General features: G+C 65.8%; 47 protein-coding genes and 3 tRNA genes (2 of these 50 only partly in view). 32 read left to right on the top strand and 18 right to left on the bottom strand.

Going from position 1 to position 57,671, the window contains the following annotated elements; genetic code table 11:
- A protein-coding gene (locus ETR14_RS02280) for a hypothetical protein (RefSeq protein ID WP_129383171.1) crosses the window boundary here: on the top strand, positions 1 to 235 show its end. The gene continues 278 nt to the left of window position 1, outside the view; 235 of the gene's 513 nt are visible here — the last part of the coding sequence; the start codon falls outside the window, past its left edge; the stop codon is at positions 233 to 235.
- A 98-nt stretch (positions 236 to 333) separates the two neighbouring features.
- Here ETR14_RS02280 and radC read toward each other — a convergent pair whose 3' ends face one another.
- Together radC and ETR14_RS02270 are read right to left on the bottom strand one after the other, a co-directional pair.
- A complete protein-coding gene (gene radC, locus ETR14_RS02275; RefSeq protein WP_371416849.1) occupies positions 334 to 963 on the bottom strand; it encodes a DNA repair protein RadC in 630 nt (209 codons plus the stop codon).
- Positions 964 to 1,061: 98 nt separating this feature from the next.
- The gene (locus ETR14_RS02270) at positions 1,062 to 2,159 is read right to left on the bottom strand and encodes an acyltransferase (RefSeq protein WP_165356275.1); all 1,098 of its coding nucleotides are present in this window, start codon (positions 2,157 to 2,159) and stop codon (positions 1,062 to 1,064) included.
- 236 nt (positions 2,160 to 2,395) lie between these two features.
- On the opposite strand from ETR14_RS02270, the gene ETR14_RS02265 reads away from it, so the two are divergent.
- The 13 genes from ETR14_RS02265 to ETR14_RS02205 all read left to right on the top strand — a co-directional run bounded on the left by ETR14_RS02265 (position 2,396) and on the right by ETR14_RS02205 (position 16,066).
- Positions 2,396 to 5,611, top strand: a complete 3,216-nt coding sequence (locus tag ETR14_RS02265) for a YdbH domain-containing protein (RefSeq protein ID WP_129383168.1) — start codon at positions 2,396 to 2,398, stop codon at positions 5,609 to 5,611.
- Between the two features lie 47 nt (positions 5,612 to 5,658).
- Positions 5,659 to 5,835 (top strand): YnbE family lipoprotein, encoded by a 177-nt coding sequence (locus tag ETR14_RS02260; RefSeq protein ID WP_129383167.1) that lies wholly within the window; start codon positions 5,659 to 5,661, stop codon positions 5,833 to 5,835.
- Position 5,836: 1 nt separating this feature from the next.
- Positions 5,837 to 6,235 (top strand): YdbL family protein, encoded by a 399-nt coding sequence (locus ETR14_RS02255; protein WP_129383166.1) that lies wholly within the window; start codon positions 5,837 to 5,839, stop codon positions 6,233 to 6,235.
- 182 nt (positions 6,236 to 6,417) lie between these two features.
- Positions 6,418 to 6,741 carry an AtpZ/AtpI family protein gene (locus ETR14_RS02250; RefSeq protein ID WP_129383165.1) on the top strand — a complete coding sequence of 108 codons (324 nt, stop codon included), beginning with the start codon at positions 6,418 to 6,420 and terminating at the stop codon, positions 6,739 to 6,741.
- A gap of 35 nt (positions 6,742 to 6,776) precedes the next feature.
- Positions 6,777 to 7,562, top strand: coding sequence for a F0F1 ATP synthase subunit A (locus ETR14_RS02245; protein ID WP_129383164.1), 786 nt, complete (start codon positions 6,777 to 6,779; stop codon positions 7,560 to 7,562).
- Positions 7,563 to 7,606: 44 nt separating this feature from the next.
- Positions 7,607 to 7,834, top strand: coding sequence for a F0F1 ATP synthase subunit C (locus ETR14_RS02240; protein ID WP_129383163.1), 228 nt, complete (start codon positions 7,607 to 7,609; stop codon positions 7,832 to 7,834).
- 70 nt (positions 7,835 to 7,904) lie between these two features.
- Complete coding sequence (locus ETR14_RS02235; RefSeq protein WP_129383162.1) at positions 7,905 to 8,399, top strand: ATPase; 495 nt, start codon at positions 7,905 to 7,907, stop codon at positions 8,397 to 8,399.
- Positions 8,392 to 9,036 carry a F0F1 ATP synthase subunit B gene (locus ETR14_RS02230; RefSeq protein WP_371416736.1) on the top strand — a complete coding sequence of 215 codons (645 nt, stop codon included), beginning with the start codon at positions 8,392 to 8,394 and terminating at the stop codon, positions 9,034 to 9,036. Before ETR14_RS02235 ends, ETR14_RS02230 begins: the two co-directional genes overlap by 8 nt.
- Before the next feature lie 234 nt (positions 9,037 to 9,270).
- On the top strand, positions 9,271 to 11,190 hold the full coding sequence (gene uvrC / locus ETR14_RS02225; RefSeq protein ID WP_129383161.1) for an excinuclease ABC subunit UvrC: 1,920 nt from the start codon (positions 9,271 to 9,273) through the stop codon (positions 11,188 to 11,190).
- Between the two features lie 9 nt (positions 11,191 to 11,199).
- Positions 11,200 to 12,144, top strand: a complete 945-nt coding sequence (locus ETR14_RS02220) for a polysaccharide deacetylase (protein WP_129383160.1) — start codon at positions 11,200 to 11,202, stop codon at positions 12,142 to 12,144.
- Positions 12,141 to 13,034 (top strand): GNAT family N-acetyltransferase, encoded by an 894-nt coding sequence (locus ETR14_RS02215; RefSeq protein ID WP_129383159.1) that lies wholly within the window; start codon positions 12,141 to 12,143, stop codon positions 13,032 to 13,034. The genes ETR14_RS02220 and ETR14_RS02215 overlap by 4 nt, the downstream gene beginning before the upstream one ends.
- 10 nt (positions 13,035 to 13,044) lie before the next feature.
- Positions 13,045 to 13,779, top strand: a complete 735-nt coding sequence (recO, locus tag ETR14_RS02210; RefSeq protein ID WP_129383158.1) for a DNA repair protein RecO — start codon at positions 13,045 to 13,047, stop codon at positions 13,777 to 13,779.
- A gap of 115 nt (positions 13,780 to 13,894) precedes the next feature.
- A complete protein-coding gene (locus ETR14_RS02205) occupies positions 13,895 to 16,066 on the top strand; it encodes a M3 family metallopeptidase (protein ID WP_129383157.1) in 2,172 nt (723 codons plus the stop codon).
- A gap of 264 nt (positions 16,067 to 16,330) precedes the next feature.
- Here the strand turns inward: ETR14_RS02205 and ETR14_RS02200 are convergent, their stop codons facing one another.
- Entirely contained in the window at positions 16,331 to 17,398 is a 1,068-nt protein-coding gene (locus ETR14_RS02200) for a phosphotransferase (protein ID WP_129383156.1), read from the bottom strand.
- A gap of 30 nt (positions 17,399 to 17,428) precedes the next feature.
- Positions 17,429 to 19,552: a malate synthase G gene (locus ETR14_RS02195; protein ID WP_129383155.1), complete on the bottom strand. Its 2,124-nt coding sequence runs from the start codon at positions 19,550 to 19,552 to the stop codon at positions 17,429 to 17,431.
- Positions 19,553 to 19,611: 59 nt separating this feature from the next.
- Between ETR14_RS02195 and ETR14_RS02190 the strand changes: the two genes are divergently transcribed.
- Positions 19,612 to 20,880, top strand: a complete 1,269-nt coding sequence (locus tag ETR14_RS02190; protein ID WP_129383154.1) for an amidohydrolase family protein — start codon at positions 19,612 to 19,614, stop codon at positions 20,878 to 20,880.
- Between the two features lie 44 nt (positions 20,881 to 20,924).
- On the opposite strand, the gene ETR14_RS28090 is transcribed toward ETR14_RS02190, so the two are convergent.
- The 5 genes from ETR14_RS28090 to ETR14_RS02170 form a co-directional block, all read right to left on the bottom strand.
- Positions 20,925 to 21,021, bottom strand: a tRNA-Ser gene (locus ETR14_RS28090).
- Between the two features lie 18 nt (positions 21,022 to 21,039).
- Positions 21,040 to 21,987 (bottom strand): tetratricopeptide repeat protein, encoded by a 948-nt coding sequence (locus ETR14_RS02185; RefSeq protein WP_129383153.1) that lies wholly within the window; start codon positions 21,985 to 21,987, stop codon positions 21,040 to 21,042.
- The gene (locus ETR14_RS02180) at positions 21,984 to 22,940 is read right to left on the bottom strand and encodes a dipeptidase (protein ID WP_165356274.1); all 957 of its coding nucleotides are present in this window, start codon (positions 22,938 to 22,940) and stop codon (positions 21,984 to 21,986) included. Before ETR14_RS02180 ends, ETR14_RS02185 begins: the two co-directional genes overlap by 4 nt.
- A gap of 180 nt (positions 22,941 to 23,120) precedes the next feature.
- The gene (locus tag ETR14_RS02175; protein WP_129383151.1) at positions 23,121 to 23,744 is read right to left on the bottom strand and encodes a helix-turn-helix domain-containing protein; all 624 of its coding nucleotides are present in this window, start codon (positions 23,742 to 23,744) and stop codon (positions 23,121 to 23,123) included.
- A 168-nt stretch (positions 23,745 to 23,912) separates the two neighbouring features.
- The gene (locus ETR14_RS02170; RefSeq protein WP_165356273.1) at positions 23,913 to 26,393 is read right to left on the bottom strand and encodes a TonB-dependent siderophore receptor; all 2,481 of its coding nucleotides are present in this window, start codon (positions 26,391 to 26,393) and stop codon (positions 23,913 to 23,915) included.
- Between the two features lie 149 nt (positions 26,394 to 26,542).
- On the opposite strand from ETR14_RS02170, the gene ETR14_RS02165 reads away from it, so the two are divergent.
- The 3 genes from ETR14_RS02165 (at position 26,543) to ETR14_RS02155 (ending at position 30,477) form a co-directional block, all read left to right on the top strand.
- Positions 26,543 to 27,901, top strand: a complete 1,359-nt coding sequence (locus ETR14_RS02165) for an amidohydrolase family protein (protein ID WP_243455726.1) — start codon at positions 26,543 to 26,545, stop codon at positions 27,899 to 27,901.
- 113 nt (positions 27,902 to 28,014) lie between these two features.
- Positions 28,015 to 29,463 carry an aldehyde dehydrogenase family protein gene (locus ETR14_RS02160; RefSeq protein ID WP_243455725.1) on the top strand — a complete coding sequence of 483 codons (1,449 nt, stop codon included), beginning with the start codon at positions 28,015 to 28,017 and terminating at the stop codon, positions 29,461 to 29,463.
- 30 nt (positions 29,464 to 29,493) lie between these two features.
- Complete coding sequence (locus ETR14_RS02155) at positions 29,494 to 30,477, top strand: hypothetical protein (RefSeq protein WP_129383148.1); 984 nt, start codon at positions 29,494 to 29,496, stop codon at positions 30,475 to 30,477.
- 1,211 nt (positions 30,478 to 31,688) lie between these two features.
- On the opposite strand, the gene ETR14_RS02150 is transcribed toward ETR14_RS02155, so the two are convergent.
- Positions 31,689 to 31,762 (bottom strand) — tRNA-Cys (locus ETR14_RS02150).
- 275 nt (positions 31,763 to 32,037) lie between these two features.
- On the opposite strand from ETR14_RS02150, the gene ETR14_RS02145 reads away from it, so the two are divergent.
- The 5 genes from ETR14_RS02145 (at position 32,038) to ETR14_RS02125 (ending at position 38,824) form a co-directional block, all read left to right on the top strand.
- Entirely contained in the window at positions 32,038 to 32,688 is a 651-nt protein-coding gene (locus tag ETR14_RS02145; RefSeq protein ID WP_129383147.1) for a protein-L-isoaspartate O-methyltransferase, read from the top strand.
- A 31-nt stretch (positions 32,689 to 32,719) separates the two neighbouring features.
- On the top strand, positions 32,720 to 34,183 hold the full coding sequence (locus ETR14_RS02140) for a TolC family outer membrane protein (RefSeq protein ID WP_129383146.1): 1,464 nt from the start codon (positions 32,720 to 32,722) through the stop codon (positions 34,181 to 34,183).
- Between the two features lie 44 nt (positions 34,184 to 34,227).
- The gene (locus ETR14_RS02135) at positions 34,228 to 34,608 is read left to right on the top strand and encodes a DUF2497 domain-containing protein (protein ID WP_371416735.1); all 381 of its coding nucleotides are present in this window, start codon (positions 34,228 to 34,230) and stop codon (positions 34,606 to 34,608) included.
- Positions 34,609 to 34,677: 69 nt separating this feature from the next.
- The gene (locus ETR14_RS02130) at positions 34,678 to 37,314 is read left to right on the top strand and encodes a valine--tRNA ligase (protein ID WP_129383144.1); all 2,637 of its coding nucleotides are present in this window, start codon (positions 34,678 to 34,680) and stop codon (positions 37,312 to 37,314) included.
- A 43-nt stretch (positions 37,315 to 37,357) separates the two neighbouring features.
- Entirely contained in the window at positions 37,358 to 38,824 is a 1,467-nt protein-coding gene (locus ETR14_RS02125) for an MATE family efflux transporter (protein ID WP_129383143.1), read from the top strand.
- Here the strand turns inward: ETR14_RS02125 and ETR14_RS02120 are convergent.
- A complete protein-coding gene (locus ETR14_RS02120; protein WP_243455724.1) occupies positions 38,808 to 39,725 on the bottom strand; it encodes a diacylglycerol kinase family protein in 918 nt (305 codons plus the stop codon). The two genes, ETR14_RS02125 and ETR14_RS02120, sit on opposite strands and share 17 nt — an antisense overlap.
- 96 nt (positions 39,726 to 39,821) lie before the next feature.
- On the opposite strand from ETR14_RS02120, the gene hemB reads away from it, so the two are divergent.
- From hemB to ETR14_RS02100, 4 genes are all read left to right on the top strand, one after another.
- Positions 39,822 to 40,817, top strand: a complete 996-nt coding sequence (gene hemB / locus ETR14_RS02115) for a porphobilinogen synthase (protein WP_129383141.1) — start codon at positions 39,822 to 39,824, stop codon at positions 40,815 to 40,817.
- A gap of 108 nt (positions 40,818 to 40,925) precedes the next feature.
- Positions 40,926 to 43,184 carry a fused MFS/spermidine synthase gene (locus tag ETR14_RS02110; RefSeq protein ID WP_129383140.1) on the top strand — a complete coding sequence of 753 codons (2,259 nt, stop codon included), beginning with the start codon at positions 40,926 to 40,928 and terminating at the stop codon, positions 43,182 to 43,184.
- The gene (locus ETR14_RS02105) at positions 43,181 to 43,717 is read left to right on the top strand and encodes a GNAT family N-acetyltransferase (protein WP_129383139.1); all 537 of its coding nucleotides are present in this window, start codon (positions 43,181 to 43,183) and stop codon (positions 43,715 to 43,717) included. Before ETR14_RS02110 ends, ETR14_RS02105 begins: the two co-directional genes overlap by 4 nt.
- On the top strand, positions 43,705 to 44,247 hold the full coding sequence (locus tag ETR14_RS02100) for a gamma carbonic anhydrase family protein (RefSeq protein WP_129383138.1): 543 nt from the start codon (positions 43,705 to 43,707) through the stop codon (positions 44,245 to 44,247). Before ETR14_RS02105 ends, ETR14_RS02100 begins: the two co-directional genes overlap by 13 nt.
- Here ETR14_RS02100 and ETR14_RS02095 read toward each other — a convergent pair.
- Positions 44,237 to 44,740, bottom strand: a complete 504-nt coding sequence (locus tag ETR14_RS02095) for a hypothetical protein (RefSeq protein WP_129383137.1) — start codon at positions 44,738 to 44,740, stop codon at positions 44,237 to 44,239. The genes ETR14_RS02100 and ETR14_RS02095 overlap by 11 nt on opposite strands.
- A gap of 138 nt (positions 44,741 to 44,878) precedes the next feature.
- On the opposite strand from ETR14_RS02095, the gene ETR14_RS02090 reads away from it, so the two are divergent.
- Together ETR14_RS02090 and ETR14_RS02085 are read left to right on the top strand one after the other, a co-directional pair.
- Positions 44,879 to 44,955: transfer RNA gene (locus ETR14_RS02090), tRNA-Arg, on the top strand.
- A 235-nt stretch (positions 44,956 to 45,190) separates the two neighbouring features.
- Positions 45,191 to 46,219 (top strand): hypothetical protein, encoded by a 1,029-nt coding sequence (locus ETR14_RS02085; RefSeq protein WP_129383136.1) that lies wholly within the window; start codon positions 45,191 to 45,193, stop codon positions 46,217 to 46,219.
- A 235-nt stretch (positions 46,220 to 46,454) separates the two neighbouring features.
- Here the strand turns inward: ETR14_RS02085 and ETR14_RS02080 are convergent, their stop codons facing one another.
- Positions 46,455 to 46,823, bottom strand: a complete 369-nt coding sequence (locus ETR14_RS02080) for a cupin domain-containing protein (RefSeq protein WP_129383135.1) — start codon at positions 46,821 to 46,823, stop codon at positions 46,455 to 46,457.
- Positions 46,824 to 46,939: 116 nt separating this feature from the next.
- A complete protein-coding gene (locus tag ETR14_RS02075) occupies positions 46,940 to 48,391 on the bottom strand; it encodes a hypothetical protein (protein ID WP_206185945.1) in 1,452 nt (483 codons plus the stop codon).
- A gap of 261 nt (positions 48,392 to 48,652) precedes the next feature.
- On the opposite strand from ETR14_RS02075, the gene ETR14_RS02070 reads away from it, so the two are divergent.
- Positions 48,653 to 48,859, top strand: a complete 207-nt coding sequence (locus tag ETR14_RS02070; RefSeq protein ID WP_129383134.1) for a hypothetical protein — start codon at positions 48,653 to 48,655, stop codon at positions 48,857 to 48,859.
- A gap of 30 nt (positions 48,860 to 48,889) precedes the next feature.
- Here ETR14_RS02070 and ETR14_RS02065 read toward each other — a convergent pair whose 3' ends face one another.
- Positions 48,890 to 52,318, bottom strand: coding sequence for an acyl-[ACP]--phospholipid O-acyltransferase (locus ETR14_RS02065; protein WP_243455723.1), 3,429 nt, complete (start codon positions 52,316 to 52,318; stop codon positions 48,890 to 48,892).
- A gap of 97 nt (positions 52,319 to 52,415) precedes the next feature.
- Here ETR14_RS02065 and ETR14_RS02060 point away from each other — a divergent pair, with 97 nt between their 5' ends.
- Complete coding sequence (locus tag ETR14_RS02060; protein WP_129383133.1) at positions 52,416 to 53,006, top strand: TetR/AcrR family transcriptional regulator; 591 nt, start codon at positions 52,416 to 52,418, stop codon at positions 53,004 to 53,006.
- On the opposite strand, the gene ETR14_RS02055 is transcribed toward ETR14_RS02060, so the two are convergent.
- The 3 genes from ETR14_RS02055 to ETR14_RS02045 all read right to left on the bottom strand — a co-directional run bounded on the left by ETR14_RS02055 (position 53,003) and on the right by ETR14_RS02045 (position 55,883).
- A complete protein-coding gene (locus ETR14_RS02055) occupies positions 53,003 to 53,812 on the bottom strand; it encodes a methyltransferase domain-containing protein (RefSeq protein WP_129383132.1) in 810 nt (269 codons plus the stop codon). The two genes, ETR14_RS02060 and ETR14_RS02055, sit on opposite strands and share 4 nt — an antisense overlap.
- Before the next feature lie 73 nt (positions 53,813 to 53,885).
- Entirely contained in the window at positions 53,886 to 54,680 is a 795-nt protein-coding gene (locus ETR14_RS02050) for an AraC family transcriptional regulator (RefSeq protein WP_206185944.1), read from the bottom strand.
- Between the two features lie 66 nt (positions 54,681 to 54,746).
- Positions 54,747 to 55,883 (bottom strand): aldose epimerase family protein, encoded by a 1,137-nt coding sequence (locus ETR14_RS02045; RefSeq protein ID WP_129383131.1) that lies wholly within the window; start codon positions 55,881 to 55,883, stop codon positions 54,747 to 54,749.
- A gap of 288 nt (positions 55,884 to 56,171) precedes the next feature.
- Between ETR14_RS02045 and ETR14_RS02040 the strand changes: the two genes are divergently transcribed.
- Positions 56,172 to 57,671, top strand: the 5' portion of a protein-coding gene (locus tag ETR14_RS02040; protein WP_129383130.1) for an IlvD/Edd family dehydratase. Its footprint extends 306 nt past the window's final position; 1,500 of the gene's 1,806 nt are visible here — the first part of the coding sequence; it begins with the start codon at positions 56,172 to 56,174; its stop codon lies off the right edge, out of view.

Here is a 57,671-nt window from a genome sequence, read left to right as displayed (position 1 = left end):
CAGCATGGGTACGACCGGCTCGACCGGCTCGATGGACACGACCGGCTCGATGGGCACCTCCGGTACGACCGGCACCAGCGGCAGCGGCGCGATGGGCAATTCGGGCTCGATGGGCAATAGCGGCCAGACCGGCACCGGCATGGGCAGCACGGCGTCGACCGCGGCGCGCGACTATCCGACCTGCTCGCGCACGGTTCAGGACAGCTGCATCCAGCGCGGCCGTAGCCGCCGCTGACGAGTTCCTTCGCCGCGGGGCTAACGACGGCGAAGCGACGCGAGGGAAAGGGCGGCCATGGCCGCCCTTTCTTTTTGCCCGTCAGCCGCGGGCCAGGCTCAGATCAGGCCCATCGCCCGCAGGCTGGCATGGCCCCTGGATCCGATGATGACATGATCGTGCACGGCGATGCGCAGGGGACGGCCGGCATCGATGATCTCTCGGGTCAGGCGGATGTCCTGCTGGCTTGGCGAGGGATCCCCGCTCGGATGGTTGTGGACCAGGATCATCGCGGTGGCGTGATATTCCAGCGCCAGCCGGATCACCTCCCGAACGTACACTGCCGCTTCGTCGACGGAGCCTTCCGACATCGCGACGTTTCGGATCAGCATGTTCTTCGCGTTGAGGTAGAGCACCCGCACCCGCTCGACCGGGTTGAACGCCATGTCTGCGCGCAGATAATCGAGCAGCGCCTGCCAGCTGCCGAGCACGGGCGCATCCTTGAAGCGCGACTGGAGCAGGCGGAGCGTCGCCGCCTGTACGATCTTGATCGCGCCGGCGGCGCTTTCGCTGAGATCGGCGGTGCGCTTGATCGCGTCGGCATCGGCGGACAGAAGCGCGCCGAAGCCGCCGAAATCCTCGATCAGCTTGCGCGCGATCGGTTTGGTGTCGCGGCGGAGGATGAACAGGCCGAGCAGGAATTCGATGATCTCGTGATCGAGCAATGCGTCCGGCCCGCCCTCCAGCAGCCGCTTGCGAAGCCGCGCGCGATGGCCGCTGGCGTCCGGATAGTCGTCGGGCGCGGCCGGAGCCGGGGACGGCTTGGCCGATCGAGACGCGGACCGCGTCAGAAGGCGAGCTCGACGCTGCGGCGGGGCCGTTCGGCGGGGCGCGGGAAGGTCCGTTTTGCCAGTTCGATGAACGGGCGTTCGACGATCCGGTAGAAGAGCCATGAGGAGATGATCACCAAGGCCAGTGCGGCTGCGATGATGATCATCTTGGGCCCAGCCGTGGTCGGCGCGATCACCCGGGTCAGCACCGTCGCGGTGAGACCGGCGGTAAGCGAATGGGTAAGGTAGAGTGAATAGGAGATGTTTCCGAGAAAGACGCCGATCCGGCTGCGTACGGTCATGAAGGAAATCACGAGCGCGGTTGCGCAGCCGAAGCCGGCCTGCACCGCGCCGGGCCTGATCGCCGTGACCAAGGTGAGGATCGCCACCAGAATAAGATATTCCCGTATCGTGAGTACGCTCTGCCGATGCAGCAGGGCGGCCCCGCCGATCAGGAACAGGGTGGCATGTTTGAGAAAGGGGAGGTCGCCGACAACGGGAACGTGGCGAAGCAGGATGAGCATCACGCAGGTCACCACGAACGCACGCTTGCCCGCGAAGACGAACGGGAACGCCAGCCCGACCAGAAGATAGAATTGGAATTCCACCGCCAGCGTCCAGAAGACGGGGTTGATCCACGTCTCCCGGGTGAAGTCCACGGTGTAGGCGAGGTTGTGGAGGATCCGGCTCGCGCTCATGGCCCCCATCCAGGCCGGGCCGCTGCCCGCCGTTGCGCTTATCGCCAGGAACAGCGCCAGCATCGAGGCGATCTGGATCCACGAAGGCGGCGCCAGCCGAATCAACCGACGTCCGAAGAAGGCACCGAAATGGGAGACTCGATAGGCGCTGCACATCATCGTGTAGGGGATGATGAAGCCGGAAATGACGAAGAAGATGTCGACCCCCGCCGCGCCCCAGCCGAACAGCCATCGCAACGCCGGCACATCGAAGGTCATCAGGTTCGATCGGGTGAGATGGTAGCAGCAGACGGCCAAGGCCGCGACGCCACGAAGACAGTCGATCGTTTCCAGACGGTCGCTCGCGGGCGACCTGTCGCTGCGATCCGTCGCCGCCGGCAACTCGCGATCGGCACGGCAATCAGGCTGCGTCGTCACGGCAGAGCCACCCCCTTCGGGCCATCTTGAGCGCTCGCGGACGGCCATTCAAGGGTTGTTGATGTTGATAGGTCGATCATGATCGATCAGCGCAGGTTCAGCCGGGCGCGGCTCTCATTGGAAGGCGGAAAGTGACGGTTCCGGAACGAACCGAGCTGAGGGTAGTTGAGCAAAAGATGGCTGTCGGGCAGGAAGCTCTTCTCTTGCGAGTGCGAACGGGAGCCTAAGGCAGAGGCGTGGACGAAGAGCCTGTCGAAGTGGTGCGGAGAAGCCGCGGCAAGAGGCTCGTTCTGCCGTCGGTCCTGCTCGTCCTGGTCGGCGTGCTCGCCTTGCTATGGGCATCGCGGATGCGCATCGCGCAGGATTATCTGGATCGCGAACTCGCCCGCCGAGGCGTTCAGGCGAGCTACGATGTCGAGCGGATCGAATTCGGCCGTCAGCAGCTGGCCAATCTCGTGATCGGCGATCCCCGCAATCCGGATCTGGTTGCGCGCTCGGTCGAGCTCCGTCTGAGCTGGGGATTCCGGCGACCGCGGATCGCGCTCGTCACCGCACGCGGAGTCCGGCTTCGGGGCAGGGTGATCGACGGGCGCGTCAGCTTCGGCCAGATCGACAAGTTGCTGCCGCCGCCATCCGGGGCGCCTTTCCGCTTCCCGGATCAGGCGGTGGACGTCGCCGATGCCTCGCTGCGGCTGGACACGCCCTGGGGGCGGATCGGGCTCGGGCTCGAGGGGAAAGGCAATCTTGCCGACGGCTTTCGCGGCAAACTCGCCGCCGCATCGCAAGGGGTGCGCATCGGCACTTGCCGCCTCGCGGCACCGCGCGCTTTCTGGCAGATCGCGATCGACGATGCCCGGCCGCATTTCGCCGGCCCGCTGCGCGCGACCAGCATCGGCTGCGGCGACCTGCGCATCGACAATCCCAACCTGGCGCTGGACGCCACCTTGACCGAAGCGCTCGATGGATGGCGCGGCAAAGCTGGCATGACCGCGGACGCCGCCACCCGCGGCGCCGACGCGCTCGGTGCGTTTTCAGGCAAGATCGGATTCGAGGGCAACGCCGCGACGACCTCCGGCGGGATCGCTCTCGCCGCGCGCTCTTTGCGTTCGGCCAAGGTCAGCGCCGGTCGAAGCCGGCTCGACGGCCGCTATTCGGTCTCACTCGACAGCGGAGCAATGTCGCTCAAGGCCAGTGTCGGCGCGCGCGGGGTCTCGGCTGCCGCAATTGCCGACGACGCGGCCCGACAGCTGGCTGCCGCCGGCGGAACCCCCGCAGAGGCGATCGGGGAGGCGCTTGCGGCAGCCGTCCGGAATGCGGGCCGATCGTTCGACGCGACCGCGATGGTTCGGCTCACCGGAGGCGCTAGCGGGGGCGGCATCCGGATCGATCGGTTGGCGGCGGTCAGCCGGAGCGGCGCGCGGCTGACGCTGCATGGCGGCCAGGGCATCACTTATGTCTGGCCGACCAACCTGTCGCGGGTCGACGGGATGCTTGCGCTCGCAGGGGGCGGCTTTCCGACGACCTCGCTTTCCCTGCGTCAGCAGGAGCTCGGCGGACCGATCAGCGGCGAAGGCCGGATTGCGCCGATGATCGCGAACGGCGCCCGCCTGGCGCTTGCGCCGGTGCGCTTCCAGGCCGGCCGCGATGGCATGACGCGGCTCGAAACGGTCGCCACCATGGACGGGAGGTTCAGCGGCGGCAGTGTCTCCGGCCTGGTCGTTCCGATCGCGGCACGCCTGGATGGACATGGCGGGTTCGCGATCAACGAAGGATGCACCACCGTTCGCTTCCGGGCCCTCGCGACCGGCACATTGCGGCTTGCGCCCGCAACGCTGCCGCTTTGCGCGACGGGACGCGCATTGATCTGGTCCGGCGCCGACGGCGCGATTGCGGGCGGAGCGACGATCCGGGCGCCGCGCCTGGTCGGGCAGCTCGGCAGCTCACCGATCGCGATCCAGGCCGCGCGGCTTCGTCTCGGCATCGCGCAGCGCGACTTCACCGCATCGACCCTGTCGGTGAGGCTCGGCCGGGGCGGGGCGGTCAACCGGCTAGATGCCACCGCGTTCACGGGCGCGATCGGCGGCCGCGGCGTTGCGGGCCGATTCCAGGGTCTGTCGGGCAAGCTTGCCGCCGTGCCGCTGCTGCTGGACGAGGGAGCCGGGCGCTGGTCGTTGGCCGGCAACGATCTCAACATGGACGGACGCGTGCGCGTCTCGGACTCGGTCGAGCCACCCCGTTTCCATCCGCTGGTCGCGCCCGACTTTCACCTGTCACTGAAAGACGGCGGCATCGTCGCGACCGGCCGGCTCGACGATCCGGAGACCGGCACGCGGATCCTGCAGACCCGGATCGTCCACGACCTCGGCAGCGGACGGGGGCGCGCCAGCCTCGATGTTCCCGGCATCACCTTCGACGAAAGCTATCAGCCCGAACAGCTGACCCGCCTGACCACCGGCGTGGTGGCGCTGGTCCGCGGCGTCGTGCGTGGGCAGGGCGAGATCGCCTGGGACGAAAAGGGCACCAGCAGCACCGGCACGTTCGGCACCGACGACCTCGATTTCGCGGCCGCCTTCGGGCCGGTCGAAGGATTCCGCACGCAGGTGCACTTCACGGATCTGCTCGGCCTCGTCAGTGCGCCGGCCGAGCTTGCCGAGGCGGATCTGATCCAGGCCGGTATCGACGTTCTCGATGGCCGCATCCGCTATCAGCTGCTTCCCGATCTCCGGGTGAAGGTCGAAGGGGGAACCTGGCCCTATGCCGGCGGCGAGCTCGCGTTGCAGGAAACGATCCTGGATTTCGCCAAGCCGACCACGAAGGCGCTGACCTTCCGTGTCACCGGCCTCGACGCGGCGCGCTTCATCGCCCAGATGGAATTCTCCAACCTCTCCGCGACCGGTACGTTCGACGGCAGTATCCCGATGCTGTTCGACGAGCGCGGCGGACGGATCGCCGGCGGCCATCTCGTCGCCCGCCAGGAGGGCGGTACCCTGTCCTATGTCGGCGAGCTCACCGACAAGGATCTCGGTACCTACGGCAAGCTCGCCTTCGATGCGCTGAAATCGATGCGCTATTCCAAGCTGACGATCGATCTTGATGGCGCGCTCGACGGCGAGTTCATCGCCGGCATCGAACTCGATGGCATCGCCCGCGATCCGGCGCTGACCGCAGCCCCGTCCGGCGGGATCAGCGGCCTGGTCGTCGGACGGGCGCTGAATCAGCTCGCCAAGATCCCGTTCGAGTTCAATATCGCCGTGCGGGGCCCGTTCCGGGCCTTGCTGGCGACGGCGCGGTCGTTCGAGGATCCCAGCAACCTCATCCAGTCGGTCCTGCCCGAAAAGCTTCGCGAGCAGCCGGCGCTGCCGCCCGCCGATCCTGCGCCCGCGTCGCCTGCGTCGCCGCCGCCGGGACAGGCCACGATTGTTCAGCCCAAGGAAAGCGAGACTGTGCGATGACACCCCCGATATTGACGAGACTGCGTGGCGCTGCGACGCAGGGTGCGATGGGAAAGGTGCTTTTTCTCGTGCCGGTGATGCTCTCGACGGCGGGGTGCGTACAGGTGAGTGCGCCCGACAAGCCGATCGAGATCAACCTCAACATCAATATCAGGCAGGAGGTCGTCGTGCGGCTGCAGCAGGACGTGCGCGATCTCATCGACAAGAATCCGGGAGTCTTCTGACATGAACCGCCGTCTCAAGCTGATCATTGCCGCCGGTGTCGCGGTCGTCGCGATCACGGGCGGCGCCACGGCCGCTTTCGCCATGTACCAGGGCGACGCCTCCGCCGAGCTCCGCGCCAGCGGCCACGCCGGTGAGCAGGCCGATGGCTATCTCGGCGTGGTCGGCTCCGCATCCGGCGCGATCCGGGCGCAGGTCGATTCGGTGAATATCAAGCGCCGCGCTTATTATACCGATCTCGCCGCCAAGCGCGGTGCCAAGATCGAGGAAGTCGCCGCGACGACCGCCTGCGAGCTGTTCCGCACCAAGGTCGGACCGGGACAATATTATCGCGGCACCGACGGTGCCTGGAAGAAGCGCGAAGGCAGCGCTCCGATCCCGTTGCCGAGCTATTGCGGCTGAGCCCGATCTCCCCTTCCACTGCAGGAAGGGGAGCGTTCCTGCATCCTCCAAATCTTTCCACGTGTTGACTTGATCCGGGGCGCTTCCTAAAGGGACGGCGCCTTGGCGGGATCGTTCGCCGGCATGTCCTCGCACCCCGCATTGCAGCCCTGCCGACGTAGGGACGCACTTGGAAGAAAGACATGGCGGAAGACGATCATCGACAGGATCCCCCGTCTCCTTCGCGGGATGCACGTTTCTCCAAGCTCGACGAGCGGCTGAGGAGCGCGCAAGCGGAAGAGGCGGCCAGGACGGGCAGCGAACGGAAGCCGGCTGATCGCAACGAGCAGCTTGGCAGCCGGGTTTTGTCCTACCTGCTCGGGGGCTTGGGCGGCGGCGCGTTGATCGGCTGGGTCTTGGACCAGTGGTTCGGCACGTCACCGTTATTCCTGTTGCTGCTGATGTTCCTCGGAACGGCGGCCGGCTTCAGGAGCATCATTCGGATTTCAAGCAAGCGCCCGGACTGATCTTCGGGCGTTTGCATTATCGACGGGAAGAAGACGTGGCGGCCGAAGCAGGCAAGATCGACCCCATGCACCAGTTCGAGGTGCAGTCCATTTTCGACGGTTTCTCGATCGGCGGGCACCAGATCGCGTTCACCAACAGCGCGCTCTGGATGATCATCGCGGTCGCGGCGCTGTGGCTGTTCATGCTCGGCGGCATGAAGCGACAGCTGGTGCCGACCCGCTGGCAGGCCGCGGTCGAAGGCGTGACCGGTTTCATCACCTCGATGATGGACACCAATATCGGGCCGGAGGGGCGCAAGTACACGCCGTACGTCTTCTCGCTGTTCATGTTCATCCTGGTCGCGAATCTGATCGGCATGCTGCCGACCGGCATCGTCGGCATCCACCCCTTCACCGTCACCAGCCACCTGACCGTCACCGGCATTCTCGCCATCGTGTCGTTCGCGATCGTGCTCGTGATCGGTTTCTGGCGCCACAAGCTGCACTTCTTCTCGCTGTTCGTGCCGCACGGCACGCCGGTGGTGATGATACCGCTGATCTTCCTCGTCGAGCTGATGAGCTTCCTGGTCCGTCCGTTCAGCCTCGCCCTGCGACTGTTCGTGGCGATGACCGCGGGTCACATCCTGATGAAGGTGCTCGCCGGCTTCGTCATCAACGGCCTCAACGCCGAAGCGCTGTGGGTCGCACCGGTGGTCAGCCTGCCGAGCTTCATCCTGATGGTCGGCATCACCCTGCTCGAGCTGCTGGTCTGCGCCATCCAGGCCTACGTGTTCGCGCTGCTGACGTCGCTGTATCTCAACGACGCGATCAATCTTCACTGATTTCTTCAGTCACTTTTCAACGTTTCAACAAAGGAGTTTTTCAAATGGACGCAGAAGCCGCAAAGCTGCTCGGTGCCGGTCTCGCTGCAATCGGCGTCGGCATGGCCGCCCTCGGCGTGGGCAACGTGTTCGGCTCGTTCCTCGAGAGCGCGCTGCGCAATCCGGCCGCGGCCGACAGCCAGCAGGGCCGTCTCTTCATCGGCTTCGCCGCCGCCGAGCTTCTCGGCCTGCTGGCGTTCGTCGTTGCGATGATCCTGCTCTTCGTCGCGTAACACGCTGATCCAGACCACCGCCTCCGCCCGTACGCACTGAGCGTCGGGCGGGCGCGGAAGCGGGAACGACATGCCTCAGATCGATCAAATCTCCGAAATCTTCGCATCGCAGCTCTTCTGGCTCGTGCTGACCTTCGGTCTCGTCTACCTGGTCATCGGCCGGGGGATGCTCCCGAAGATCGAAGCGACCGTCGATGCACGCGACAAGCAGATTGCCGGCGACCTCGCCGCTGCCGAGGCGGCACGCCGCACGGCCGAGGAGATCGACGAAGCCAATCGCGCCCGGGCCGAAGCCAATCGTGCCGAGGCCTTGAAGGTCACCCAAGCCGCCAAGGATTCTGCCGCCCGCGAGGCCGAGCAGAAGATCAAGGCTGCCGACGCCCAGGCCGAAACCAAGGTTGCCGCCGCGGAAGCGCAGATCCGCGCCGCAACCGAGGCAGCCATGGGCGATATCGAGAACGTCGCCGCCGAAGCCGCGCAGGACATGGTCGCCCGCCTTACCGGCAAGACCGTCAGCCGCGACCAGGCGGACACTGCAGTGAAGGCGGCGCTCGCCAATGGCTAATCATCCGATCACCAGCGGCGATGCCGCCGTCGAGCACAACCTCGCCGAGGCGTCGACCAAAGGCGAGCATGGCGCGATGCCGCAAACCGGCGAAGATGCCGTGACCACCGCAGCCGCGGAAGGCCATGGGGCGCCCCACGCCGAGCCGAAGGCGCTCGGCATGGACGCGACCGCCTGGGTCGCCCTTGCGATGATCCTGGTTATCGCGATCCTGCTCTGGAAGAAGGTCCCGGCGGCGATCGGCAAGGCGCTCGACCGCAAGATCGAGGGCATCCGCCAGCAGCTGGACGAAGCCGCCCAGCTCCGAGCCGAGGCCGAGACCCTGCGCAACGAATATCAGGCCAAGGCAGCCTCCGCCGAGGCGGAAGCCGCCGCGGTGGTCGAGCGAGCCCGGCACGAGGCCGATGCCATCGTCCGGCAGGCCCAGGCCGACAGCGATGCGCTGATCGAGCGTCGTGCGCGGATGGCCGAGGACAAGATCGCTGCCGCCGAGCGTCACGCCGTCGACGAGATCCGCGCCAAGGCCGCCCGCGCTGCCGCCGCCGCCGCGGAGCGACTGATCCAAGCCGAAATGGATCCGGCGACGGACCGCGCCGTCGTTGACCGCACCATTGCAGGGCTCGGCACCACCCACTGAGGCCGATCGCTTCGGTCTACGCGCGCCGCGACGGGAAACCGCCGCGGCGTTCGTGTTTCTGGCGGCAGACGATACACACTCAGCCGTTCGGGCTGAGCCTGTCGAAGCCCCCTCCTTCCCTTGCGGCGCTAGAGTAAGGGAGGGCTTCGACACGCTCAGCTCGAACGGACATTTGGTGGTTCCAGGGCTCCAACCCACTGGCCTCCGCCAGCCATCCAACCTACATCCGCAGCCGTGACCGACAGCCCCAACGATCGCTTCAACGAAGAAAAATCCGCCTACACCGTTCGCGGCTCGGATCAGCCGGACATCGAGAAGGGGTGTGCCGCGATCCGATCCGTGGTGAAGACGCTGCCGGTCCGACCGGGCGTCTATCGGATGCTCGATGCCAAGGGCGAGGTGCTCTACGTCGGCAAGGCGAGGGCGCTAAAAAATCGCGTCACCAATTACACCCAGGTCTCGCGCCTTACCAAGCGGCTGCAGCGGATGGTCGCGCAGACAAGATCGATGCAGATCGTCACCACCAACACGGAGGCGGAGGCGTTGCTGCTCGAGGCGCAGCTGATCAAGCGCTATCGACCGCCCTACAACGTGCTGCTGCGCGACGACAAAAGCTTCCCGTTCATCCTGCTTCGCGAGGATCATGAATTCCCGCAGGTTCGCAAGCACCGCGGCGCACGCCGCTTCAAAGGGCAGTATTACGGGCCCTTCGCGAGCGCCGGGTCGGTGACGAGGACCCTTAACGCGCTGCAAAAGCTGTTCCTGTTGCGCAGCTGCACCGACACCTTTCTCGCCACCCGCGACCGGCCGTGCCTGCTCTACCAGATCAAGCGCTGCTCGGCGCCCTGCGTCGGCCGGATCAGCGAGGAGGGCTATGCCGAGCTCGTCCAGGACGCGAAGGATTATCTCGGCGGCAAGTCGACGCGGGTCCAGCAACGGCTGGCGGCGTCGATGCAGCAGGCGGCGGAAGCGATGGATTTCGAACTTGCCGCGGTGTTCCGCGACCGGCTGCGCGCGCTGACCTTCATCCAGGGGACGCAGACCATTGCCGCGGAGGGGATGGGCGACGCCGACATCTTCGCGCTGGCGGCAAAGGGCGGGACGATCTCGATCCAGGCTTTCTTCATCCGCGGCGGCAACAATTGGGGCCATCGTAGCTTCTTCCCGGCGCACACCGCCGACGTCCCGGAAGAAGAGGTGCTGACCGCCTTCCTTATGCAGTTCTACGAGGAACTGCCGCCGCCGAAGCTGATCCTCGTCGACCGGCCGCTCGCCGAAGAGGCTTTGCTCGCCGAGGCTCTGTCCGAGCGCGCCGAGCGCAAGGTGACGCTCAAGGAGCCGAAGCGCGGCGACCAGGCCAAGATGATGCGCCAGGCCAAGCGCAATGCCGAGGAGGAGCTCGATCGGCACCTGGCGGAAAGCTCGACGCAGGTGCGCAATCTCCGCGCGATCGCGGAGATGTTCGAGATGCCCGAGCCGCCGAAGCGGATCGAAGTCTACGACAACAGCCACGTCATGGGCACCAATGCCGTCGGCGCGATGATCGTCGCCGGGCCGGAAGGCTTCCTCAAGAACCAGTATCGCAAGTTCAACATCAAGCGCGAGGAGACCGTTCCGGGCGACGATTTCGCCATGATGCGGGAAGTGCTCGGCCGCCGGTTCGCCCGGCTCGAGAAGGAAGATCCGGACCGCAGCCGCGGCGACTGGCCGGATCTGCTGCTGATCGACGGCGGCAAGGGCCAGCTCAATGCGGTGCTGGAGACGCTCGAGTGCGCCGGCATCCATGACGTGCCGGTGGTCGGCATCTCCAAGGGGCCGGATCGCAATGCCGGGCGCGAGGTGATGCACCTGCCCGGCGGCCGCGAGCTCACGCTGCCGGTCAATTCGCCGGTGCTCTTCTATCTGCAGCGGCTTCGCGATGAGGCGCATCGCTTCGCGATCGGGGCGCATCGTCAGAAGCGGGCCAAGAGCATGGCGGCATCGCCGCTGGACGACGTGCCCGGCATCGGCCCCGGTCGCAAGCGGGCGCTGCTGATGCACTTCGGCACCGCCAAGGCCGTGAAGGGCGCGGCGCTCGAGGATCTGGAAAAGGCGCCGGGCATTTCGAAAGGGACGGCCCAGGCCATTTACGATTATTTTCATTCCGGCGGTTAAGCCCGGAGGATGCGTGTCCTCCTCACCGTCGATACCGAGCTCACCTGGGGCCCTTATGCGCGCGGCGCGTCGTGGCAGGAGAATCTCGAGTCATCGTTCGATCCCGCCGGGGTCGGGATTTCGTGGCAGCTCGAGATCTTGCGTGCGCATGGGCTGAAGGCCTGCTTCTTCGTCGATCCGATGCCCGCCGAACATTATGGCCTCGCCCCGATCGAGCGGATGATCGCGCCGATCCGCGCTTCGGGGCAGGAGGTGCAACTGCATCTCCACCCCTGCTGGCGGAGCGTTGCCGACGGAGTTGAACAGGGCGCGGACTTCGAGCTGACCTGCTTCGACGAGACCGGGCAGCGCGACCTGATCGCGGCGGCGTGCAGGCTCCTGATCGAAGCCGGCGCGCCGCCACCGATCGCGTTCCGATCGGGGAGCTATGCCGCCGATTCGCGGACCCTCAAGGCGCTCGCTGCCGCGGGCCTTCGCTTCGACAGCAGCCACAACGGCTCGCACCATCCCTGGCCGAGCGCCTTGCCGCTGCCGCCGGCGCAGATCGCGCCGGTCCGAGTGGACGGTATCATCGAAGTGCCGGTCTCCCAGATCGAGGATCGCAGCGGCCGGCTCCGCCACCTCCAGCTGTGCGCCGTCTCGATGGAGGAGATGGAGGCCGCGTTGCTGCACGCCGAGGCCGAGGCGCACCCCATCGCAACCCTCGTAAGCCACAGCTTCGAATTCGCCAGCCGGGACGGGCAGAGGCCCAACCGCATGCTGGCGCGGCGGTTCGAAAGGCTCTGCGCCTTTCTTGCAGATCATCGGGATCGCTTCCCGACCGTGCATTTCGCGGATCTGGACGATCTGCCGCTGGACGTTCCGGCACGACCGCTGCCGGCGGACCGGCTCCGCACCGCCCGGCGGATGGCGCAGCAGCTTCTTGCCAATCTCGTCTACGAGCGAAGCCTGTGAGTGCGAGCGTCACGCTGCCGTTCCGCATCGGAGCGCGTACGCTCTGGCGCGTGCGACGCCGACTGAACCGGATCCCGCTGTCCCTCGATCAGGCCCGCCGCGGCGAGCTGCCGACGCTGCCGGCCGAGCCGGGCGACGGTCACCTGATCCTGTCGCTGCCCGAAGCCTGTTGCGACGAGATGCTGGCGCGTTACCGCAACTTTCGCCCCTTCATCCGGCAACGCTACAAGCGCTTCTACGCCGCCCTCGACGTCGGTTTCGACGCCTATCTGGCAGGAATCTCGGCCAAGAGCCGCTCCACCCTCCGCCGCAAGCTGCGCAAACTGGTCGAGCGCTCCGGCGGCACGCTCGATTTACGCGCCTATCGCCGTCCGGAAGAGATGGCGGAGTTCCACCGCGCGGCGCGGCTTGTGTCGGAACGCAGCTATCAGGAACGGTTGCTGGACGCCGGGCTGCCCGACGGACCGTCCGCTTTGGCCGAGATGAAGGGGCTGGCCGCCCGCGATCAGGTGCGCGGGTGGATTCTCCATCTCGACGGGCAGCCGATCGCCTATCTCTATGCCCCGGCCGAAGGCACCACCCTGATCTACGCCTATCTCGGCTACGATCCGGACCATGCCGATCTGTCCCCGGGCACCGTGCTCCAGTTCGAGGCGATGCGGCAGCTGATGGAGGAAGGGCGCTTCCGCCTGTTCGATTTCACCGAGGGCGAGGGGCAGCACAAGAAATTGTTCTCGACCGGCGAGGTCGCCTGCCTGGACCTGCTGCTGCTCCGGCCGACGCCGGCCAATTTGATGATCGGCACGGCGCTGGCCGGGTTCGACGCTTTCGTCGCCTCCGCAAAACGCGTGCTGCGCTCTTCGCTTTTGCGCAGGGCGGTCCGGCGCTAATCCTGCCGCGATGCGGCTCGAGACACAGGCGATCATCTGCGCAGTGCGCCCGCACGGCGAACATGCCGCGATCGTGCGCGCCTTGACCCCGCGCGACGGCATCCAGGCCGGCTATGTCCGGGGCGGCAAGTCGCGAACGCTGCGGCCGATCCTGGTGCCGGGCAATCTCGTCGCGGCCGAATATCGTGCGCGGACCGAAGACCAGCTGCCGCATCTCAGCCTGGAGATGGTGGCGAGCCGCGGCGCCTTGCTGTCGGAACCGCTCGCCGCCGCCGCGATCGACTGGGTGACGGCGCTCAGCGCTTCGGCGCTGCCGGAGGGGCAGCCTTATCCCCGCTTGTACGAGGCCCTCGATGGCGTGCTCGGCGCGATCGAGGCGGCGCCGGCGGCGCGGATCTGGGCGGCCGCTCTGGTTCGTTACGAATTGCTGCTCCTCGCCGAACTCGGCTTCGGCCTCGATCTCTCCGAATGCGCCGCGACGGGCACGCAGGCCGATCTCACCTTCGTCAGCCCGCGCAGCGGACGCGCGGTCAGCGAAACCGCCGGCGCCGGCTACCGCGACCGCCTGTTCGCGCTTCCGGCGTTCCTGATCGAGGGCGGCGCGGCACATTGGGAAGACATCTTCGCCGGCCTTCGCATCACCGGCCACTTTCTCGCCCGCGACATCCTGATCGCGCGCCAGGCCGATATTCTCGCCGCCCGCGAGCGGCTGGTGGAACGGCTTCGGCGCGCCGGCTGCGGGTGAGACGGGGGAGATAATCGAGCAAGAACGGCACGTTGCTTGCGGTTCAGCGCTCTTCCACTATGACCGGCAGCACTAGCCCCCGGACACGTTCGGGGCCGTTCACCGGAGATCCAAGTTGAAGGCATTCCTTCTTGCCTCGGCCGCCGCCCTGTCGCTCGCGGCCTGCGCCAGCACGGCCGACACCGTTCCCGTTCAATCCGCAGCCGCCGAACCGGCCGCAGCCCCCGTGGAAGCACCCGTGACCGTTCCGAACAACATCCTGCTCGCCGACTGGACCGGCCCCTATGACGGCGTGCCCCCCTGGGATCAGGTCAAGCCGGAGCTCTTTCCGGAAGCGATCCAGTTCGGCATCGACGAGCAGCGCCGCGAAGTGCAGGCGATCGTCAACGATCCCGCCGCGCCGACCTTCGCCAACACCGTCGAAGCGCTCGAAAAGGTCGGCCAGCGGCTCGACCGCGTGCTGTCCATGTTCGGAGTGATGACCAGCAACATGGCGACGCCCGCTTATCAGGCGCTGGACAAGGAATGGTCGCCGAAGCTCTCGGCTGCCTCCGACGAAATCACTCTCGATCCCAAGCTGTTCCAGCGCATCAAGGCTGTCTACGAGGCACGGGAGAGCGCCGGTCTCGACGCCAAGCAGCAGCGGCTCGTCACCCGTCTCTACGAAAGCTTCGTTCGCCGCGGGGCAAATCTCTCGGCCGAGCAGAAGCAGCAGCTGTCCACTTACAATTCCCAGCTTGCGGAGAAATTCGCGACCTTCAGCGAGAAGGTGCTGGCCGACGAGAGCACCCACATCGTCACCACCGACGCCGAACTGAAGGGCGTGCCCGCCGACATCAAGGCCGCCGCTGCGTCCGCCGCCAAGGAGCGTGGCCTCCCCGCGGGCAGCTTCGCGATCGTCAACACGCGCTCCGCCGTCGATCCGGTGCTGACCTTTGCGGACAATCGCGCCTTGCGCGAAAAAGTGTGGCGGGCCTTCGTCAATCGCGGCGACAACGGCGGCGCCAACGACACCAACCAGACGATTGCCGAGATCGTCAAGCTGCGCGCCGACCGCGCCAAGCTGCTCGGCTTCGCCAGCCATGCCGAGGCGCGCATGCAGGACACGATGGCCAAGACTCCGGCGCGCGCGATGGAGCTGATGATGGGGGTGTGGCCGGCGGCGGTCGCACGGGTCAAGGAAGAGGTTGCGGACCAGCAGGCGCTCGCCCGCAAGACCGATCCCAAGCTGGTCATCGAGCCTTGGGATTATCGCTACTATCAGGAGAAGGTTCGCAAGCAGCGCTACAACCTTTCGCAGGAAGAGGTGAAGCCCTATTTCGAACTGAACAACATCATCGAAGCCTCCTATTGGGCGGCCGGCGAGCTGTACGGGCTGGATTTCAAGGAGATCACCGGCACCGTCCCGGTGTGGAATCCGGACATCCGGGTGTACAGCGTCACCGATCGCCGCGACGGCCATCAGGTCGGCGTCTTCTACCGGGACGATTATGCCCGCACCGGCAAGCGCTCGGGCGCCTGGGCGACGACCTATCGCAGCCGCGCGGGCCTGCTCGGCGACAAGATCGTGCTCGGCTCCAACAACAACAATTTCGTCAAGCCGGCACCGGGCGAGCCGGTGCTGATCAGCCTCGACGATGCCGAGACGCTGTTCCACGAATTCGGCCACGCCATCCATTATTTCCTGTCCGACGTCTACTATCCGAGCTTCGGTGGGACGCCGCGCGACTTCGTCGAATATCCGAGCCAGGTGAACGAGAATTGGCTGCTCACCCAGCCGGTGCTCAGCCGGTTCGCCAAGCATTACAAGACGGGTCAGCCGATGCCGGCGCCGCTGATCGACAAGATCGAGAAGGCCTCGACCTTCAACCAGGGCTTCGCGACCGTGGAGTATCTGTCCTCGGCGATCGTCGACATGATGCTGCACATGGATCCGGTCGGAATCGTCGACGCCGACACATTCGAGCGCGACGCGCTGGCGAAGATCGGCATGCCGCGGGAAATCGTGATGCGGCACCGGTTGCCGCAATTCAATCACCTGTTCTCGTCCGACGCTTACTCGGCCGGCTATTATTCCTACCTCTGGTCGGAAACGATGGACGCCGACACCTGGGCGGCGTTCGAGGAAGCCGGGAATCCGTTCGACAAGGCGACGGCGGACCGGTTCCGGACGACGTTGCTGTCGACCGGCAACGAGACCGATCGGGCCGAGGCCTATCGCGCCTTCCGCGGCCGCGATCCCGACGTCAAGGCGCTGATGCGCAAGCGTGGGTTTCCGGTGAAGTGAGGCCGTAAGCTCGTGAACCGTTCCGGCTGAACGCGTCGAGAATAAGGCAGGGAGGGGGCTTCGACAGGCTCAGCCCGAACGGTGGGAGGTATGGGATCCTGGTACGGGGAGAGGCTCGGAAGCTTCCAAACCTTCGCCCGTCGGTCCGCCATATTCCCAAGATTTCCCACCGATCACCCGTTCGGGCTGAGCTGTCGAAGCCCTCTCCTTCATGCGCTAGTGCGGAAGGCGTACCGCGACCCGGAAAGCCGGCGTGCCCGCTTATCAGGCGCCGGCTTTCACCGCCTGCGCCCAGGCCAGCTCCGCCAGCGGCTCGAGGCCTGCCGCCATCTTGTCGGCATGGGCGGAGGCGGCGGTGCCGCGGACGATCCGGCCCTTGATTCCGTGAACGATCGCGGACAGCCGGAACAGGTTGAAGGCGACGTAGAAATCGAGATTGGGGATGCCGTCTCGGCCGGTGCGGCGGCAATAGGATGCGACATAATCGGCTTCGGACGGGATGTTGCGCGCGGCGAGATCGAGGCCCGCCAGCCCGGTCGTGATCCCTGCCGGCATCCGGTAGATCATGAGATGGTAGCTGAAATCGGCAAGCGGGTGGCCGAGCGTCGACAACTCCCAGTCGAGCACCGCGACCACGCGCGGCTCGGTCGGATGGAAGATCATGTTGTCGCAGCGGAAATCGCCGTGGATGATCCGCGTCTCGTCCTCGCCTGGCGGAATGTTGGCGGGCAGCCAGTCGACCAGGCGGTCCATCGCCGGCACGCGGCCCGCTTCGACGTCGCCGAGATATTGGCCGGACCAGCGCGTGATCTGCCGGGCAAAATAATTGCCCGGCTTGCCATAGTCGCCGAGGCCCGCCGCTTCCGGATCGATCACGTGGAGCCGCGCGATGGTGTCGTTCATCGCGTCGAAATAGGCCGGGCGGTCGGAGTCGCCGACCTGCGGAAAATCCGCCTCCCAGAAGATCCGGCCTTCGACCATCTCCATCACGTAGAATGCGGTGCCGATCACATTGTCGTCGGTGCAGAGCGCAAAGGCGCGGGCGACCGGGAAGCCTTCGGCGTGGAGCGCGCGGATCACCCGATATTCGCGGTCCACCGCATGCGCGCCCGGCAGCAGCTTGCCCGGCGGCTTGCGCCGAAGGACGTAAGCGCGCCCCGGCGTCAGCAATTTGTAGGTCGGGTTGGACTGGCCGCCCTTGAACTGCTCGACCGTAAGCGGCCCTGCAAAGCCTTCGACCTCTCGCACCATCCAGCGTTCGAGCGCCGCGACGTCGAAGCGATGCGCTTCGCGAACGTCGATCGTGCCGCTATTCTGTGCGCTCCGGTCCATCCTCTTCCTCCCTGCTCTTGGTCGCGATCGTCAGCCTTGCGCCTTCAGCCGCAGACGGTGGGCGTGGAGGACCGGCTCCGTATAACCGGAGGGTTGCGCCTCTCCCTCCAGCACCAGCGCCCGCGCTGCGCGAAAGGCGATGCTCGCGGCAGGATCGCTCGCCATTGGCCGATAGCCGGGGTCGCCCGCATTCTGACGGTCGACGATTGCCGCCATCCGCAGCAGCGCCTGTTCGACCTCCTCGCGGGTGACGATGCCGTGACGAAGCCAATTGGCGACATGCTGGCTCGAGATGCGGCAGGTCGCTCTATCCTCCATCAGGCCGACATCGTGGACATCGGGAACCTTGGAGCAGCCGATCCCCTGATCGATCCAGCGCACGACATAGCCGAGGATCCCCTGGACATTGTTGTCCAGTTCCTCCCGTACCGCCTCGGGGGACCAATTGCGGTCGGTCGCGACTGGGATGGTGAGAATATCGGCGAGCGGCGCCGGGATGCGGCCGGCAAGCGCCTGCTGCCGCGCTGCGACGTCGATCTGATGGTAATGGAGCGCGTGCAGCGTCGCCGCGGTGGGGGAGGGCACCCAGGCGGTGCTGGCGCCCGCCTCCGGGTGCGCGACCTTCTGCGCGAGCATGTCGGCCATCCGATCCGGGATCGCCCACATGCCCTTGCCGATCTGCGCCCGTCCCTGGAAGCCGCAGGCGAGGCCGACGTCGACATTGTTGTCCTCATAGGCCTTGAGCCACGCTGCGGACTTCATCTCGCTCTTGCGGACCATGGGCCCCAGCGTCATCGACGTGTGGATCTCGTCCCCGGTGCGGTCAAGGAAGCCGGTGTTGATGAACACGATGCGGTGGCGCACAGCGCCGATCACCGCGGCGAGATTGACCGAGGTCCGGCGCTCCTCGTCCATCACGCCGACCTTGATCGTGCATCGCGCGAGGCCGAGCAGATCCTCGGTGCGCGCGAACAGGCGGTCGGCAAAAGCGGCTTCCTCGGGCCCGTGCATCTTGGGTTTGACGATGTAGATCGAACCGCCGGCGCTGTTTGCTCTGCGGCCCTTGACGTCGTGCAGCGCGATGAGCGCGGTGAACACGGCATCGGCCAACCCTTCCTGCACGTCTTCGCCGGCAAGCCGCAGCATCGGATTGGCCATCAGATGCCCGACGTTGCGCACGAACAGCAAGGCGCGGCCCTTGCGCGTCAGCGTCGCGCCGTCCGGCGCCTGATAGACCCGATCCGCCTCGAGCCGACGTTCGATATCTTCGCCACCTTTGGCGAAGCGAACCGAAAGCTCGCCCTTCATCAGGCCGAGCCAGTTCCGATACACAGCCACTTTCTCGGCGGCATCGACAGCAGCCACCGAATCTTCGCAGTCCATGATTGCGGTGATCGCGCTTTCGATCAGGATGTCGGCGACGCCGGCCTTGTCCCGGCGTCCGATCGGGTGCGATCGATCGAGCCTTATCTCCAGATGGAGATTGTGATGGCGCAGCAGGATCGCATCGTCGCGCCATCCGGCGAGCAACGTGGGATCGATGAGCCCGCCGCGATCGGTAACCAGCCGGTTCGCCTCGATCCGATAGTCGGAGACCTCGGCGTGGCTGCCCTGGTCGAGCGGCGCGATGCGGTCGAGAAGGTCGCGGCCCCACGCGATCACCCGTGCTCCCCGCGCATCGTCATAGCCGCCGCCGGACGGGGGGTCGCCGAGCGCGTCGGTGCCGTAGAGCGCATCGTAGAGGCTTCCCCACCGCGCATTGGCGGCGTTCAGCGCGTAGCGCGCATTGCTCATCGGCACGACCAGCTGCGGCCCGGCGATCGTCGCCACCTCCGGATCGACATTCTCGGTGCCGATGGTGAAGGGCGGGGGCGGATCGACGAGATAGCCGATCTCGCGCAGAAATTCCTCTTCATCAGCCGGGGAGGGCGCCCGGCCGCCGAGCGATTCGTTGCGCGAGTCGATCCGTGCCTGGAACTGCTCGCGGCAGCGGAGCAGGCGCCGGTTCTCAGGAGTCAGGTCGCGGATCAGCGCCGACAGGCCTGACCAGAATTCCGTAACGTCGAGGCCTGTCCCGGGAAGCGCCTCCTGTTCGACGAACGCCTTCAATTCGGCATCGACTTCGAGGCCCGAAATGAGCTCATAGTGCGCCACGGCCGGCTCCCTTTATCCTGCGCTGCAATGCGGCGTAACCGCTCCGAACGGGATTATCCATGCGCTTCCTAGCTCTGCTTCTCGCCTGTTTCCTCTTCGCCGGCCACGCGGCGGCGGCGGAACCGGTCTTGCTGCTTCGCCCCGCCCGCGTCTTCGACGGCCTTGCGCCGGGGGCGCACGAAGGATGGGCGGTGCTGGTCCGCGGCGATCGGATCGTGGCGGCCGGCCCGGATCTTGCCGCACCGGCCGGTGTCCGCGTGATCGATCTGCCCGGCACCACCCTGATGCCCGGCATGATCGAGGGCCATTCGCACCTCTTTCTCCATCCCTATAACGAAGCCAGCTGGGACGATCAGGTGCTGAAGGAGCCGTCGGCGCTGCGCACCGCCCGCGCCGTCAACCATGCCCGCGCCACGCTGATGGCGGGCTTTACCACCGTGCGCGATCTCGGCACCGAAGGCGCCGGCTATGCCGATGTCGGCCTCAAGCAGGCGATCGAGCAGGGCATCGTCCCGGGTCCGCGCATGCTGGTGGCGACCCGCGCCCTCGTCGCCAGCGGCAGCTACGGCCCCAAATCGGGCGACCCGCTGCTTGCCGCGCAAGGGGCCGAGGAAGCAGACGGCGACGCGCTGGTGGCCGCGGCCCGCCGCCAGATTGGCGCCGGCGCGGAGGTCGTGAAGCTCTACGGTGATTATCGCTGGCGGCCGGGCGAGGACAGCCGGCCGACCTATTCCGAAGCCGAGATCGCCGCCGTGGTCGAGGCGGCGCGCGCCGCCGGCCGACCCGTGGCGGTGCATGCCAGCACCCCCGAAGGCATGCGCCGCGCCATCCTCGGCGGCGCGAGCACGATCGAGCACGGCAATGGCGGCACGCCGGAAATCTTCCGGCTGATGAAGGAGAAGGGCGTCGCGCTGTGTCCGACCCTTGCCGCCACCGATGCGACGTCGCGCTATCGCGGCTGGAACGGCGCCGCACCCGAGCCGCCCGCCGTTGCCGAGAAGAAGAAGAGCTTCGCCGCCGCGCTCGCCGCCGGCACGCCGATCTGCATGGGCGGCGATGTCGGCGTGTACGCCCATGGCGACAATGCGCGGGAGATGGAGTTGATGGCCGCCTGGGGCATGCGCCCCGCCGACGTCCTGATCGCCGCCACCGGCGGCAATGCCCGCATCTTCGGGCTCGCGGACCGGCTCGGCGCGGTGCGGCCGGGCCTGCTCGCGGACCTCATCGCGGTCGAAGGCGATCCCACGCGCGAGATCGGCGCGGTGCGGCGGGTGCGGATGGTGATGAAGGGGGGCGTCGTCGTGAAGGCGCCCGATCCGGCACGGTAGGCGGGTGCGGGTTCTGGCCGTCTCATACCCACTCAGTATGGAAGTGGAGGCCGGAGCCGGAATCGAACCGGCGTGCAAGGATTTGGCGTCCTCTGTGGAATGGTTCCTTAATCCTACCGAGCACGTGAGCGCCAACATGCCTGGAAGGCAGGTCGTCGGCTAGGAAGGGGCGCGGTCGGGGCGAGCAAGCTCCGCTTCGGCGGGCCAATGTCCCTGCGGGTTCTCCCGCACGATCTCCGTCAGCAATGCTTTTGCGCCGGCTTCGTCGCCCGCGAACCGCTTCTCCATCGCGATCGCGAACTTGAGGGTACTGTCTGGATTGCCGGAAAGGACGGTGGGATCCAGTCGCCCCTGCATGATCTGGACGGCTTGGTGGTAGGTGAAGTTCTCGATCAGCTTCAAATCGGGCTCGATAGCGGCGATGGCGGCACGCGCTTTGTCGTGCTGGCCCATCTTACGAAGTGCCAGGTAGGTCCAATAGGCAGCAGGCACTCGCATGTCGTCGCGGGCGAAGTCCGCAGCGAACTCAACGGACTTCGACATGCCCGCGACAACAGTCTCGTAGTCACCCGTCGCGAAGCTGGTCTGGGCGTGGTAGTAAACGATGTTCCCGCGATAGGTGCTGATCGTAAGGCCAAGTGGATTAGGAATCCCGTCCGGCTCGAAACTGTCAGGCGTATCGCCCATAAGCGCGAGCGCGCGCTCGTAGTCGAGCAGCGCGTCCTCGAAACGGCGAGCGCGGGTCAGGTCGCGAGCTCTAAATCGGTAAAGCTTGTAGCTGTTCGGAAAGCGCTTCAATCCGTCGCTGAAGGCGTGGACCGCATCGCAGATGCGGCCGGCATAATCGAGTCGACGGCCATACCAGATGTGCGTGTCTTCCCGGTCCGGTGCAATCTCAAGGGCCGCCTTCGCAATAGCGATATCCTGGTCGAGCCGCCTTTGCGTATCCGGGGAGTAGCTCGGCACTGCCAGTGGGGTGCCGATCAGGCTCTCGCTGCAATCCGGCGCTTTCGAAACGCTCCCGTGATCCGACGCCCGCACGGGAAGGGCCGCAATCATCAGCGCCAGGGTGGCGCCGAAACTGGCATGATGCAAAACCCTGTTCATCCGATCACCTCCTGATAGATCCGCCGAACATTAGCGCCCATAATCTTTTCGACGACGGTTTCCGGATAGCCGAGCTTGCGTACGCCGTCCCAGACCACCTCCATTCGACGCGGCCCGTTCAGTTCGTTGATGAAGAGCGGCCAGTCCTCCTCGTGGAAGTTGGCCCCTTCCTCTCGCTTGAGTTCGGCGACGTACGCGTCCGTCATTTCGACGACGCGATGGTCGCGGTCGCTTCCGATCGCAACATGATCTGCACCGGCCACCTTCACCGCATGATCGATGTGACGAAAATAATCCGGCAAGGCATCGGTGCGCTTGGCCGTCAGGAACGGCCGCATTTGGCAGAGGCCGACCACCCCGCCACGTTCTGCAAGCAGTCGCAGGTTTGCATCCGTCGTGTTGCGGACGTTACGGTGCACCGCCATGCAGGCCGTGTGCGAAACGATGACCGGCGTTTTGGACGCGGCGACCGTGTCCGCCATGGTTTGCATGTTGGCATGCGAAAGGTCGATCAGCATTCGCCGGGCATTCATCCGATCAACAAGCTCGCGACCGAACAGGGTTAGTCCGTTGGCGCCGAGCTCCTTACACCCGGAGCCCGCCCAATTCTGCTCGTTGTAGGTGATCTGGGCGGATCGCACGCCGAGTTTGTAAAACAGATCGACATTGTCGAGGTCGCGGCCGAATTGCGTGCTATTCTGGAACAGATAGAAGATGGCGATCCTGCCGCTCCTCTTGGCCTCGTCTAGGTCGCTCGTGCGCGTCGCCTTGAGGAAGAGGTCTGGGTGCGCCGAGATGTGCGCATCATGGTCGAGCACGGCTTGTACCGCTTCGTCGTAAGCACGTCCTTCATACGACTTCGGGTCGCACAAGGTCACCGTGATTGCATCGAGGCCGCTCGCGTGCATGTCCCGGATCAGCGCCGCGTCATAGTCCAGGCGGACCTCGCCCATGGCGTCGAATGTCAGGGGTCGCGTACGTTGCGCCGCTCTCGCCGGAGGCAGCGCAGCCAAGGACGAGAGGGCAGCGCTGGATAGGATGAACTGACGTCGATTCATGCGCTTGTCCCTCGTTTTCGTATCGGAAAAATTATTAGCCTATACGAAAACGCCGGGCAAGATGAGTTTAGCGCATCATGCCGTATTGACCCACAGCACCACCGCGTCTTCCTCGCTGGTGGAGTAACAGGCATGTTCCATGTTGCTGTTGATGTAGATGCTGTCACCGACTCCGAGGATGGCCGGTTCGTAATGCTCGGTCTGGAAGCAGATTTCCCCCTTGAGCACGTAGAGGAATTCCTCGCCGCTATGCTGTGACCATGTCTTGAAGTCCTCCGCACTACGGGCCTTGATGGTGGTCACGAACGGCAGGATCTTCTTGTTCTTCAGTTCCGCCGCGATGAGACGATGGCGATACACCTCCGTCTCCATGAGGCGACCGGTACCGCTCAGCGTCACGCTTCGGCGGCCGGCTGCGTCCTGTCCGGAGTTGGACGCGAACAACTCGGTGATATCGATGTCGAGGCCGACCGCCAGCTTCTGCACGACATCGAACGTCGGAGACATCTGATCGTTCTCGATCTTCGAGAGAGTTGAGGCGGCAAGCCCCGTCCTGCGACCGACGTCCTCCAGCGTCATGCCGCGCTCGCGGCGTAAATGGCGCAATCGTTCTCCGAGGTGGAAGCCTTCGCTCCGCGGCCGCTTCTGCGTGCGTACAGAGCTCAGGACGTCGAGCTTGTCTTCACTCGTGGGCGACATAGAATATGAATCCTCACTCTAAGCGAAGGTGCGGCATCGATCCGGAGCAATCCGGGTGATCGCGATATAGTCTATCAATCGGGAAATTCCGATGGGCGCACCGAAATGACAGTGATGCCGCTTCGATGCTGCCCACCGGAACCCCGGCTCGGTTGCGCTCGATTCGGATCAGAACCGGATCTTGGCGTTCACGTAGTAGAAGCCTCCGGCCACGCCGAACACGCTGTGATTGTCGTAGATGAGACCCGCGCGCGCCCGTGCCGCTCCACGATCCGGCGGGTAGATGTTGAATATGTTGCGGGCGCCTACGCTCAGATCCACATTCCGTATTCCGGAATAGGTCAGCTCGGCGTCGAACAAGGTCACCGCCTTGCGAGGTAGGAAGCTCGCCCCGTCGAGACGGCGCCACGCCCCATAGTGGATTGCGCGAGTCATCAAGGCGAAATCACCGACACGGGTGGTCGCTCCGAGATTGCCGCGCCACCGGGGCGTTCCCCGCTCGAATTCGGTGACCACCGCCGGGCTGAACCCGGACGGAGGTGCGCCCCGCAGGTGCTGCTCATTGTAGTTCACGGCGAGACTGAGGTCGGTGGACGCATTGGCCGACCATTTGTGGCGATAGGTGCTGACGAGGTCGAAGCCGCGAACACGGGTGTTCATCTCGTTCTGGAAGTAGCGCACCTCCTGGATGTCGGCACCATTGGGAAAGCCGATGGCGGCGAGGGCGGCACGCTGCGCCGCAGTGGTCTCGAGCGAGGGCGTGAGCAGCAGGCGATCATCGACGTCGATCTGGTAGAGATCCAGCGTCGCGAGGAAACCTTCGAGGCCCGTGAAGACGATCCCGGCGGACATGTTGAACGAAGTCTCGGGCTTCAGGCTCTCCGATCCGAACACCTGTGCGGCCGGCGATCCCGGCACCAGTACGGCATCAAGGATGAAGCCGCCGATGCCGTCGAGCTGGGAGGTCAGGCTCGTCCCGAACACCTGTCCAGCCGCGGGCGCTCGAAAGCCGGTGCTTACCGACCCGCGCAGTGCAAGCGCTTCGCTGATCTCGAACCGGGTGGCGAACTTGTAGCTGAAATTGTCCCCGAACTGCTCGTAATCCTCGTAGCGGCCGGCTGCCGACAGGTTCCAGCGCGAGGTGATGTCGGCGTCCACTTCAGCGAAAACCGCGTAGCTCGACGAGTCGAAGCTGCCCGCAAATTCCGGCGAGAAGCCCTGGAAACCGTTGGATCCGGCCGGGAGGTCTCGCAGCGGGCCGGTAGTGTAGCTCGCTTCGTCTCCCTCGCCGATGACATAGGTTTCCTTTCGATGGCTGATCCCGGCGAACGCTAGGATGTCGTCGGTCAATTCGTAAGAGGCTTCTGCGTCGAATTGCAGCTCACGCTGGGTCAGGGAGCCCGGCTTGAACGCGGTGGGCGAGTTGACGCCCAGCGAAGCATTGATGGTGCTGGTAATCAAATAGTCTACCGTGTTGGTGCCATACCGGCCGGACAGATCCCAATTGAGCCGCCCATTCCTGTCGCGAAGCCCGACGACGGCGCTGAAATCCTCGAGATTGCCCTTGAACTCGGGCGTGAAGCCGCCCGGGTAGATAGTTGCCAGGTTGAACGCCTGCGGATGGGCAGGAGAAAGGTCGAAAGCCGAGTTGGCATAGGTGTTATGGCCGTTGAGGCCGCCCGCAGCGAACGGCTGACGCAGTCCGAAGGTGACGGAGCTCTCGCCCATCATGTAGTTGCCGAACGAGTAGCCCTCGAGCTCGCTACCAATCTCTACTCCAGCGTTCCAGATTGCCTTGAAGGCCATATAGCGCGGGTCGAGATTACCCTCGGGATGGGGCGGAACCCCCGGGACGCCCGCCTCCTTTAGCGCTTCGGCACCGGCATGGTGGGCCTTGCGGGCAAAGGCCTTGGCCTGATCCGTGAACTGTGCGGCGATGTTGAGGTAAGCTCTGTCGCCGACCGGCACGGCGACGTGCCCCTGGATATCGTACGTCCGGCCGCCGCTCTCATAATATTCGCCGACCTGGCTGATGATCGATCCGCCGCTCTTCTGCTTCTTGAGCTCGAGGTTGATCACGCCGGCGATCGCGTCTGAGCCGTACTGGGCCGAGGCGCCGTCGCGCAGCACCTCCACGGAGGATAAGGCAATCGGCGGGATGACGTTGAAGTCTTGACCCTGGGACCCGGAAGTGGAGGCGTGGCCGGTGCCGATCTGCACGATCGAGGCGCGGTGCCGCCGCTTTCCGTTCATCAGCAGCAGCACGTGATCTGCGGGCGAGCCGCGCAACGTGATCGGTCGCACGAACGAGGAACCGTCATTGCCTTGCAGGCGCTGGGCGTTGAACGCAGGGACCAGCGTACGAAGCGCGTCGTTGACATCGGTATAGCCGGTGGTGGCGATGTCGTCCGGCGAGATAACGTCAACCGCCACGGCGCTGTCGGTGATCGACCGGTCCCGGCGACGCGATCCGATGACCACGATTCCCTCGCCGGTTTCGGCAGGCGCAGCGGCCGCGAGGTCGGAGCCATCGGCCTCGGTGGCCGTCGTCCCTTCCGGTTCGCTGGTTGCGACTTGGGCGTGCGCCTCTGGATTGATCAAGAACGCGACCGCCGACGACAGCAGCAGGCGTGTAGCTAGGTTTGACACTTTTCCCTCCCTGATTACCCGAGCATTGAAGCGGGTTTCCAACTCATCGTCACATCTCTAGAATTTTCCTATCATAAAAAATCTTGCCAAGTGACAAAAAAATTGTAGCAGTCGAAGTGTGGCATGGAGCCCGGGGCGGGGAGTTCGCGATGATGACGGCCAGCCGGTCAGGCGGAGTACGTGGGCGGCGCTACGGTGCAGCGCTCGTCGCTGCACTGCTCGTTGGCGCGAACGGCAATGCGGTCGCCATGGCGCCTCCGGCGCCGCCCACGCTTGCGATCCATGCCGGTACCGTGGTCGCGATTCCGGGCGAGCGCCTGCTCGGTCCGTCCACCATCATCGTCCGCGACCGTCGGATTGCCGAAATCGTACCTGGATACGTGCAGATCAACGACGCCTCGATCGTCGACCTGAAGAGCCGGACGGTGCTGCCCGGCCTTATCGACATGCACGTCCACTTCAGCTTCGGCCCGGAAACCAAGCTATGGTCGGCAGCGATCGACACGCCCGAGGATGTGGCACTGTTCGCCTTTGCCAATGCGAGAAGGACGCTCGACGCCGGTTTTACGACGGTCCGTGATGTCGGCTCGGATGGCAACGCGATCCATGCGTTGCGCGACGCCATCAACGAGGGTGACCTTGCTGGCCCGCGGATCTTCCTTTCCGGAACCTCCCTGTCGATCGTCGGCGGCCATGGCGACATGTCGGGCCTCAATCGCAGGACGACAGAAGCCTTGTTTCCGTACGACTATACCGGCGCCTGCACGGGACCGGTCGAATGCGCACTAAGGGTTCGCGAAGCTGCGAAATATGGCGCCAACCTCATCAAGGTTGCGGCGACTGGCGGGATTATGTCGCAGCAGGCACGCGGGCTTGAGCAGCACCTCACGGACGAGGAACTGGTCTCGATCGTGACCACGGCGCATGCGCTGGGCCTGAAGGTCGCTGCCCATGCCCATGGCCGCGACGGCGTGGCCGCTTCGGTCCGCGCTGGTGTCGACTCCATCGAGCACGGCACCTTCCTGGATGAGGAGATTGCCCGGGAGATGGCGGCACGAGGCACGTGGCTGGTACCCACGCTCGGCCTGCTCCAGGCTGAGACCGAGGCGGACACGAGCCGCTTCACGCCCGCCGTTCGCGCGAAAATCGCGGAAGCCCGTCGCCATCAGGGTGAGAACATACGGCTCGCGCAAAGATACAAGCTCAAGGTCGCGTTCGGCACCGATGCCGGCGTATCCGAACACGGCAAGAATGCGCGGCAATTCCGTCACATGGTCGAGCAGGGGCCGATGGCCCCCGTCGAAGCGATCCGGGCAGCCACCGTGTTGGCGGCTGATCTCCTGGGCCAATCGGAGGCAATCGGCTCGATCGAGGTGGGCAAACTGGCCGATCTCATTGCGGTCGACGGCGACCCGCTCGCGGATGTGACCGTGCTGGAACGCGTCGCCGCTGTGATCAAGGATGGTGAGGTGGTCAGGCTGTCGCCAGCTTCGCCGGCCAAGCCGTGAACCAAATCAACCTCGAGCCTGAGAGATACATGGGAACTGGGTCCGAACCGCTCGATGCTGCCGTACGGGACTGCTTTTCCCGTCTCGGATTACCCCTCCGGCCTTATCTCGGGGTGGGGCTCGAGATTCTGTCGCCGATCGACGGCAGCAGCCTGGCGTCGCTTTGCGCCCAGGACCCGAGCGAGATCGATCCAGCGGTTCAGCGCGCGCGCGCAGCCTTCGAGGTCTGGAAAGTCGTGCCCGCGCCGGTCCGGGGCGAACTCGTTCGTCGGTTTGGCGATGTCGTCCGCCTACACAAAGAGGACCTCGCCCGTTTGCTCGCTTGCGAGAACGGCAAGATCCTGTCGGAAGCGCGGGGCGAGATCCAGGAGGTCATCGACATCTGCGAATATGCCGTAGGGCTTTCGAGGCAGCTCTTCGGCGTGACCATCGCGTCGGAACGCCCGGAGCATCGCCTCACCGAATATTGGCATCCGATGGGCGTGCTCGGACTGATCTCCGCCTTCAACTTCCCGGCCGCGGTTTGGGCGTGGGGCACCACCGTTGCGCTCGTCTGCGGCGATAGCGCGATCTGGAAACCATCCGAGAAGACACCGCTGATCGCTCTGGCAATGGCCGGCCTCCTTTCCCAGCTCGCGGCCGCGTTCGACCCTGCCCCCGACCACCTCGTCCAGGTGGTGCTCGGCGGACGGGAGTGCGGCCGGGCCCTGGCAGATCACCATGATGTAGCGATCGTCAGCGCCACCGGCAGCGTCGCAATGGGCCGAGACGTCAGCCTTCGAGTCGCGGGCCGCTTCGGTCGTTCCATCCTTGAGCTCGGCGGCAACAACGCGACGATCGTCGCGCCGAGCGCTGACCTGGATCTTGCCCTGAGGGGCGTCGTGTTCGCGGCCACGGGCACCGCGGGGCAGCGTTGCACCACTTTGCGCCGGCTGATCGTGCACGAAAGCATCATTGGTGGCTTCCTCGCCCGGCTGAAGGCGGCCTACCGCACTCTCAGGATCGGAGATCCTCTGACCGACGGCGTGCTGGTGGGGCCGCTGATCGATCGGACCGCATTCGAAAGGATGCAAACGGCCCTTGATCGTGCGAAGGCGCAAGGCGGGAATATTCATGGCGGCGAGCGGATCGCAGTCTCCGGTCTGGACGGCGGCTATTACGTCCGCCCAGCCATTGTCGAAATGCCTTCACAATCGGAGATCGTCGGGGAGGAGACCTTCGCGCCGATCCTCTATGTGTTGTCCTATAGGGACTTCGACGAGGCGATTGCCCTCCAGAATGCCGTGGAGCAGGGCCTCTCTTCGAGCATCTTCACCAACGATGTCCGGGAGGCAGAGCGTTTTCAGTCGGTGCAGGGGAGCGATTGCGGCATCGCCAATGTCAACATCGGCACCAGTGGCGCGGAGATCGGCGGCGCATTCGGCGGCGAGAAGGTGACCGGCGGCGGTCGGGTCTCCGGCAGTGACAGCTGGAAGAATTACATGCGTCGCATGACAACGACGGTAAACCGCTCGACGTCCCTGCCGCTCGCGCAGGGCGTGCGCTTCGACATCGACGCTTGAAACGACACAAGCCAACAGGAGGATGAGGAATTGCTGAGCCGCACGACGAAAAGCTGGATCGGGGTCACCCTCTTATTGTGCGCTAGCCCCGCCGCGGCGCAGGGCAGCCTGCAGGGCACCTCATTGCTCGGCAAGCCGATGATCACCCAGCCAACCCGAAACGTCGGCGTCGCTTCGGTTGCTCTGCTCGAGCGCGCCGCAGCCGATGCGAAGGCAGATTTCGAGAAAAACATGACGGTGGATACTGCTACCTGGTACGGCCGGATTCTGTTCTACCAGGGGTATAGCAAGGAGTCCGCCGCCGTCTACGATCGGGCCTTGGCGAGATTCCCCAATTCTCCGAAGCTTCTTCGCCACCGTGCGCACCGCCACTTTTCGCTGCGTGAGTTCGACAAGTCGATCGAGGTCGGTCTCAAGGCGGCCGCGCTATACGAAGGCAAGCCGCTGGAGCGCGAGAAACCAGGACCCGACTATTTCCCCGGTGATCCGGACGTGGTCCAATACTATCTCTACTACCATCTCGGCGGTGCGTACTTCGCAAGGCACGACTACGACAATGCGGCAAGATGGTTTGCCAAGTCGGCGGAGGCCGCGATGTTCACCAAGGACATGGAGGCGCGTACCGCCAACACCTACTGGGAATATCTTTCGCTTGCGCGAGGTGGGCGGATGCGCGAAGCGCAGGCACTCCTCGACAGTTACGACCTGACATTGTTCGAGGTGCATCCGGCGGGAGGGTCCGACACGTATTTCGACGGCATCCAGTTGTTCAAGGGCCATCGTGATCCGAACAGCTTCTTCAGCGATAAGGATGGCGGGCGCGCATTTGCCACGGCTGATGGTGTTGCTGCATCGACGGCGTACAGCATGGCAAATTACTACATTCTGCGGGGCGAGCCGGAGAAAGCAAAGCCCTGGCTTCTGCGTTCGATCAGCGTCGACAGCTGGGGATTCTTCGCCCGTATCCAGGCCGAAGCCGACTGGCTGCTTCTGTTTCCCAACGAAAGGCCCTGAAGGAAGATGCGCGGAGCCTGCTCCGCGCGCAACCGGGTAACGGCCGCGCGAGCGACCAATCGGCAGCTGTCCGAGAAAGGGGGGAGTTCAGCTCGCCAGCGTGAGGCCCATGCGACCAGCCAATGCCGCACGGCCCGTGCCTCCCTCACGCAGAAGATCGCGGTGTTGCTTGCTGGAGAGCTGCCGCCAAAGCCGGGACAAAGCGGCCGGGCTGATATATTGCGCCTCCCGGCGTGATGCCGAGCCCATCTAGAGGGCGCCTGCGGCCGGGCCGGTGCTCCATGTCAGTGTATTGTGGGTCACGTCTCGATGAGACGAGGCACGTAAGTTGGGCGATGTCGAGGAACTTGTCCGTCGATCGCCGCTGGGATACCGGGGCTGGAGGGAGAGCGGCTGCGGCGTCTGCAAGGGAGGATTACAGGGGCCGTCCAGGCGTGAAGCGAACCGGGCCTGTCGAGCCACAGTCCTGATCCGGGTTGCCCGACCAGTGGTCCCTTCCTTCTCCTTGGCCGAGGCGTTCGCCGTCTTCGTTCCGATCCCAACACGCAGCAGGGCGCCTGCCCACCGTCTTAACGGAATATCGGCACCGGATCGGCCATGCCGATTTGCTGCATCCGCATGTGGAAGGCTGAGGGATGGCTGGGCTTCCGGCCGTCATCGCGGCGGGCGAACCGCTCGCCTACGCCGCGCTGCGCATCGGCTATGGCGTGACTCTGGCCTGGATCGCGCCGGCTCGTGAACGGCTCTAGCTCAAAAGGTTGGCCCGAGAAGTCCGACGTTCTTTAGCCGCCTGATCGTCTGCATAGCGAGCAACCAGGTCTTGCTTCCGGTTCGCGCTGATGCTCCTCGTGCCGCGCCTGTCGGACGATCAGCGACACGGGGAGAGGGCCGCCACTTGGCTGCTAAGCGTCGAGGCCGATCGTTTCGCCACCAGTATGACGGAGCGGGACTCTTGAAATGCGGCGGCCGGCCTTGGGAGAATTGCGATGCGGCACGGCCAAGCCTCAAAAGCGGACCGAGAGCATGAGGTCGGCGAGTGGCCACAGCAAAGACGAAGAGGTGGTGCGGCGGTATCGATGCGGCCGAAGAAGAGAGGCTCGCGGAGCAAGCGATCGGTCGGGGCTTACCGCGCTAGGATTGTCTAGACCGGAATGAGGATTGGACACCAGCTCGAGCTACGGCGCTGCAGGATGTCCATAAGCATCGAAGAGTGGAGGCCCGAGCCGGAATCGAACCGGCGTGCAAGGATTTGCAGTCCTCTGCGTAACCACTCCGCCATCGGGCCGAGGCGGCGGGACTTGTCCGGGAACGGCGCTGAAGTCAACACCCTGTCCGCGATCGGACGCGCCCTGTTCGAAATCGGACAGCCTCCATCCCCGCTGCGGCGCGCGACAGAGGCGGGGACGGGAATGGCACAGCTCTTGCTGAAATGCGGTCGTCCGGTGCGGGCGCAAGATGTGGAGACATCTCCGCTTTCCCTGCACCGGGCGAGCCGATAAAGACCCAAGGCAGCCGCAAGGTGTATTGCATCCATAAGACAGCTGTGCGATTGAGAACCCGATGACCGAGCAAAATTTCGACCATATGCGCCGCGCCATGATCTCGAACCTGTTGAGGACGACGGGGACCAACGATCCCGTCGTGCTGGCCGCGTTCGAGGAGGTCGCCCGCGAGCGCTTCGTCCCGCGCGAGCGGCTGGCCTTGTCCTATGCCGACGCGCTGGTGCCGTTGAAGCCCGGCCGCGATCTCAACAACCCGCTGGCGCTCGGACGGCTGCTCACCGAAGCGGGGCCGCGCGAGAGCGATCGCGCCCTCGTGGTCGGCGCGGCGACGGGCTATTCGGCCGCTCTGCTCGCGACGATGGTGGCCTCGGTGGTGGCGGTCGAGGAGGATTCGGAGCTCGCCGCCTTTGCCCGCGAGGCGCTTGCCGGAACGCCGGTGACGCTGGTCGAGGGGGCTCTGGCCGAGGGGCATGAAGCGGGCGCGCCCTACGACCTGATCCTGATCGACGGCGCGGTGGAGTTCGTGCCGGACGCGATCATCGGCCAGCTCGCCGACGGCGGCCGCCTGGTCGCGCCGACGATCGATCGCGGCGTCACGCGCCTCTCGATCGGCCGCAAGTCCGGCGAGGCGTTCGGCCTTGCCAGCTTCTCCGATGCGGCCGCGGCGGTGCTTCCGAATTTCGTACGGCCGAAGGCATTTACTTTTTAAGAACGGGCTCATCTGAGCGGGGAGTGAGACGATGCGGGTGGGGTTACTGGCTGCTGCGGGGGCAGCCGCACTGATGGTTGGCGGGAGCGCCGGAGCGGAAACGCTTCGCGACGCGCTCGTCCAGACTTACAACACCAATCCGACGATCATGGGGCAGCGCGCGCAGCTTCGATCGCTGGATGAAGGTGTCGCGCTCGCCCGGTCGCAGAACCGCCCCCAGCTTTCCGGCACGGCCGGGATCAACCAGAATCTGTTGCGCACCGGCGGCGGCGAGGGCCGCAATCTCAGCGCCGGCGTCGACGTCAGCTACCCGCTTTTCACCGGCGGTCGTATCCGCAACCAGATCCGCGCCGCCGATGAGCGCGTGCTCGCCGGCCGTGCCGCCCTTCGCGCCACCGAGGGCGACGTGTTCACCGAGACGGTCGGCGCCTATATGGACGTGATCCGCGACCGATCGATCGTCACCCTGAACCGCAACCAGGTTCGCGTGCTGGAAACCAATTTGCAGGCGACCCGCGATCGCTTCGAGGTCGGCGATCTCACCCGCACCGACGTTGCCCAGTCCGAAGCGCGATTGGCGCTCGCCCGCTCGAACCTCGCCACCGCCGAGGGAAGGCTCGAAGGCAGCGAGGAGAATTACCGGCGCGTGATCGGCGCTTTGCCCGACGAGCTTGATCCGCCGCCGCCGCTGCCGCCACTGCCGACGACGCCCGATCAGGCCGTCGACATCGCCCTCGCGAATAATTCGGATCTGGTCTCGATCGCCGCCCAGGTGCGCGCCGCCCAGCGTGACGTCTCGATCGCCCGTGCCGGCCGGCTGCCCTCCGTTTCGGCGATCGGCACGCAGAGCTACACCAATTATCTCGGCACCGCCGACGATCAGTTCGGCGGCACCGGCAACCGCAATTCGATCAACAATACCGGCGTCGGCGTGCAGGCGCGGATCCCGATCTACCAGGGCGGCGCGGTCGGTGCCCAGGTGCGTCAGGCGCAGGCGGTGCAGAGCCAGTTGCTCGAGCGCGGGGTCGAAGTCGAACGCTCGGTGGTCGCCAACACCCGCGCCGCCTTCGCCAGCTATCAGGCGGCCCAGGAAGCGGTGGAGTCGAACCAGGTCGCGGTCAACGCGAACACCCTCGCGCTCGAAGGCACCCGGGCGGAGCAGACCGTCGGCACCCGCAACGTGCTCGACGTGCTCAACGCCGAGCAGGAGTTGCTGAACAGCCAGGTTGCCGTCGTCACCGCGCGCCGCGACGCCTATGTCGCGGGCTTCCAACTGCTCAACGCGATGGGCCGTGCCGAAGCCGACGATCTCAACCTCGACGGCGGCGCGCTCTACGATCCGCTCGCCAATTACGATCGGGTGTCGCGGCGCGGCTCCGACTGGCGCGACGATCCCGATCCGCAGCCGGTCTCGACCCGGACGGTGGCGCCGCCCGCCGTCGGACCGGTCGACACCAACCGGCAAAACACCCCCGTGACAGGCCCGACAGAATAAGCGATAAGCCATTCTCTATGGGGGATATTAACCAGGAACCCTCGATGGAGGACATTCTCGCCTCCATCAAGCGGGTGATCGCCGAAGACGGACGCGTGGCTGCGCGTCCGACGCGGAGCGCGCGTCCGGCGCCGCCGCCGCCACCACCACCCGAAGACGATGTGCTCGAGCTTTCGGATCCGGTGGTCGACGGGCAGGGGCTTGTCTCCGAGGATGCCGCCGCCGCCAGCGCCCGGTCGCTGGCCGCGCTCTCCGCGCTCAAGGAGGCGGCTCCGGCGTCGACGCACGGGGAAGGTCCGCTCGAAGCGGTGGTGCGCGAGATGCTGAAGCCGATGCTCAAGGATTGGCTCGACCAGCATCTGCCGGACATGGTGGAAGAACTCGTCACCCGCGAGATCGCCCGGATCACCGGCAAGCATTTCTGAGCCGGTCGGCGGCGACGCGCCGCGTCAGGCGGATTGCTCCGCTGCCGCCGCCTGGTCTAAGCCGCGCGCATGACCGAACTCGCCAAGACCTTCGACCCCGCCGCCATCGAATCGCGCTGGTATGCGCATTGGGAAGAGGCCGGACTGTTCCGCCCCGCCCGTGACGACGCGGAGCCGTTCACGATCGTCATCCCGCCGCCGAACGTCACCGGCTCGCTGCACATCGGCCACGCGCTTGACAATACGCTGCAGGATATCCTGATCCGGCATGCCCGGCTGCAGGGCAAGGACGCCCTGTGGGTGGTCGGCACCGATCATGCCGGCATCGCCACGCAGATGGTGGTCGAGCGCAATCTGGAGGGCCAGGGCCTGCGCCGCGCGGATATGGGCCGCGAGGCCTTCGTCGATCATGTCTGGAAGTGGAAGGCGCAATCCGGCGGCGCGATCACGCGTCAGCTGCGCCGGCTCGGCGCCTCGTGCGACTGGGCGAACGAGCGCTTCACCATGGACCCGGGCTTCTCGGCGGCGGTGATCAAGGTCTTCGTCCAGCTCTATCGCGAAGGCCTGCTCTACCGGGACAAGAGGCTGGTCAACTGGGATCCGAAATTCGGCACCGCGATTTCCGATCTGGAGGTCGAGACCAGGGAGATCCAGGGCAAGTTCTGGCACCTCAAATATCCGCTCGAGGACGGCAGCGGCTTCATCCACGTCGCCACGACCCGGCCGGAAACGATGCTTGCCGACATGGCGGTGGCCGTACACCCGAGCGACGAACGCTATGCCGCTCTGGTCGGCCGGAAGGTGCGCCTGCCGATCACCGGTCGGCTGGTGCCGATCGTCGCCGACGAGCATGCCGATCCGGAGCTCGGCTCCGGCGCCGTCAAGATCACGCCCGGCCATGACTTCAACGATTTCGAAGTCGGCCGCCGCGCCGGCATCAAGGCCGCCGACATGCTCAACATGCTCGACGCGCAGGCACGGATCGCCCAGACGGTGGACGGGCTGATCCCGGCCGATCTGATCGGCCTCGACCGCTTCGAGGCGCGCAGCCGCGTCGTCGAACGTCTGGAGGCGGACGGGCTGGTCGAGCGGATCGAGGATCGGGTGATCCAGACCCCCTATGGCGACCGGTCCGGGGTGGTGATCGAGCCCTGGCTGACCGACCAATGGTATGTCGACGCCGCCACCCTCGCGCAGCCGGCGATCGAGGCGGTGCGCAGCAACAAGATCAAGGTCGTGCCCAAGACATGGGAGAAGACCTGGTTCAACTGGCTCGAGAACATCCAGCCCTGGTGCGTGTCGCGCCAGCTCTGGTGGGGCCATCAGATCCCGGCCTGGTACGATCCCGACGGCAACGTCTTCGTCGCCGAGACGGAGGAGGACGCCCAGGCACAGGCGGGCGAGGGCGTCGCCTTGTGCCGCGAAACCGACGTGCTCGATACCTGGTTCTCCTCTGCCCTGTGGCCGTTCGGCACGCTCGGCTGGCCGGAGCAGACGGACGATCTTCGTCGCCATTATCCCAACGACGTGCTCATCTCCGGCTTCGACATCATCTTCTTCTGGGACGCCCGGATGGCGATGCAGGGTCTTCACTTCATGAACGAGGTGCCCTGGAAGACGCTCTACCTTCATGGCCTGGTGCGCGACGCCAAGGGCCAGAAGATGTCCAAGTCCAAGGGCAATACGGTCGATCCGCTCGGCCTCATCGATCGCTACGGCGCCGATGCCCTGCGCTTCACCATGGCGGCGATGGAAAGCCAGGGACGCGATATCAAGCTCGATGAGAAAAGGATCGAGGGCTATCGCAACTTCGCGACCAAGCTCTGGAATGCGGCGCGCTTCTGCCAGACCAACGGCATCGGCGCCTCGACCGCGCTGGAGCCGCCGGCAGCCGAGCATCCGGTCAATCGCTGGATCGTCGGCGAGACGGTGAAGACCATTCAGGCGCTCGATCTCGCGCTCGCCGAGCTGCGCTTCGATGAATCCGCCAACACTCTCTACCATTTCGTGTGGGGCAGTTTCTGCGACTGGTATCTTGAGCTGATCAAGCCGCTCCTCGCCGGCCCGGAAGGCGCGGAGACCCGGGCCGTGGCCGGCTGGGTGCTCGACCAGATCCTGGTCTCGCTCCACCCGTTCATGCCGTTCATCACGGAAGAATTGTGGCACGCCCTCGGTGACCGTCCGACGCCGCTGATCGTCGCCAAATGGCCGATGCCGGACGCGCGCGCGCTCGATCCGGAAGCGGGTCCGGAGATCGACTGGCTGATCCGCGTGGTCAACGGCATCCGCGGCGCCCGCTCGGAACTGAACGTCCCGCCGGGCGCCAAGCTCGCCCTCCATGTCCGCGACGCGAGCGAGGCCACTTTGGCCCGCCTGGGCCGTCATGACGGGGCGTTGAAACGCCTTGCGCGGATCGAAAGCGTCAGCACCGATCCGGCGTCGGGCGGCGCCGCCCAGGTGGTGATCGACGAGGCCACGTTCGTGCTGCCGCTCGAAGGCGTGATCGACATCGAGGCCGAGCGCGGCCGGCTCGCCAAGGCGCTGCAGGCGGCGGAGAAGGAGCGGGATTCGCTCGCGGGACGGCTGAACAATCCGAGCTTCGTCGAACGCGCCAAGCCGGAGGCGGTCGAGAAAGCGCGCGCCGATCACGCCGAAAAGGCGTCGGACGCCGACAAGTACAGGGCGGCACTGGCGAGGCTGGGATAAGGGCCCGCTGGCATCCCGCGCGCTTTTCGTGCGTATGGTGACCATGGCCAGCAGACCAACCGCCCGCCCCGGACAGCGCGATCTCACCTCCGGGCCGATCGCTTCCACCTTGCTTGCGTTCGCGATCCCGACCCTGGGGTCGTCGGTCCTCCAGTCGCTGAACGGTTCGATCAATGCGATCTGGGTCGGGCGCTTCCTTGGCGAGGACGCGCTCGCGGCGACCGCGAACGGCAACATCGTGCTGTTCATGCTGCTTGCCTTCGTGTTCGGCTTCGGGATGGCCTCGACGATCCTGGTCGGCCAGGCGTTCGGCCGCCGCGACGTTGCCGAGGCGCGGCGGGTGGTCGGCACCGCGATCGGGTCGTTCGTGCCGGTGGCGGCGGTCGTCGCCCTGATCGGCTGGCTGACGGCACCGCACATCCTCGGTTTGCTCGGTACGCCCGGCGACGCGATGCCGCTGGCGCTGGCCTATCTGCGGGTGATCTTCGTCGCGATGCCGGCGGCGCTGATGATGACCATGTTGATGATGACCTTGCGCGGATCCGGGGATTCGCTGACGCCCTTGTGGTTCATGGCGTTGAGCGTCGCGCTCGACAGCGGCCTCAACCCGGTGTTCATCCTTGGCCTGGGTCCGGCGCCGGCGCTCGGCATTGCCGGGTCGGCAACCGCCACCGCTGTCGCCAATTATGTCAGCCTGTTCGCCCTGCTCGCCTACATCTACGCCCGCGATCTGCCGCTGCGCCTGCGCGGCCCCGAACTCGCCTGGCTGCGGCCCGATCCGGCGCGGCTGCGGGTGATCGTCGGCAAGGGCTTTCCGATGGGCCTGCAGATGATAGTGATCACCTCCTCCGCGCTCGCGATGCTCAGCCTCGTCAACCGCGAAGGCGTCCACACTGCCGCCGCCTACGGCGTTACCCAGCAATTGTGGACCTATGTGCAGATGCCGGCGATGGCGCTGGGCGCGGCGGTGAGCGCAATGGCGGCGCAGAATATCGGCGCCGGTAATTGGGACCGGGTCTCCGCCGTCACCCGCGCCGGCGTGATCTTCAATGTCGTCCTCACCGGCGCGCTGATCCTGCTGCTGACCGTGGCCGACCGGCCGGCACTCGCCTTGTTCATGGGCGGCGACAGCCCGGCGCTGCCGATCGCGCGGCACATTCAGCTGGTCGGCACCTGGGGTTTCCTGTTCTTCGGCGTGAGCCTGGTGCTGTTTGGCACCGTCCGCGCAAACGGCCAGGTGATCGGGCCGCTGATCATCCTGTTCATCTCGATGTATCCGGTCCGGCTCGGCGTTGCGCTTGGCGCCTATTCGTGGCTCGGGGCCGACGCGCTCTGGTTGAGTTTCCCGATCGGCATGGTGACGACGATGCTGATGGCGATCGCGCTCTATCTTCACGGCGGCTGGCGCAAGGGCCGGATCGGACCGACGCCGCCGCCCGACGAGATCGAGTGCCGCGAGCAGGCCGAAGCCACGCGCGAGCCCGGCGGCGCCCTCAATCCTGCGGGTTAGTCTCGGGCGCGGGGACGACCACTTCGATCACGCAATGGGCGATGCTGGCGGTGACCGGCGTCCTGGCGAGCACTTCGCCGTCGATCGAGATCTTCTGCCGCGGACGGGTTTCGATGCGCAGGGTGCGGCCGTGGAAATGCTCCACCGTGGCTTCCCGGGCGCGCAGCTTCAGCGCACTTGCGATCCAGTTCCAGACTAGCTTGGTCTTGCTCCGGCCGATCACCGCCTGCACCACCAGTTCGCCGGTGTCGACGTCGGCTTTCTCGACCAGCTCGACCCCGCCATGAAAGCGGCCGTTGGCGATCCGCACTTCCGTCGCCCACACACTCTCCTTGCCGTTCTCGCTCTCGACCGTGAGCCTGAACGGGCGAAAGCGGATCAGGCACCAGGTGGCCCACGACAGATAGCCGATCCGCCCCAGATAGCGTTTCAGGCGGTGGGGAATGCCTTCGCCGATCATCGGCGATAGGCCCATCGCCGCGCAATTGGCAAAATAATCGCCGTCGATCTTGCCGAGGTCGATCGTTCGCCGCTGGCCGGTAGCGATCGTTTTCACCGCGCCTTCCAGATCGAGCGGAATGCCGAGCGTGCGGGCGAAGCTGTTGGCGGTGCCGAGCGGCAGCAACGCGAAGACGCAGTCGCGCCCGACGACGAAATCGATCGTGCACGATAGCGAGCCGTCGCCGCCGCCGATGATCACCATCGGCGCGCCGTCCTTCACCGCCTTGTCGACGGTGCCGTTGAGCTTGCGCGGATCTTTTACGGCATGGCTGGCGATCAGCCGGATACCGGCTTCTTCGAGCAGGCGTTTGGCGTCGCGAAACAGATCCTGTCCACGCCGCGAGTGGGCGTTGACGATGAGGACGGCTTCGCGAGGAACGGGGCGGGAAGGGGTCTGCACGGCACGTTCAACTCGCGACGCTTCCGAAATGTTCAACGGGTTCGCGCATCGTGCAAAGCGCTTTCCCCTCGCCGATGCACGATCTAGAGCGCGGCGATGACTTACGCTTCCTTTCCCGCCCTGCGGATGCGTCGCACCCGAGCCAATGCCTGGAGCCGGGCGATGGTCGCCGAACATGTCCTGACTCCGTCCGACCTGATCTGGCCGCTGTTCATCGCCGAGGGAAGTGGGGTCGAAGAGCCGATCACGACCTTGCCGGGCGTGTCGCGCTGGTCGGTCGACCGTATCGCCGAACGGGCCCGCGAAGCCCGCGACCTCGGCATCCCCTGCATCGCGCTGTTCCCCAACACCCCGCGCGAATTGCGCAGCGACGACGCCCGCGAGGCGCTCAATCCGGACAATCTCATCTGCCGCGCGGTCCGCGCCGCCAAGGAAGCCGCACCCGAGGTCGGCATCCTCACCGATGTCGCGCTCGATCCCTACACGTGCCACGGCCATGACGGCATCGTCGACGACGCCGGATATGTTCTGAACGACCGCACCAGCGGCGTCCTGGTCGAGCAGGCGCTCGTCCAGGCGGCAGCCGGCGCCGACATCGTTGCGCCGTCGGACATGATGGACGGCCGTGTCGCCGCGATCCGCGAAGCGCTGGAGCGGGATGGAAATCACAACGTCCAGATCATGGCCTATGCCGCCAAATATGCGAGCGCCTTTTACGGGCCGTTCCGCGATGCCGTGGGCTCGCGCGGGCTGCTCAAGGGCGACAAGAAGACTTACCAGATGGACTATGCCAATGCCGAAGAGGCGCTGCGCGAGGTCGCGCTCGATCTCGCCGAGGGCGCCGACACGGTGATGGTGAAGCCCGGCATGCCCTATCTGGACATCATCCGGCGGGTGAAGGATCGGTTCGAAGTGCCGGTCTTCGCCTATCACGTGTCCGGCGAATATGCGATGATCGAAGCCGCAGTCGCCGCCGGCTGCGCCGAGCGCGACCCGATGGTGATCGAGAGCCTGACCGCCTTCAAGCGCGCGGGGTGCTCCGGCATCCTCACCTATCATGCGGCGCACGCCGCCCGGCTGCTCGGCGCCTGACCCTTCCTTTCGACATCGGGCGAGATCAGGTAAGCGGACGATCATTTTGCTCCGAAGAGCGGGAGAGTGGAAATTGACGGTGCGCGTGTTCTTTTCCCGGGTTGGTCCGTGAGCACGACCGCGACCGCCGGGGCCGCACCGGTCGGCCGTTACGTCCGGCCGCTCTTCCTGCTGACGATCCTCACCGGGTCGTTCCTGCTGTTTCTCACCCAGCCGATGGTTGCGCGCATGGCCCTGCCGCGGCTCGGCGGCGCACCGGCCGTGTGGAACAGCGCGATGCTGGTCTACCAGGCGCTGCTTCTCGGCGGTTATGCCTATGCCCATTTCCTGGCGCGGCTGGCGCCGCGGCGGCAGGCCGGCGTGCATCTGGCGCTGTTCGCGGTCGCCGCCCTGTGGCTGCCGCTCGGCATCGGCGGCGGCGTGCTGCCGCCCGAGGCTTCCCCGGCCCTTTGGGCGCCCTGGTTTCTGCTGAGCTCGATCGGCCCGCTCTTCTTCATCGTGTCGGCACAGGCGCCGCTGATGCAGCGCTGGTATGCGCTCGATTTCGGCCGCGGCGATCCTTATCCGCTCTACGCCGCGTCCAATCTCGGCAGTTTCGCCGGCCTGCTCTCCTATCCTCTGCTGGTCGAACCGCTGATGTCTCTGCAGCAGCAAAGCCTGTTGTGGACCTGCGGCTATGCGTTGCTGGTGCTGCTCGTCGGCCTGTGCGCGCTGACGGTGCCGCCGGGGGCGATCGAAGAGACTGAGGTCGACCAGGCGGAAGCGGCGCCCTCGCTGCGGCAGCTCCTGCGCTGGGTGGCGCTGGCGGCGGTGCCGTCGGGGCTGATGCTGTCGACGACCACCCATCTCACCACCGACATCGTCGCCATGCCCCTGCTCTGGGTCGTGCCGCTCGGCCTTTATCTGCTGAGCTTCGTCGTCGCCTTCGCCGAGCGGCGGAGGGCGGCTGACCTCATCACCATCGCAGCACCCTTCATCCTCCTGATCGGCGGCGGACTGGCGTTCAGCAGCGGCGCGCGCGGGCCCTTCTTCATGGCAACGCTCGGCCTGCTGCTGCTGTTCGCGGTCGGGGTCGCGCTGCACAGCGCGATGTACCGGACCCGCCCGGCGGCCGGCCATCTCACCGCTTTCTATCTTGCGATGGCGGTCGGCGGCATGGTCGGCGGCGTCTTCTGCGCGCTGATCGCACCGACGGTGTTCGATTGGACCTATGAGCACCCGCTGCTGATCCTGGCGGCGGCCATGCTGGTACCGCAATCCGCACTGATCCCCTGGGCGGAACGGATGCCCCGCTGGCTTGCCGCGACTATCGTTCTCGCCGCCTTTCTGCTGTCCTACTGCGCGGACATGAAGCCGTGGCCGTGGATCGACGCCAATGGCGCGCTTGCCTTCAGCATCGCGATCTCGCTGCTGGCGTTGCTGTTCGTCGGCCGGCGCGTGCTCTTCGGCCTGTGCATCGCGGCCCTGATGCTGAGCTATGGCGGTTGGCACACGCTCGACGAGAGCCGTCATGCCGATCGCAGCCGTTCCTACTTCGGCGTCTATTCGGTCAGCACCCGAGACGATCCGCCGGCACGGGTGCTGATCCATGGCACCACCCTCCACGGCGTGCAGAATCTCGGCCCCTCGGGCGAGATCGAGCCGACGACCTATTACGCCCGTCGATCGGGGATCGGCCATGCCATGGCATCTCTGGAAGTCTACCATGGCGGCCATCCGCGGGTCGGCGTCGTCGGGCTCGGCACCGGAACGCTCTCCTGCTACGCGCTGCCGGGTCAGGATTGGCGGTTTTTCGAGATCGATCCGGCGATCGTCAGGATCGCCCGCGATCCGTCGCGCTTCACCTTCCTCAGCCGCTGCGCGCCGCAGGCGAAGATCGTGCTCGGCGACGCCCGCCTCAGCCTGTCCCGCGCGGCGCCGGCATCGCTCGATCTGCTCGCGATCGATGCCTTCTCCTCGGATTCGGTGCCGATGCACCTTCTCACCCGCGAGGCGCTGCAAGTCTATCGCCGGGCGCTGTCGCCGACCGGTATCCTGATGGTTCACATTTCCAACCGCTACCTCGATCTCGAGCCGGTGCTCGCGGCCGCAGCCAAGCGGGACGGCTGGAATGCCCGGATCTTCGAATATTCGCCGACGGAGCCGGAGCAGGCCCGGAACATGACTGCATCGGTCTGGATCGCCATGGCGCCCGATCTCGACACCCTGCTCGCGCTTCAGATCGCAAGTGCGGACGACGCCTATCTCTGGCGTCCGCTCAAGGCGCGCAAGGATTTCGCCGGCTGGACCGACGATCACGCCAGCATCCTGCCCTTGCTCGAGAATTGGCAGAATTGGGTACCCGACGTGATGAAGGATCTGCCATGATCGAGACCGAGCGGCTGCGGCTGCGCAATTGGACCCGGGACGACGTGGCGCCGTTCGTCCGCTACACCAACACGCCCGGCGTGATGCGGTGGCTCGGCGGCGTGCTGGAGCCTGCCGCGCTCGAAGCCCGTATCGTCGATCGCTTCATCCCGTGGCAGGAGACGCTCGGCCACACCTTCTGGGTGGTGGAGCGGAAATCGGACGACGCCTTGCTCGGCTTTTGCGGCCTGAAGATCGCCGACGACGCCGGCAGCCCGGTGGCGGGGGAGCTGGAGATCGGCTGGCGCTTGCGCGAGGATGCATGGGGGCAGGGCTATGCCAAGGAGGCGGCAACCGCCTCCCTCGACTTCGCGTTCGAAGCGCTCGGCGCAGAGCGTGTCGTGGCGCTGACCGTGCAGGGCAATAGCCCGAGCTGGGGATTGATGGAGCGCCTCGGCATGGTCCGTCATCCCGAGCTCGATTATCGGGGACCGGCCTGGGCCGAAGGCATCGTCATCGTCTACCGGATCGCACGCGACGAATGGCGCAGCTGATCCCCTTCGCCGGCCATGCGCCGCGGATCGATCCGAACGCCTTCGTTGCACCCGGCGCGCGGCTGATCGGCGACATCGAGATCGGGGCCGATGCCAGCATCTGGTACAATTGCGTGCTGCGTGGCGACGTCAACCGCATCCGCATCGGCGCGCGGACGAACATCCAGGACGGCAGCGTCGTCCATGTCGATTCGCCGAAGCCCGGGGCCTGGCCCGGCCATCCCACGATCATCGGCGCCGATGTGCTAATCGGCCACCTGGCGATGGTCCACGGCTGTATCTTGCACGATCGCGCCTTCGTCGGTCTCGGCGCGATTGTGATGGACGGATGCGAGATAGAGAGCGGCGGCATGCTCGCGGCGGGGGCGATGCTGACTCCCGGCAAGATCATCCGATCGGGCCAGCTCTGGGCTGGTCGCCCCGCCAAATATGTTCGTGATCTCACCGAGGCGGAACTGGCCGGGCAGGCGCAGGGCGTTGCCCATTATGTCGCGCTTGCGAAAGCGCACGCAAAGGCGATCAGCGGCTGAGCCGCTGCTCGAATTCGGCGAGTTGCCCCTGCTGGCGGTCGGCGAGGGCCTGAAGCGCTTTCGTCGCGGCCTGCAGCCTCTCGCCGTCGCCGGCGCTGAGCGGTCCTTCCGCAGCCTGGGCGATGGCGAAGGCGTCGAGATCGGCGAGCGCCCGCAGGGTCGCACTGCGCCCGGTCTGCGCGCGCGAGACGGCCTGCTGCGCCGCCACCCAGCTGTCGCTTCCCGCGCCGCCCGCCCGTCCGACGATCGGCCGCGCCGCGGCGACGGCCTCACCGAACGCGGCATCTCCGGCACGCGCCGCCGCTGCGAACTCGGCAATGCGCGAGGCGATTGCGGGCCGATCCGGCGCAGGCACCGGCACCCGCTCCGGATCGCCCGAAGCATAGAGCGCCTCGGCCGGGCGCGGCGCGAGCGATGGAAACGGACCGGGGGCCGCGCACCCCGCGGCCAGCAACAGACAGCCGGCGGCGGCAAAGGGGAGGGCGATCTTCATCGCGCCTTCCTAAAGGGTGAAGCAGCGGGGTGGAAGCGCCTCCGGGCAGGCGGGGCGCATCGATGACAAAGCGATTACGTTTTTCCGGAGAACGGGCTTGCCACGTCCGAATCTTCGCCCTAAAGGCCCCGTCACCGGGCGCCCGTAGCTCAGCTGGATAGAGCACCAGACTACGAATCTGGGGGTCAGAGGTTCGAATCCTTTCGGGCGCGCCATTTCCTTTTGCATGTGAGATCAGCGCATTGTGCGCACCGTGGCTGCTGCTGCTGCTGCCGGTACTTGGCGCCGCGCGTGCGGTGCCGTGCGCCTGATCGCGCGGCGGAGATTGGTTCAATCAGGACCGATCGGATCGACGATCCCGTTCCGGACCCGATATAGTATTTCCGGCCGATCGCGCAGGCCGCGCCAATCACGGCATGGCGCTGCGATCGGCGTCTGGGGAGATGCACCATGGCGACCAACCCGATCATTCCGTCGAAAACGCCTGCGCCCGGCTGGATCGGCGGTTTCTCGACTTCCAATCCCGCCTTCGCCTATCCCGACCCGGATCTCACCTCGCTGCCGATGCTCGACAACATGGCGAACATTCCGCTGCTGCAGCGGCAATTGGACGTGCTGTGGCCCGAATTCAGCTGGGAAACGATAGTCGGCAATCCGCAGTCGCGCTGCTACCAGATGTTCGCACCCGACATCTCCCGCGCCGGCTACGATGCGGCCGGCCGGGTTTATTCGATCATCTGCCCACAGCAGGGAGCGTATTCCCCCAATCTCGGCGACCTCAACATCGAAGTGACGGTGAATGCCCAGCGCGGCTGGGTGAACGAGCAGGCAGGCGATCTCGACGCCGATCTCGTCGCCGCCGACATGACCGTCACCGGGAAGATCTGGTTCGGTCCGTCGGCGAAGACAAAGCGGATCTACAAGCTGCTCGAAATGATCCTCAAGGTCGAGAAGCTGCCGTTCCCGCTCGACAAGGCCAATGCCATCCAGGTCACCTTGCACCGCGTCGGCGACCCCTCGCAGCCGATCATCCAGGTGCGATCCGGGATCAATCCCGACTTTCCGAACCCGCCCTTCGCGCTGCATGCGGAGGAGGCCTGGGCAGTCGCAAACGTCTCCGTTCAGATCGGGCCGATCCTGTCGCGCCACAATCCGATGGTCGACGACTTCAACGCGATGGTCATGGAGATCTTCAATCTCGCGTCGGGCAATCTGCTGAAGGTCGGCAACGTGCTGACCTGGAACGTCTGGCTCGATGCACCAACGCTGGTCGATCAGGCCGAATGGAAGGCGCATGCGGAAACCTGGCGCCACTCCATCGACACCGGACATGTCACGCCGGACGGGGCCGGCCATCGGGCGCGCTATTTCGACGAATGCCCCTTCGAACCGGGCGAGCAGATCGTGGAACAGGAACTGGACCTGATCCGCGCGTGGCTCAAGAAGCATGTCGGCTGGTTGGCCGACCTTGCCGCCTGATCAGGGCTTGATCCCGCAACGTCACGCACAATCGGGAAGGGAGGGGGGCCGGGGCAGAAAAGGTGGGGGGGAAAACGCATACAGGCCCCGGCCAGACCGTCCTCAGCAGGGGGAGTGCTTCCGGACGGCGAGACCTCCTATACGGTCGTGAAATGCGACCCGATACCTAGCAATTACACGGTGATCGGCGGCGGAGCTGCGCAGCGCTGCACAGGCTTCGCCGCCGCACCCGCAATCATTCCTCGGCGGCTTCGGCTTCTTCCTTCGTCTTGTGGCTGATGCCCTGTTCCTCCGCCGGCGGCGAATAGACGGTGAACAGCTTCAAGGGTTCGTCGCCCTTGTTGATGATGTTGTGCTTCGAGCCTTTGGGAATGACGATGATCCGGTTGGCGACCACCTTGGTGCGGCTGCCCTCGACCACCGCCTGGCCTTCGCCCGAGACGAAGAAGGTGGTCTGATCGGCATCGTGCGTTTCTTCGCCGATGTCGTCGCCCGGCTCGATGCTCATCATGACGATCTGGCAATTCTCGTCATAATAGACTTCCTTCTGGAAGTTCTTGTTCTTGGTGGTGAGATCGATGATGTCCTTGTTGAAAACGGCCATGTGCGGTGCTCCAGGCTGGAAGAGACGTTTGGCAATTCGGGAAAGTAGGCCGGGCTCGTCGAACGAGCCGGTCATGCGCCTTAACGTCGGTTAGTGGCGATGGGTCCAAAGCGCGCTCACGAGGATCTTCTCACAGCTACCGCAACGTCGCTTCGCACGGAAATCTCGGGAATATCGAGGCGCTCTCCGCTCGATCGGGCGGAGCCCACCATCAAGCGCACCCCCCGCACGGTATCGTAGAACGTCACCGAATAGAGCCCGTTCGGCATTGCGGGAATGCGAAGGAGGGTCGAGATTGCCGGCGCATCGACCGCGACCATTCCGTCGCTGCCAAGCATGTCGTGCCGCACCAGCCAGATCAGTGCCTGTCTGTCGTCGGCGCATCCGAAGGCCGTGACGCCCGGATGCGATACCTCCAACTCTTCGTTGATGTTGCGTCGACGGAAGTTCCTCCAGTCGATCAGCGGCAGAAAGCCGGCGAGGGCCAGCTGCGCCCGGCGCATGCCGGGGGTGAGAACGTGCGGGTGGCGATTGGGCCAGCGCATGCCGCCGCCGGCACCGCCGCTCGCCAGATGCGCCCACTGAATGTGGCGGAAATACTGATCGTCGAAGGCTTCCGGGAGGTTCTGCTTCTTGTCCTTGAAGCGGTGGATCGGCCCGTGCTCGGAATCGAAGACCGGGCGCAGATCGCGCGCATCCTGGATGGCGCTGCGCATCAGCCGTCCTGCCGCCACCGCGGGAGCGATCGTGTCCCTGGGATCGTCGATGGTTCCGCTCTCGTAGAGGTGGGTATTGGCAAAATCGAGCGCGGGATGACGGAAGATCGGCGCGGCGAGCGACGGATGCTTGATCAGTTCGGGGCCGAAGATCGACACGGTCTGCAGGTGGGCGCGACCGTGCCGCGCGATCTCGCGCGCTTTCAGCCAGGGCCCGACATCGTCGATGAAGGGGGCGAAGGCCGCCGGGTCGTCGCCGCCGTGGGCCGGATGCATCTCGTTCCACAAATCCCAGGCGAACAGGGCCGGGCTCCCGCCCCAGCGATCGGAGGCGAAGGCGAGCCGTGCCTTGATCGCCGCGCGGGTCCCGGAACAGGTGAGCAGGTGCCCCCGGCTTTGGCAGGGGCCGCCATTCGCTCTGTTATACGGGTGATGCCGCCAGCGGATCCAGGTGAAGAAGGTATCGTAGGGCGTCAGCAGCACATGCAGCCCGACCTTCTCCAGCAGGGCAAAAAGATCGTCCCACAGCCGCACCATGTTCGGCGCGAACGTTCCGGCAGGCCGCTCCAGATAGCGGTTCTCGCCCTGGCAATATTCCAGCATCAGCCGCAGGCACGTGATGCCGTTCGCCTTGAGCATTCGGAGATGTCGTTCGACGGCGGGAAGGTCGCGCCTGCGGAACAGGCCGGCAAGCTCGGGCCAGGTGATTGCATCGTTCTGACCGATCGGCGTCCAGCTCTCGCCGGCGTCCGTGAAGAAATAGGGGCTGTCCGGACGGGTCGTGATCCAGGGTAACGGACCGGGCGCAAGCGGGATCTCGGCGCTGCCGGCATTCTCCTCGACCAGCCGCATCAACGGCAAAGCCCCAGTCTGAAGCCGGACCAGGCGCGTTCGGCCGGCCCGCGTGCATGATGAAATCGGGTCATGAGTGTCTCTCGGTGGCGAGCGCGCAAAGCGTCCCGGATCGCAAGAAGGTTCCCCCGGGGCGCATCCCCTCCGGCAAACTTCTGCAATGCGCCTCCACTGGGCCGAAAGAATTGACTTTGAACGATTTTCTTCGTGGAACGACGGCGGGGTGGGCGCGTAATGAGGCTATGCCGACAGCGAGGAACGATGCCCGGCCCAGGAACCCTTGAAGAGCGGGCACAGGCGGCCCGCGATCTGGCCGCCGATGCTGCCGACGAGAGCGAGGCCGAAGACCTTCGCAACCTCTCGCTCGTCTATCAACAGGTGCTCGATCGCGATCGTCTCAGACCCGTCGCGCACCACGCCGATGATCGCAACGCCGACTCGCGACGGGAGCCCGGCGCGACTGACTGACTTTTCTGGACCCTCGGCTACTCCCGGGGTTCAGGCCGCTTCCTCGTCAGGCTCCGAGTCGGGGGCAACTCCGGTTGATCCCGCCAGGGTCCCCATCGTTACGTAATCAAGCTTGCCGGTGCCGAGTACGGGCAGGCTGTCGACGATGCGGACGTCGCGCGGCAGCATCAATTCCGTGACGCCGTTGGCGCGGCCCCATGTCTGGAGCGCCTTGGCGTCGGCGTGCTTGCGGGTGGTGAACAGGACGAGCTGCTCGCCCTTGCGCGGATCGGGGCGGGTGACGACGGCATGGTCGGACTCCGGCCAGAGCGCGGCGGCATAGCCTTCGACCGCGGGCAGCGACACCATCTCGCCGCCGATCTTGGCGAAGCGCTTGGCGCGGCCGCAAATGGTGACGAAGCCCTCCGCATCGATGGTGACGATGTCGCCGCTGTCGTGCCAGCCGTCTTCGGGAGGCTGGAGCTGCCCGGGTGCTTCGGCCTTGAGGTAGCCGGCCATGACGTTGGGGCCGCGGATGAACAGCCGCCCGCCGGCGTCGATGCCCGGAACCTGCTCCAGCCGCGCCTCCACGCCGGGGAGCAGCCGGCCGACGCTGCCGGCGCGGAAGTGCATCGGCGTGTTGACCGCGATCACCGGTCCCGCCTCGGTGGCGCCATAGCCTTCGAGGATGCGCAGGCCGAATTTGGAGGAATAGACGGCGCGGGTTTCGTCGCGCACCCGCTCGGCACCGGCGAAGATGTAGCGGAGTGAGTAGAAGTCGTAGCCGTGCGCCATACGCGCATAGCCGGCGAGGAAGGTGTCGGTGCCGAACAGGATGGTGGCATTGGCATCGTAGGCGAGCGCCGGCACGATCCGGTAGTGAAGCGGGCTCGGGTACAGCAATGTCTTCACGCCGTTGAGCAAGGGCAGCAGGGTGCCGCCGGTCAGCCCGAAGGAGTGGAAGACGGGAAGCGCATTGAGCACGATGTCCGAAGGGTTGAAATCAATCCGGGCGGCGAGCTGGCGGCAGTTGGACAGCAGATTGGCGTGGCTGAGGACGACGCCCTTGGGGACGCCCTCCGATCCGCTGGTGAACAGGATCACGCCGGGCGCGTCGGCCGCGACCCGCACCGGCCGCGGCGCGAATTTCGCGGCGACGAGCGCGCGCAATTTGGCGAAGGCGCCGATACGCGCTCCGAGATCCTCCAGGTAGACGATCGTCTTGCCGTCGGCGGCGAGACCCGCGAGCACGTCGCTGAGCTTCGCCTGTTCGACGAACGCGCGCGCGGTGACGATCGTGCGGATCTCCGCTGCGGTGCAGGCGGATTTCAGATTGTTGAGGCCCGCCGTATAGTTGAGCATCGCCGGTACCCGGCCGAAGGCGTGCAATCCGAAGAAGGTGACGACCACCGCGGAGACGTTGGGCAGCAGCACGCCGACCGCTTCGTGCCGCGCGGTTCCGGCGGCAAGCGCCCGGCCGAGCGCTAGGCTGCCGGTGACGAGCCGGCCGTAGCTGAGCGGCCGGCGCTTGACGTCCTCGACCACCTTGGCGCTGGCGCCGTGAATCTTCCGCGCCTCGAGCAGAGCGTCGTAGAGGCTCTGTTCGCGGTTGGACGTCGAAAAGATCATCTCGCTCATCTCGTCGTACAGGCGGCGGCCGGCAATGGCGCGGCGTTCGCGCGCGCTCATCGCACCCTCGATCGCGAAACGGCGTGGCGGCAGGATGGTCAGCCGGATCTTCGGAAAGTTGCGCAGCCTGACCTTGCCGCGCAGCCGCGAGAAAGGCGAGAATTGGGCACCGTCGATGCGCACCGGCACGATGTCGGCCTCCGCCTTGTCGGCGACCATGCCGGGGCCGTCGAAGACCTTCATCAAGGCGCCGGTGACGGTGATCCGTCCTTCCGGGAAAATGACCAGTGTGCGGCCTTCGCGCACCGCGCGCACCATCGCCTTGGCCGACATCGGATTGGTCGGATCGACCGGGAAAGCGTCGAACAGGCCGAGGAACGGGCGCACCCACCAGGCCTTGGCGATGGTGGTGTGAACGGCGAAGGTCGGCCTGCCGGGCAGGAAGGCGGCGAGCAGCAGGCCGTCGAGGAAGGAGACGTGGTTGACCACGACCACCGCCGGAGCGCCGGGCTTCGGCATGTTCTCGGACCCCGAGACCTCGACCCGGTAGAAGAGCCTGAGCAGAAAGCGAATCAGAGCCTTGATCAGTGTTTCCGGCAGCAGCCAGCAGGAGATCAGGGCGACTACCAGGGTGGCGAAGCCGAGGATGGCGACGATGCCGGGAATGGTGACTCCGGCGGCGAGCAGCCCGGCGAGCGCGGCGACCATCACGACGGTGACGATGGCGTTGATGATATTGTTGGCGGCGATCGTGCGCGAGCGCTCTTCCGCCGGGCTGTGGACCTGGAGGATCGCGTAAAGCGGAACGATGAACATGCCGCCCGCAAAGGCAATACCCGCAAGATCGACGAGGATCCGCCAGCTGCCCTCGGACGCGACGAATTGCGCGATGGTGGCCCCCGCGACGACCGGCTGGTAGGCGCGGGTCGACAGCCAGAGATCGACCATGAAGCCGGCGAGCGCGAGCGCCGAGATCGGCACGTAGCGGGCCGAGACTTCGCCGCCGAGCAGCTTGTTGACGACGACGGAGCCGAGTGCGACCGCGACCGAGAAGACCAGCAGGAAGAGGGTGGCGACCTGCTGATCCGCCTGGAGCACGTTCCCGACCAAGGGTGCGAATTCGGAGAGCAGGACGGCCCCCACGGCGAAGAACCAGCTGATGCCGAGGATCGAAAGCCACACGCCGCGGCCGTGGCGGGCGCCCTTGAGGATCGCCCAGGTGCTGCGGAAGATGTTGAGATCGACCCTGAGGCCAGCGGCCGTCGCCGGTGCGCTCGGCACGGCGAGACTGAACAGGAAGCCGACGATGGCGAGGCCGGTGGCGATCAGCCCCGCTTCCCAGGGCGGCACCACGCCGCCGAGCAATTGACCGCCGAGAATGGCGAGGAAGGTGCCCGCTTCGATGAGGCCGGTGCCGCCCATCACCTCGTTGGGCCCAAGGTGCTGAGGCAGGATCGAATATTTGACCGGTCCGAACAGGGTTGAGTGAACCCCCATCAGGAACAGGCTGCCGAGCAGCAGCGGCACGGCCTGAAACCAGAAGCCGGCGAGGGCGACCGCCATGATGCCGATCTCGGCCGCCTTCACGATCCGGACGAGCTTCGCCTTGTCGGTCGAATCGGCGAGCTGGCCGGCGAGCGCCGAAAACAGGAAATAGGGAAGGATGAACAGTCCGGTGGCGATCGTCGCCAGCATCTCCGCTTTGTCCGGCTCGGCGCGGTAGAGGCCGAAATTCGCGAGGAACAGCAAAGCGAACTTTAAGAGATTGTCGTTAAACGCGCCGAGGAACTGAACGGCGAAAAGCGGGCCGAAGCGGCGCTTGCCAAGCAGAGACAGATCGGGTGCGGCCATGTGTAACTCCCTCGTCATCCCTGGTGTCTCGCACAGAAATTATCACTGTTCAATTAAAATAATGGACGATGTTCATTTTGGCGCCTAGGCGGCTGTCATGGGCAGACGATCCGATCATAGCCGCGCCGAGCTTGCCGAGCTGATCCTCGCCGAGGGGCACCGCCAGATGGCGGAGGTCGGATTCTCGCGCTTCTCCGCCCGCGAGGTCGCCAAGCGGATCGGCTATTCGATTGGCACGTTGTACAACGTGTTCGGCAGTCTCGACCGCCTGCTCGCCGCAATCAACACGCGGACCTTCGGTCTGTGGGCGCGCCATCTCGAGGCACGGCTGGAGAACGAGCAGGGTGATCGCATCGCCGCGCTCGTGGACGGCTATTTCAGCTTTGCCCGCGAGAATGCGAATCTTTGGATGGCGATTTACGATCACCGCCTGCCGCCGGACGTGTCGCTGGCCGCGGATGACCATGAGGCCCGCAGCGTGCTCACCGAGATCGTCACGCGCGAGGTCGCCGCGTCGCTCCCGAAGGCGGCACGCGCCGGCGCCCCGCGGCTGGCGCGTTCGCTTGTGGCGACCGTCCACGGCCATTGTACCTTCGCGCTCAACGGCGCCTTCGACCTGATGGGGGAGGCGGCGCCGCAGGATCTCGCGCTGGCGCGCGTGCGCGAGAGCCTGGCCGCCGCGAGCTAGCCTTTGGCGACCGCCTTGAAGAAGGTGTAGGAGAAGATCCCGTCCGGCTCGGCGGCACGGTGCAATGCGCGCACGCCTGCGGCGTGACGATCGCGATCGATCAGGCCCGCAGTCACCGCGGCCGGGCCGGCGCCGTCGATCATCGCGGCGAAGGTGCGCCGGGTGAAGCCCTCGGCGCGATCAGGCATGCTGCCGTCCACATAGACGAGCAGCGGAATCGTCCGCACGTCGCCGAATCCGGTTTCGCGCAGCAGCGGGTAAAGCCGTCGCCCAATATTGGCGTCGCCGCCGGACGCGCGCTGCAGCGCCACCAGAGCGGCAATCGCGTCCCGCGCGGCCTCGTCTTCGGGATGGAAGAAGGTCGAGCCGTGGTCTCCCTCGATGACCGTGAGCGTGCCGCCCGGCCGAAGCAGCCGCCGCAGGCGCCGAAGGGCTTCCGCCGGGTTCGCGAGATGCTCGAGCACGAAGCAGAGAAAGACGTGATCGAACGAGGCGTCGGCCAAAGGAAGGTCCATGATGTCCGCTTCGAGGAAGCGAACGTTGGTCACGCCGGCGGCGGCGATGCGGGTGCGCGCCGCGGCCAGCGACTGGGGAGAGCGGTCGACCGAGACGATCTCCGCGCCGGGGCTGTTCCTGGCGAGCGAGACGGTCTGGGCGCCGGTGCCGCACCCTGCCTCGAGCACCCGGCAGCCCGGCGGATAGGCGACGTCGGCGTGCAGCAGGGGCTGCAGCGCCGATGCTTGGTCGGCGAGGCGGCTGGCCTCGGTGAGGTCGTAGCCGTGAACATAGGATTGGGTGTCGTTCATGATGGTTCCTTTCGGTCCGGAACCTAGGCCCGTCTCCCGGGCGCGATCTTGAACGATATTGCAGAAGGCTGCTTCAGCGAAGCGCCCGCGCATAGGCGCCCGGGGTCAGCCCGTATCTGCGCACGAAGATGCGCGTCATGTGGCTCTGGTCGGCGAAGCCGGCGGCCACTGCCGCTTCGGCGAGACCGGCGCCGGAGCGGATCAGCCTCCGCGCCAGATCGACGCGGCGCTGGATGAGATAGGCGTGCGGGGTGAGGCCGCTCTCCTGCTTGAACTCGCGCAGCAGCTGAAAGCGGCTCATGCGGGCAACCTCGGCGAGCTCGGAGAGGGAAACGGGGTGACCGGGATCGTCCTCGATCCGCTGACGCGCGCGCCCGATTTCTGGCGAGGCGGAGGGGGCGCCGCCGGGCACGATGCCGCCGCTGACGGCGAGGAGACGAACCAGCCCCTGTTCGCGTGCGAGCGGATCGGCGGCAACGGTTTCGGCAGCGAAGAGCTGGTGGAGCAGGGCGGCGACGCGGCGGTCGCCGATCACTGGGCGGGTCAGCGCGAACCCGCCCGAACAGCTTGGGAAGATGTCCTGGGCAGCGGCCTCGATCAGCTGGGGTGCGAAATAGAGCATCCGCCAGCGCCGCCCGTCGTCGCCGATCGGCACGCCGTCATGCACTTCGCCCGGATTGACGGTGATCGCGTCGCCGGGGCCCGCTTCCACCGGACCGCGCCCGCTGGCCGAATGCTGCGCGCCGCGGTCGATCACGCCGATCCCGAACTGGTCGTGGCTGTGCCGATCGAATTGCCGGGCGGAGTCGGCGAGCACCGCCTCGATGCCCGCCGTCGCGCACGCGATCATCTCGAAACCCGCGGCCACCGCTGCTTGCCTCCCTCCGTCTCCTGCCAGACTAGAGGATCGGCAAGGCGGGGCCAATCGCTCGCTTCATTTGCCGACGGTGGAGAAGCGGAACTGGATGGTGTTTCGGTAGGTCTGGCCGGGGTTGAGGCGCACCGATCCGAAGGCGGGCTGGTTGGGCGTATCGGGGAACATCTGCGGTTCGAGCACGATCGCGTCGCCCTGGCGGTAGAGGCGGCCGGATTTGCCGACGATGGTGCCGTCGAGGAAATTGCCCGAATAGAATTGGATGCCGGGCTGGTTCGAGAAGACGTGCATGACCCGGCCGGATTTCGGCTCCTCGACCCGGGCGAGCAGCCGCGGCTCGCGGGAAAGGTCGCGGGCGACCACCCAATTGTGGTCATAGCCCTTGCCGAACAGGATCTGCTCCTCGCTGGTGCGGACACGCTTGCCGATGCGGGTCGGGCGGCGGAAGTCGAAGATGGTGCCGGCGACGGGGCGGAATTCACCGGTCGGGATCAGGGTGGCGTTGACCGGGGTGAAATGCTCGGCGGGGATGGTGAGGATGTGGTCCATGGCGCCTTGCGGAGAGCCTTCGCCGGCAAGGTTCCAGTAGGCGTGGTTGGAAAGGTTGACGACGGTCGGGCGATCGGTCGTCGCGCGATAGTCGACGCCGAGCACGTTCTGCTCGTCCAGCGTATAGGTGGCGGTGACGATGAGCTGGCCAGGATAGCCCTGGTCGAGATGCGGGCTGACGTAGCGCAGGGTGACGCTTGCGGAGGGGCCGTCCTTGACCTCGGCCACCTTCCAATTGACCTTGTCGAAGCCCTTGCTGCCGCCGTGGAGCGCGTTGGGCCCGTCGTTGAGCGGGGTCTGGTACACCTTGCCGTCGAGCGTGAACTTGCCGCCGGCGATGCGGTTGGCGACCCGGCCGACGGTGGCACCGAAGAACTCGCCCTTGGCAAGATAGCCCGCCATTGTCGGATAGCCCAAAGTGACGTCGGCCAGCTCCTCATGGCGATCGGGCACCAGCAGCGACTGGAGGGCAGCGCCGTAGCTGATGATCCGCGCCTGCATGCCGGATGCATTGGTGAGGGTGATCGCCTCAACCGCCGCCCCGTCCGGCATCTGCCCGAACGGCGCACGCGACACGCTCGCCGCTTCGGCCGGCGCGGCCGTCAACATTGCAGCCGTCAGGATCATCGTCGTCGTCAGCGCCTTCATCAAGTCCCTCCTGTTTGCGGCGTCGCCGCTTTTGTATGAGTATATACACGAGCGGAAGCCATGATCCAGCCTCGACGCCTGAGAAGCCGTAGCGTCGCGGCGGCCACCGGCCTGTTCTGAAATCCCTTGTGATGACCGACAGAATTTGACACTTGTCTGAGTAATGGAAAGGCTATTCGCGTCGGTCATCCTGACCTATCGGACACTTCCGATCCGGTCGAGCGGAGCGCATGACGCGCCGGCTCGTTGCGCCCTCCAGCCACTTCTCTGATGGTGAACGATAAAGACATGGCCAATCACCCGACGCCCGATCCGCACAAGCTCCGCTCCCGCGCGTGGTTCGATGATCCTTCCAACGCGGACATGACCGCGCTCTATCTCGAGCGATACATGAATTTCGGATTGGCTTTGGAGGAACTGCAATCGGGCAAGCCGATCATCGGCATCGCCCAGACCGGCAGCGATCTCAGTCCGTGCAATCGGCACCATCTCGTCCTCGCCGAGCGGATCCGCGCCGGTATCATCGAGGCCGGCGGCATTCCGTTCGAATTTCCGGTGCATCCGATCCAGGAGACGGGCAAGCGGCCGACAGCCGGGCTCGACCGCAACCTTGCCTATCTCGGCCTCGTCGAAGTGCTGTTCGGCTATCCGCTCGACGGCGTCGTGCTCACCACCGGCTGCGACAAGACGACGCCGGCCTGCCTGATGGCGGCGGCGACGGTGAACATCCCAGCGATCTCGCTTTCCGTCGGGCCGATGCTCAACGGCTGGCACAAGGGCGAGCGGACCGGCTCCGGCACGATCGTCTGGAAGGCCCGCGAATTGCTCGCGTCCGGCGACATCGATTATCAGGGGTTCATCAAGCTCGTCGCCTCGTCGGCGCCGTCGACCGGCTTCTGCAACACGATGGGCACCGCCTCGACGATGAACTCGCTCGCCGAAGCGTTGGGCATGTCGCTGCCGGGTTCGGCGGCAATCCCGGCGCCCTATCGCGATCGTCAGGAGGCGGCCTATCGCACCGGTCTACAGATCGTCGAAATGGTGGCGAACGACCGCAAGCCGTCCGACGTGCTCACCCGCGACTCCTTCCTGAACGCGATCCGGGTCAATGCGGCGATCGGCGGCTCGACCAACGCCCCGATCCATCTCGCCGCGCTGGCGCGCCATATCGGCGTGGAGCTCTCGGTCGACGATTGGCAGGCTTATGGTCGCGACATTCCCTTGCTGGTCAATCTGCAGCCGGCCGGCGAATATCTCGGTGAGGATTTCTACCGGGCGGGCGGCGTTCCGGCGGTGGTCGCCGAATTGATCCGCCAGGGGCTCATCGCGGAGCAGGCGATGACGGTGAACGGCCGCACCATCGGCGACAATTGCCGCGGAGTCGAGATCGAGGACGAAAAGGTGATCCGCCCATATGCGCGTCCGCTCAAGGAGGCGGCGGGCTTCTCGGTTCTTCGGGGCAATCTGTTCGACAGCGCGATCATGAAGCTGAGCGTGATCTCGGACGAGTTCCGCGCCCGCTGGCTGAGCAATCCCGACGATCCCGATGCGTTCGAAGGGCCGGTGGTCGTGTTCGACGGCCCGGAAGATTATCATGCCCGGATCGACGACCCTGCGGCCGGGATTACCGAGGATACGATCCTGATCATGCGCGGCGCCGGCCCGATCGGCTATCCGGGCGCTGCCGAAGTGGTCAACATGCGTCCGCCCGCCGATCTGCTCAAGAAGGGCATCCATGCCTTGCCGTGCATGGGCGACGGCCGCCAATCCGGAACGTCCGGTTCTCCG

This window comes from Sphingosinicella sp. BN140058, assembly GCF_004135585.1.
Classification (GTDB): Bacteria; Pseudomonadota; Alphaproteobacteria; order Sphingomonadales; family Sphingomonadaceae; genus Allosphingosinicella.
This window is presented reverse-complemented; position numbering and strand designations above follow the sequence as displayed.

Coding starts and splice junctions, on each gene's coding strand:
- ETR14_RS02260 (WP_129383167.1), top strand. CDS start 5,659: ATGGGAAAGGTGCTTTTTCTCGTGCCGGTGATGCTCTCGACGGCGGGG.
- ETR14_RS02255 (WP_129383166.1), top strand. CDS start 5,837: ATGAACCGCCGTCTCAAGCTGATCATTGCCGCCGGTGTCGCGGTCGTC.
- ETR14_RS02250 (WP_129383165.1), top strand. CDS start 6,418: ATGGCGGAAGACGATCATCGACAGGATCCCCCGTCTCCTTCGCGGGAT.
- ETR14_RS02240 (WP_129383163.1), top strand. CDS start 7,607: ATGGACGCAGAAGCCGCAAAGCTGCTCGGTGCCGGTCTCGCTGCAATC.
- ETR14_RS02235 (WP_129383162.1), top strand. CDS start 7,905: ATGCCTCAGATCGATCAAATCTCCGAAATCTTCGCATCGCAGCTCTTC.
- ETR14_RS02230 (WP_371416736.1), top strand. CDS start 8,392: ATGGCTAATCATCCGATCACCAGCGGCGATGCCGCCGTCGAGCACAAC.
- ETR14_RS02220 (WP_129383160.1), top strand. CDS start 11,200: ATGCGTGTCCTCCTCACCGTCGATACCGAGCTCACCTGGGGCCCTTAT.
- recO (WP_129383158.1), top strand. CDS start 13,045: ATGCGGCTCGAGACACAGGCGATCATCTGCGCAGTGCGCCCGCACGGC.
- ETR14_RS02200 (WP_129383156.1), bottom strand. CDS start 17,398: ATGGACCGGAGCGCACAGAATAGCGGCACGATCGACGTTCGCGAAGCG.
- ETR14_RS02190 (WP_129383154.1), top strand. CDS start 19,612: ATGCGCTTCCTAGCTCTGCTTCTCGCCTGTTTCCTCTTCGCCGGCCAC.
- ETR14_RS02185 (WP_129383153.1), bottom strand. CDS start 21,987: ATGAACAGGGTTTTGCATCATGCCAGTTTCGGCGCCACCCTGGCGCTG.
- ETR14_RS02180 (WP_165356274.1), bottom strand. CDS start 22,940: ATGGGCGAGGTCCGCCTGGACTATGACGCGGCGCTGATCCGGGACATG.
- ETR14_RS02175 (WP_129383151.1), bottom strand. CDS start 23,744: ATGTCGCCCACGAGTGAAGACAAGCTCGACGTCCTGAGCTCTGTACGC.
- ETR14_RS02165 (WP_243455726.1), top strand. CDS start 26,543: ATGATGACGGCCAGCCGGTCAGGCGGAGTACGTGGGCGGCGCTACGGT.
- ETR14_RS02145 (WP_129383147.1), top strand. CDS start 32,038: ATGACCGAGCAAAATTTCGACCATATGCGCCGCGCCATGATCTCGAAC.
- ETR14_RS02140 (WP_129383146.1), top strand. CDS start 32,720: ATGCGGGTGGGGTTACTGGCTGCTGCGGGGGCAGCCGCACTGATGGTT.
- ETR14_RS02135 (WP_371416735.1), top strand. CDS start 34,228: ATGGAGGACATTCTCGCCTCCATCAAGCGGGTGATCGCCGAAGACGGA.
- ETR14_RS02130 (WP_129383144.1), top strand. CDS start 34,678: ATGACCGAACTCGCCAAGACCTTCGACCCCGCCGCCATCGAATCGCGC.
- ETR14_RS02125 (WP_129383143.1), top strand. CDS start 37,358: ATGGCCAGCAGACCAACCGCCCGCCCCGGACAGCGCGATCTCACCTCC.
- hemB (WP_129383141.1), top strand. CDS start 39,822: ATGACTTACGCTTCCTTTCCCGCCCTGCGGATGCGTCGCACCCGAGCC.
- ETR14_RS02105 (WP_129383139.1), top strand. CDS start 43,181: ATGATCGAGACCGAGCGGCTGCGGCTGCGCAATTGGACCCGGGACGAC.
- ETR14_RS02100 (WP_129383138.1), top strand. CDS start 43,705: ATGGCGCAGCTGATCCCCTTCGCCGGCCATGCGCCGCGGATCGATCCG.
- ETR14_RS02095 (WP_129383137.1), bottom strand. CDS start 44,740: ATGAAGATCGCCCTCCCCTTTGCCGCCGCCGGCTGTCTGTTGCTGGCC.
- ETR14_RS02085 (WP_129383136.1), top strand. CDS start 45,191: ATGGCGACCAACCCGATCATTCCGTCGAAAACGCCTGCGCCCGGCTGG.
- ETR14_RS02080 (WP_129383135.1), bottom strand. CDS start 46,823: ATGGCCGTTTTCAACAAGGACATCATCGATCTCACCACCAAGAACAAG.
- ETR14_RS02075 (WP_206185945.1), bottom strand. CDS start 48,391: ATGCGGCTGGTCGAGGAGAATGCCGGCAGCGCCGAGATCCCGCTTGCG.
- ETR14_RS02070 (WP_129383134.1), top strand. CDS start 48,653: ATGCCCGGCCCAGGAACCCTTGAAGAGCGGGCACAGGCGGCCCGCGAT.
- ETR14_RS02065 (WP_243455723.1), bottom strand. CDS start 52,318: ATGGCCGCACCCGATCTGTCTCTGCTTGGCAAGCGCCGCTTCGGCCCG.
- ETR14_RS02060 (WP_129383133.1), top strand. CDS start 52,416: ATGGGCAGACGATCCGATCATAGCCGCGCCGAGCTTGCCGAGCTGATC.
- ETR14_RS02055 (WP_129383132.1), bottom strand. CDS start 53,812: ATGAACGACACCCAATCCTATGTTCACGGCTACGACCTCACCGAGGCC.
- ETR14_RS02045 (WP_129383131.1), bottom strand. CDS start 55,883: ATGAAGGCGCTGACGACGACGATGATCCTGACGGCTGCAATGTTGACG.